Source organism: Pseudomonas sp. F-14 TE3482 (assembly GCF_053629455.1).
Map to the genome: position 1 here is coordinate 6,483,179 of NZ_JBRJII010000001.1, position 57,671 is coordinate 6,540,849.

Consider the following 57,671-nt stretch of genomic DNA (forward strand, 5'->3'; position numbering starts at 1 on the left):
ACGGGCCGCGCTTTTACGCCATTCGGCTGCCGGTTGCATCGCCGTACCGGAAGAATAGGAACCCGGCTCGGTAATCGAGTGGGTCACCATGGTCATCCCGGTCAGGAAAACGTTGTCGCAAATCTCGATATGTCCCACCAGCCCTACGCCACCGGCGAGCATGCAATGCTTGCCGATTTTGGTGCTGCCGGAGATCCCCACACAGGCGGCCATGGCAGTGTGATCACCGACCTGGACGTTGTGAGCGATCTGAATCTGGTTGTCGAGCTTCACACCATTGCCGATAACGGTATCGGCCAGTGCGCCGCGATCGATAGCGGTATTTACGCCTATTTCCACGTCATCGCCGATCGAGACACCGCCGATCTGGGCGATTTTCTGCCAGACACCTTTCTCGTTGGCAAAACCGAAGCCTTCACCGCCGAGCACGGCACCGGATTGAATCACCACCCGTTTGCCAATGCGTACGTCGTGATACAGCGTGACGCGCGGGGCCAACCAGCCGCCCTCGCCGATTTCGCATCGCGCACCGATGAAGCATTGAGCCCCAACGGTCACACCTGCGCCAATTCGCGCAGCACTTTCGATGACCGCAAAGGCACCGATGCTCGCCGCTGGATCGACCACTGCATCCGCCGCCACCACCGCTGTCGGGTGAATACCGGCAGGCGCCTTGGGTTTGGGATCGAACAAGTGGGAAACGCGCGCGTAGGCCAGATACGGATCCGGCACCACCAGTGCATCACCGGCAAAACCTTCTGCGTCAGCGGCCTTCAGCAATACGGCTGCGGCCCGACTGTCAGCCAGGTATTTACGGTATTGAGGATTTGCCAGAAAGCTCAACTGAGCTGGGCCAGCCTCTTGCAAAGTGGCTAGCCCAGTAATTGCTTTCTTCGGGTCGCCACGCAAGGTGGCGCCGAGGAACTCGGCCAACTGACCGAGCTTTATAGTCGCTGTCATGGGTTACTTCAGCTGATTCATGCGCTCGATAACCTGGCGAGTGATGTCGTACTGAGGCTTGACATCAATCACTGCGCCACGCTCGAAGACCAGGTCAAAAGCACCTTTCTTGATGACTTCTTCCACAGCGCTGTCCAGTTTCGGCTTGAGCTGCTTCAGCATTTCACGGTCGGCAACGGCCTTGGCTTCGTTCAGTTCCTTGGACTGGAACTGGAAATCACGGGCCTTTTGCTTGAATTCGAGCTCAAGACGTTCACGCTCGCCTTGTTGCATTTTGTCACCGCCAGCCATCAGACGGTCCTGGATACCCTTGGCGCTGCTTTCCAGGCTCTTGAGCTTGGTCAGTTGCGGGCCAAACTTCTTCTCGGCATCCACGGCGTATTTTTTCGCCGCGTCGGATTCCAGCAGTGCCATCTGATAATTCAGAACGGCAATTTTCATGTCGGCAAAAGCCGGTCCTGCAACCAGTACGGTCGCCAGGAGAACCAATTGAGTCAACTTACGCACGATGCACTCCTACAAAATCCATTGTCGTTATCTTGGGTCAGACGCTTAGAACGTCTGGCCGAGGGAGAATTGGAACACTTGAGTCTCAGCGTCATCCGGTTTCTTGACCGGCATCGCCAGTGCGAAGCTCAAAGGACCGAGAGCGGTAACCCATGTGACGCCGATACCAACGGAACTGGCCATGTTACTCAGGCTAATGTCGTTGCACTGCGTATTGGACTTCGAACCGTCAGCGTTCCTGGTCTCTTTGCACGTCGAGTCGAACACGTTACCCACGTCCCAGAATACCGAAGTACGCAGGGAGCGCTGATCCTTGACGAACGGCAGAGGGAACAGAACCTCAACACCGCCCTGGATCAGGACATTACCACCGAATGGCAGTGGATCCTGGTCAGGATCTCGAGACGTGCCCGGGTTTTTACCGGTACTTGGCGTACTGCGAGGACCAAGGGTACTGTCCTTGAAGCCACGAACCGAGTTGAAACCACCAGCATAGTAGTTTTCATAGAACGGCAGGCCATCGGTCGAACCGTAACCATCGCCGTAACCCAGTTCAGTGTGCAGGCGCATGGTGTAGTTTTCAGTCAATGGCTGGAACAACTGGCCACGGTAATCAAGCTTGAAGAACGACAAGTCGCTGCCAGGGGTGGTGGCTTCCAGAGTCAGGCTCTGGGAACGACCACGGGTCGCCAATACACCTTTGTTCAGCGTGGACTCGGACCAACCGGCCGAGGCCTTGAAGTTCAGGTAATTGTCGCCTTCCTGATTAACGAAGTCGAAAATCTCATCAACGGTGTATCGGCCAGTCTTGATCTTGTCCTGTTGCGCGGTCAGGCCGAAGGTCAGGCGCGAAGTCTCACTGATCGGGTAGCCGACGCTCACGCCCGCACCCAGGCTGTCTACGGCATAGCTGGCCACGTCGACGTCGAGGTCATCATAGTCGGTGGTGCGATAGAAAGCGTTGTAACCCAGGCTCACACCGTCAGCAGTCCAGTACGGGTCGACATAACCGAAGTTATAGCGGCTCTGGTATTCACTGCGGGTCAAACCGACGCTGACCTTGTTACCGGTACCCAGGAAGTTGTTCTGGGTGATCGAACCACCAAGGATCAGACCGGCACTCTGGGCGAAACCGACGCTGGCGGTAATCGAGCCGGACGCCTGCTCTTCAACGCTGTAGTTCACATCAACCTGGTCATCGACACCGGGCACGGCCGGCGTCTCGACGTTGACTTCCTTGAAGAAGCCCAGACGTTCCAGACGTGTCTTGGATTGATCGATCAGGTAAGTCGAAGCCCAACCGCCTTCCATCTGACGCATTTCACGGCGCAACACTTCGTCTTCGGACTTGGTGTTGCCACGGAAGTTGATGCGGTTCACGTAAGCACGCTTGCCCGGATCGACAGCGAACGTGATGTCGACCGTGTGATCGTCATCGTGAGGCTGAGGCACGCCGTTGACGTTAGCGAAGGTATAACCCTCGTTACCCAAGCGACGGGTGATCAGTTCGGACGTGGTGGTCATCAGCTTGCGCGAGAACACCTGGCCTTTCTGAACCAGCAGCAGGGACTTGATCTGGTCTTCAGGGACTTTCAGGTCACCGCTGAGCTTGACGTCACGAACGGTGTACTTCTCGCCTTCGTTGACGTTGACGGTGATGTAAACGTGTTTCTTGTCCGGGGTGATGGACACCTGGGTCGAAGCGATATCCATATTGATATAGCCGCGATCCAGATAGTAGGAGCGCAGACGCTCCAGGTCACCGGAGAGTTTTTCACGAGCGTACTTGTCATCGTTCTTGAAGAACGACAACCAGTTGCTGGTCTTGAGTTCGAACAGGTCGATGAGGTCTTCATCAGGGAAAACAGTGTTACCCACCACGTTGATGTGCTGGATAGCTGCAACGGTGCCTTCGTTGATGTTGACCTTCAGGCCCACGCGGTTACGCGGCTGTGGCACCACCTCGGTATCGACGGTAGCGGAGTAGCGGCCCTGAGCGACGTATTGACGCTGCAGCTCGTTACGCACACCTTCAAGGGTGGCGCGCTGGAAGATCTCGCCTTCGGCCAGACCGGATTGTTTGAGGCCCTTCATCAGGTCTTCAGTGGAGATCGCCTTGTTGCCTTCGATCTCGATACTGGCGACCGACGGACGCTCGACTACAGTGATGACGAGGACGTTGCCATCGCGACCCAGCTGGATATCTTGAAAGAACCCGGTTTTGAACAACGCACGAGTGGATTCCACCAGGCGACGATCATCCGCCTGTTCGCCGACGTTCAACGGCAAGGCACCAAAGACGCTACCCGCGGAGACCCGCTGTAGGCCATTGACGCGAATATCAGAGATAGTGAAGGACTCGGCGTGAACTTCGGCGATCATCAATACGGTGAGAACCGCAGTTAGCAGCAGACGTTTCATGAAGTCCTTTCTTATTCCAACTGGCAATAAAAACTGCCGCAAAATGCGGCAGATTCGCAATTCAGCGAAGCGTTACAGTCGGCCCAGATCATTAACCAGAGCAAGTAACATCACCCCGACCACCAAACTGATACCGATCTGTATCCCCCAACCTTGCACCCGATCCGACAAGGGGCGACCACGCGCCCACTCGATCAGATAAAACAACAAATGCCCCCCATCCAGTACAGGAATGGGCAACAAATTCAGAACCCCCAGGCTAATACTCAGATAAGCAAGGAAATTCAGGAAATCAGCGACGCCCGACTGGGCAGAAGCGCCCGCCACTTTAGCAATGGTTATCGGTCCACTCAAGTTTTTTACCGAGAGCTCACCGAACAACATTTTCTTGAGCGAATCGAGGGTTAGCACACTCATGGTCCAAGTGCGTCGGGCACCCTCGCCAATCGCAGCCACCGGACCGTAACTGACTTCGCGAATCATCTCTGGTGGCCAATCGACCGCTTTCACCCCGGCGCCCAGATAACCACTGGGCGATTTGCTCTCGCCGCGAGCGGCCAACGTCACAGGGACGTCGATTTGAGCACCATCGCGCTCGACGCGCAGCATGATTTTGGTATCCGGATGCATACGGACGATGTCGACTACCTGCTGCCAGTCGTCCAGCGCCTTGCCATCAAGGGCCAACAAGCGGTCACCCGTTTTCAGGCCGGCAGCCTTCGCCGGCCCTTTCGGATCAAATTCGGCCAGGACGGGCGGCAACGCCGGACGCCAAGGACGAATGCCCAGCGAGCGAATCGGATCTGGCTCCTCGGCCCCCTTGAGCCACTTGTCCAGCACCAGCTCACGGGGTGAGTCCACCGTGGAGCCCTGTTCGCGGACCAGCAATTGAATGGCACCGCTCTCGCCCAGACGACGGATCAGTTGCAGGTTCACCGCGGCCCAGCCGGAGGTTGGCTCGCCATCGATGGCCATGATTTCCTGGCCCGGGCTCAAACCTGCCTTGGAAGCAATACTGCCAGACTCTACCGCTCCGATAACCGGCCGCACCTGCTCGCTGCCCAGCATTGCCAATGCCCAGAAAAACACCATTGCCAATAGAAAGTTGGCGATCGGGCCGGCCGCGACGATGGCGATGCGCTGACGGACAGATTTGCGATTGAAGGATTGATCGACCTGGTCGGCCGGGACCTCGCCTTCGCGCTCGTCGAGCATCTTCACGTAGCCACCCAACGGGATGGCGGCGATGACGAACTCAGTGCCTTTGCTGTCGTGCCAGCGCAACAACGGCATGCCAAAGCCCACGGAGAAACGCAGCACTTTGACCCCACAGCGACGCGCGACCCAGAAATGGCCGAACTCGTGGAAGGTGACCAGCACACCCAGCGCTACCAGGGTGCCGACAATCATATAGAGCGCGCTCATGTACTTTCTCCGCAATCCTATCAGTGCTGCATGGGGCAACGTATTGCAGCACTTATCGCCCGTGATGGCTCAACCATTGCCCGGCCAGTACCCGTGCTTTCGCATCAGCCGTAAACACTGCCTCGAGATCATTCACTGCAACCACAGGCTCGAGGTTCAACACTTCCTCGATAATACTCGCGATTTCCAGGTAGCGAACCCGCCCGTCGAGAAAGGCCGCCACAGCCACCTCATTTGCGGCATTGAGCATGGCCGGCGCGCTGTTGCCAGCTTCGGCGGCTTGACGCGCAAGGCGCAGGCAAGGGAAACGCTCTTCATCGGGCGCCTGGAAATCCAGGCGAGCGATGGCAAAAAGGTCCAGCGGCGCAACACCCGAATCGATTCGTTCCGGCCAGGCCAGGGCATTGGCAATCGGCGTGCGCATGTCCGGATTGCCCAACTGCGCCAATACCGAACCATCGATGTAGTCGACCAGCGAATGAATCACGCTCTGCGGGTGAATCACCACTTCGACCTGGGACGGCGTGGCATCGAACAGCCAGCAGGCTTCGATCAGCTCGAGCCCTTTGTTCATCATGCTGGCCGAATCCACCGAAATCTTGCGCCCCATGGACCAATTCGGGTGGGCACACGCTTGCTCGGGAGTAACATGCGCCAGTTCGGCCATGGGCGTCTGCCGGAACGGGCCGCCAGAGGCTGTCAGTAGAATCCGACGCACCCCGACCGCGCCAAGTCCACGGGCGAAATCCTGTGGCATGCACTGGAAAATCGCGTTGTGTTCGCTGTCGATCGGCAGCAGCACTGAACCGCTTTTGCGCACAGCCTGCATAAACAGCGCACCGGACATCACCAGCGCTTCTTTATTGGCCAGAAGAATCTTCTTGCCAGCCTCGACCGCCGCCAGGGTCGGACGCAAGCCCGCCGCACCGACAATAGCCGCCATTACCGCATCGACTTGCGGATCGGAGGCGACCTGACACAAGCCCTCCTCCCCTACCAGAACCCGGGTCGACAGACCGGCCGCGCACAAATCGTCCTGCAAGCGTCGGGCAGCGCCAGATTCCGGCACGACGGCAAAGCGCGGCGAATGACGCACACACAGCGCCAGCAGTTCACTCAAACGAGTGAACCCGCTCAAGGCGAAAACCTGATAACGCTCGGGATGACGGGCAATAACGTCGAGGGTGCTCAGACCAATCGAACCGGTCGCTCCCAGCACGGTAATCTGTTGTGGGCGGCTCACGGTGCTGCCATCCACAGCAGCACGGCGAATACCGGAATCGCCGCCGTCAGGCTATCTATTCGGTCCAGCACGCCGCCGTGACCAGGCAGCAGATTACTGCTGTCCTTGATCCCCGACTGGCGCTTGAACATGCTTTCGGTGAGGTCGCCCACCACCGAAATGAACACGATTATTGCGGCACCGAACAGCCCCATCAGCATCTGAGCGAAACTCCAGTCCCGCACAAAACCGACGATTGCTGTAATCACCAGACTCACCAGCAAGCCGCCGTACACGCCTTCCCAGCTTTTGCCAGGGCTAACCTGTGGCGCCAGCTTGCGTTTGCCGAAGGCCCGACCGGAAAAGTACGCACCGATATCGGCCCCCCAGACCAGCACCATCACTGCCATGATCAGCCAGTTACCCAAGGGCTGCTGCTTGATCAGCACCAGGCCTTGCCACGCCGGTAACAGAATCAACAAACCGATCACCAGCTTGCAGGCAGCACTGGCCCAATGTTGACTGGACTGTGGATAGGTCAATACCAGGTACGTGGCCATGCCCCACCAGAGCACCGCAGCACCCAACACCCAAGGCGCGAGCCCCGGCAGGATGTGCATGAAAAACAGCATCAACGCGACCACAGCGGCATAGGCAAGGCGAATCGACTGAGCAGCGAAACCTGCCAACCGCGCCCACTCCCACGCCCCAAGCGTCACCACCAGCCCGATGAACAGCGCAAAACCGGACCCTTCGAGCAGGAAAAACCCGCCCAGGGCAATCGGCAGCAGAATCAGTGCCGTGATGATTCGTTGTTTAAGCATTAAACCCGGGCTCCAGCCTCGACCTGCTCGCTCGTTTTACCGAAGCGACGCTGGCGAGAAGCGAAATCGGCTAGCGCATTGCGCATGGCGTCGTGTTTGAAGTCCGGCCAGAACAGGTCGGAGAAGTACAACTCGGCGTAAGCCAGCTGCCACAGCAGGAAATTGCTGATGCGATGCTCGCCACCGGTACGGATGCACAAGTCTGGCAACGGCAGATCACCGGTCGCCAGACAGGTTTGCAACAGCTCGGGGGTAATGTCCTCCGGACGCAGATGCCCGGCCTGAACTTCACGGGCCAGACGCTGCGCGGCTTGCGCGATATCCCACTGACCGCCGTAGTTGGCAGCGATCTGCAGGACAAAGCGGTTGGCACCGACAGTCATCGCCTCGGCTTCGCGCATGGCGGCCTGAAGCTCCGGATGAAAACGCGAGCGATCACCAATGATGCGCAAACTGATGTTGTTGTCGTTGAGGCGCTTGGCCTCGCGACGCAATGCCTTGAAGAACAGATCCATCAAGGCACTGACTTCATCTACCGGGCGCTGCCAGTTCTCGCTGGAGAACGCGAACAGGGTCAATACTTCGACCCCGGCCTCGGCACACACTTCGATCACCGCACGCACCGCATCCACGCCCGCTTTATGCCCGGCGACACCCGGCATAAAGCGTTTTTTCGCCCAGCGATTATTACCATCCATGATGATCGCGACATGGCGCGGCACCGCGGACGGCGCAGTCTGCTTTGTCTTATCCATTAAAACGTGACCCTTATACGGCCATCAGGTCTTTTTCTTTCTGCGCCAAATTCGCGTCAATTTCAGCCACGTACTTTTTGGTCAGATCATCAATTTCGCCAGTAGCGCGACGCTCTTCGTCTTCGCTGATTTCCTTTTCCTTGACCAGATCCTTGAGTTGGCTGTTCGCATCACGACGGATGTTGCGCACCGCAACACGGGCATCTTCAGCGACATCGCGAGCCTGCTTGGTGAAGCCCTTACGGGTTTCTTCGGTCAGGGCCGGCATGGAGATCAGCAGCAACTCGCCGAGGTTGGTCGGATTGAGGTTCAGACCCGCGCTACCGATGGCCTTGTCGACGGCACCCAGCATGTTGCGCTCAAAGGCAACCACTTGCAGGGTACGGGCGTCTTTCACAGTGATGTTCGCCACTTGCTTGATCGGCGTGTCGGAGCCGTAGTACGGCACCATCACGCCTTCAAGAATGCTTGGGTGAGCCTGGCCCGTACGAATACGACCGAAGTTGTGCGCCAGCGACTCGACGGATTTTTTCATGCGCTCTTGAGCGTCTTTCTTGATTTCGTTGATCATTGTTGGCCTTCCTCGATCAGAGTCCCTTCAGCGCCGCCATGTACGATGTTCAGCAGGGCGCCGGGCTTGTTCATGTTAAATACGCGCAACGGCATCTTGTGGTCGCGGCACAGGCAAATGGCCGTCAGATCCATCACGCCCAGCTTGCGATCCAGTACTTCATCATAAGTCAGATGATCGAACTTCTCGGCATGCGGGTCTTTGAATGGATCAGCCGTGTAAACGCCATCGACCTTGGTTGCCTTGAGCACGACGTCAGCGTCGATTTCGATTGCACGCAAGCAAGCTGCCGAATCCGTGGTGAAGAACGGATTACCGGTACCAGCCGCAAAAATCACGACTTCCTTGGCATTCAGGTGGCGCATGGCTTTGCGGCGATCATAGTGATCGGTCACGCCAACCATGGAAATGGCCGACATCACGATGGCCGAGATATTGGCACGTTCCAGCGCATCACGCATCGCCAGGGCGTTCATCACAGTGGCCAGCATGCCCATGTGGTCGCCAGTGACCCGATCCATACCGGCCGCGCTGAGCGCCGCACCGCGAAACAGGTTACCCCCGCCGATCACCAGACCAACCTGGACACCGATGCCGACCAGTTGGCCAACTTCCAGCGCCATGCGATCCAGAACTTTCGGATCGATCCCGAACTCTTCCGAGCCCATCAGGGCCTCGCCGCTAAGCTTGAGTAGAATGCGTTTATAGCGAGCCTGATAACCACTGCCCTGCTGAGCCATTGCGAATCTCTCCTGCGGCGTATTTTAAAAAATTCTTTGCGGGCTGTTTGCAGCCTGCGTTCACTCTAGCTTGACGCTATCACAGCGCCATCGGAACACGGCTTTGTAAGCCAGTTCCGACGAGAAGCCAAATAAATTGGCATCCCCATCTGAAAAGAGGCTGCGCGCGTGAGCGGGCAGCCTCTTCAGGGCGACAGTTAAAAAACCGTCTTATTGCTTGGCAGCAGCCAGTTGGGCAGCCACTTCTTCAGCGAAGTTGTCGACCGGCTTCTCGATGCCTTCGCCTACTTTGAAGTAGGTGAAGGAAACGATTTCAGCACCGGCTTTCTTGGCCAGCTCGCCAACTTTGATTTCAGGGTTCTTGACGAACGCCTGCTCAACCAGGCTGGCTTCGGCCAGGAACTTGCTGATACGGCCTTTGACCATGTTTTCAACGATGTTTTCCGGCTTGCCGGCGATCTTGTCAGCGTTGAGAGTCAGGAACACGCCCTTCTCACGCTCAATCGCTTCAGCGGAAACTTCCGACGGCAGCAGGAATTCAGGGTTGGTCGCCGCTACGTGCATAGCGATGTCCTTGGCCAATTCAACAGTGCCGCCTTTCAGGACAACTGCAACACCGATCTTGTTGCCGTGCAGGTAACCACCAACAACGTCACCTTCAACGCGCGCCAGACGACGGATGTTGACGTTTTCGCCAACCTTGCCGACCAGTACCAGGCGATCAGCTTCTTGAGCTTCGATCAACGGAGCAGCTTCAGTCAGCTTGTCAGCGAACGCTTTTTCAACGCTTGCAGCAACAAATGCCTTGAAGTCGTCCTGCAGAGCCAGGAAGTCGGTCTGCGAGTTCACTTCCAGCAGAACGGCGGATTTACCGTCTTCTTTAAGAGCGATCGCGCCTTCAGCGGCAACGTTGCCAGCTTTCTTGGCAGCCTTGATGGCGCCCGAAGCACGCATGTCATCAATGGCTTTTTCGATGTCGCCGCCAGCCTTGGTCAAGGCCTTTTTGCAGTCCATCATGCCTTCGCCGGTACGCTCGCGCAGTTCTTTGACCAACGCTGCAGTAATCTCTGCCATTTTCAAATTCCTCTTGGATAGGTTTTCAACCATTCCACCCGATCGAACGGGCGTTCAATTCTTCCCGAACCACCCTTGTTAGCCGCTGCACGTTACAGATGATGTAGCTGCGCTGCTCACAAATGGTTTTCGAGGTGGCAAAAAGGGGGCCAAGCCCCCTTTTTGCTTACTGAGTCAACGCCAGGGCGTCAATTACTCAGCTGCAGCTGCCGGAGCTTCTTCAACGAACTGCTCGGTACCACCAGCAACGTGGTTGCGACCGCGGATTACAGCATCAGCCATCGAACCCATGTACAGCTGGATAGCGCGGATTGCGTCATCGTTGCCTGGGATGATGTAGTCAACGCCTTCCGGGCTGCTGTTGGTATCGACTACGCCGATAACCGGGATGCCCAGCTTGTTGGCTTCGGTAATCGCGATGCGCTCGTGATCAACGTCGATAACGAACAGAGCGTCTGGCAGACCGCCCATGTCCTTGATACCACCCAGGGAACGATCCAGCTTCTCAAGATCGCGAGTGCGCATCAGCGCTTCTTTCTTGGTCAGCTTGGCGAACGTACCGTCTTCGGCTTGTACTTCAAGGTCACGCAGACGCTTGATGGAAGCACGGATGGTTTTGAAGTTGGTCAGCATGCCGCCCAACCAGCGGTGATCGACGTACGGCGAACCGCAACGTGCTGCTTCTTCAGCAACGATCTTGCCAGCGGAACGCTTGGTGCCGACGAACAGAATCTTGTTTTTGCCCTGGGCCAGACGCTCTACGAAAGTCAGAGCTTCGTTGAACATTGGCAGGGTTTTTTCAAGGTTGATAATGTGGATCTTGTTACGCGCGCCGAAAATGTACTTACCCATTTTCGGGTTCCAGTAACGGGTCTGGTGACCGAAGTGCACACCGGCCTTCAGCATATCGCGCATGTTGACTTGGGACATGATAGTTCCTTAATAAGTCGGGTTTGGCCTCCACGTATCCCAATGACCAACCAGCAGCATCAGCTGAAGGCACCCAGGTCATCGTGTCGACACGTGTGTGGATTTAAGCTTCCCAGGGTATCCCCGGAAAGCGGCGCATTTTATATCACAAGGCAGAAAAAAACGGAACCCGGATTCTGAAAACCTGAGGAATGCTTTTAGCCCCTGCCTTGGAATCTCCCCAGAATGCGCCATCCTATAGAGAGAAGCGATGCACAGAGGCTCAGATTTGCGCTGATCGTCTGGTAGAATCGCGTTTTTCAGGGCTGCGAAGATCGCTCACGCAATGCCCATTTCGTTTTAGAAGGCGCCATTGAGCGCAGAGAGAGCCTGTATGACCGTCACCCTCAAAACCCCAGAGGACATCGCAAAAATGCGGATCGCCGGCAAATTGGCCGCCGATGTGCTGGAAATGATTGCCGATTATGTCAAACCGGGTGTCACCACCGAAGAACTGGACCGCATCTGCCACGACTACATCGTCAATGAGCAGAAAGCCATCCCTGCCCCGCTCAACTACAAGGGCTTCCCGAAGTCGATCTGCACCTCGATCAACCACGTGGTCTGCCACGGCATCCCGAACGAAAAACCGTTGAAGGATGGCGACACGCTGAACATCGACGTCACCGTGATCAAGGACGGTTACCACGGCGACACCAGCCGCATGTTCCACGTCGGTACCGTGCCGGTCTGGGCCGAACGTCTGTCCCAGGTGACTCAGGAATGCATGTACAAGGCCATCGAACTGGTCAAACCCGGCTGCCGCCTAGGCGATATCGGTGAAGTGATCCAGAAGCACGCCGAAAAGAACGGCTTCTCGGTTGTTCGCGAGTTCTGCGGGCACGGCATCGGCAAGGTGTTCCACGAAGAACCACAAATCCTGCACTACGGCCGCGCCGGCACCGGCATGGAACTGAAAGCCGGCATGACCTTCACCATCGAGCCGATGATCAACCAGGGCAAGGCCGATACCAAGGTGTTGGGCGACGGCTGGACCGCTATCACCAAGGATCGCAAGCTGTCGGCGCAGTGGGAGCACACCCTGCTGGTGACCGAAACCGGCTACGAGATCTTCACCCTGCGCAGCGACGATACCATCGCGCGCGTTTCGGCCTGATCCCGCCCGCTCCGTTCCCAGCCTTATAGAAAGGAAAGCCAATCGATGCCGCAGGTGGATCCCGAACTCTTCGACCGCGGCCAGTTCCAGGCTGAACTGGCCCTGAAGGCAAGCCCTATTGCTGCATTCAAGAAGGCGATCCGTCAGGCCCGCGAGGTGCTCGACGAGCGGTTCCGCAGTGGCCGGGACATTCGCCGGCTGATCGAGGATCGCGCCTGGTTTGTCGACAACATCCTGCAACAAGCCTGGGAACAGTTTAACTGGAGCGAAGACGCCGATATCGCCCTGGTGGCAGTCGGCGGCTACGGCCGCGGCGAACTACACCCCTACTCCGACATCGATCTGCTGATTTTGCTGGACAGCGCCGATCATGAAATTTTTCGGGATTCCATCGAACGTTTTCTGACGTTGCTGTGGGACATCGGCCTGGAAGTCGGCCAGAGCGTTCGTTCGGTGGACGAATGCGCCGTCGAGGCCCGTGCCGACCTGACGGTCGTCACCAATCTGATGGAAAGCCGCACCATTTGCGGCCCCGAACGCCTGCGCCAGCGCATGCTGGATGTCACCAGCACCGCGCACATGTGGCCGAGCAAGGAGTTCTTCCTGGCCAAGCGCGCCGAGCAAAAGGCCCGTCACCACAAATACAACGACACCGAATACAACCTGGAACCCAACGTCAAAGGCTCGCCCGGTGGCCTTCGGGATATTCAGACGATTCTCTGGGTGGCCCGTCGCGAATACGGCACCCTGAACCTGCGGGCCTTGGCGGGCGAAGGTTTCCTGGTGGAGAGCGAAAACGCCCTGCTGGCCTCGTCCCAGGAGTTTCTGTGGAAGGTACGTTACGCCCTGCACATGCTCGCCGGCCGCTCCGAAGACCGCCTGTTGTTCGACCACCAGCGTTCCATCGCCGGGCTATTGGGGTTCGAAGGCAACGACGCCAAGCAAGCCATCGAAAACTTCATGCAGCAGTATTATCGGGTAGTCATGAGTATTGCCCAGCTCAGCGACCTGATCATCCAGCACTTTGAAGAAGTGATCCTGGCCCCCGAAGACGAAGCACCACCACAGCCGATCAACTCGCGGTTCCAGCTGCACGACGGCTACATCGAGGCGCGTAGCGACAACGTGTTCCGCCGTACGCCATTCGCCATGCTCGAGATCTTTGTGCTGATGGCCCAGCAACCGGAAATCAAAGGCGTACGCGCCGATACCATCCGTCTGCTGCGCGAGAATCGTCATCTGATCGATGACGACTTCCGCAACGATATTCGTAATACCAGCCTGTTCATCGAGCTGTTCAAGTGCAAGATCGGCATCCACCGCAATCTGCGACGGATGAACCGTTACGGCATCCTTGGGCGCTATCTGCCGGAGTTCGGCTTCATTGTCGGGCAGATGCAGCATGACCTGTTTCATATCTATACGGTCGACGCGCACACCCTGAACCTGATCAAGCACCTGCGTAAGCTGCAGTACACCCAGGTGTCGGAAAAATTCCCGTTGGCCAGCAAGCTCATGGCCAAACTGCCCAAACCCGAACTGATTTACCTGGCCGGTCTTTATCACGACATCGGCAAGGGCCGGCATGGCGATCACTCGGAAATTGGCGCCGTGGACGCCGAAGCTTTTTGCCAGCGCCACCAGTTGCCGATCTGGGACAGCCGTCTGATCGTATGGCTGGTGCAGAACCATTTGATGATGTCGACCACGGCCCAGCGCAAAGACCTGTCCGACCCGCATGTGATCCACGACTTCGCGCAGACCGTCGGCGATGAAACCCGCCTCGATTATCTGTACGTGCTGACCGTTGCCGACATCAACGCAACCAACCCGACGCTGTGGAACTCCTGGCGCGCGAGCCTGTTGCGCCAGCTCTACACCGAGACCAAGCGCGCCTTGCGTCGTGGTCTGGAAAACCCGGTGGATCGCGAAGAGCAGATCCGCCAGACCCAGAGCGCGGCACTGGACATTCTCGTACGCGGCGGCAACGATCCGGACGATGTCGAGCAGCTCTGGGCGCAATTGGGCGATGACTACTTCCTGCGTCACACCGCCGGCGACGTAGCTTGGCACACTGACGCGATTCTGCAGCAGCCGGCCGACGGCGGCCCGCTGGTGCTGATCAAGGAAACCACCCAGCGCGAGTTCGAGGGCGGTACGCAGATCTTCATTTATGCACCGGATCAGCACGACTTCTTCGCCGTGACCGTGGCAGCGATGGACCAGCTCAACCTGAACATTCACGATGCCCGGGTCATCACCTCCAGCAGCCAGTTCACCCTCGATACCTATATCGTGCTCGACACCGATGGCGACTCGATCGGTGATAACCCGGCGCGGGTCAAGCAGATCCGCGAAGGCCTGACCGAAGCCCTGCGCAACCCGGACAATTACCCGACTATCATCCAGCGTCGGGTGCCGCGCCAGCTCAAGCATTTTGCGTTTGCGCCACAGGTCACAATCCACAACGATGCTCAGCGTCCGGTGACCGTGCTGGAGCTCAGTGCGCCCGACCGTCCGGGGTTGCTGGCGCGGATCGGCACGATCTTCCTGGAATTCGACTTGTCGCTGCAGAACGCCAAGATCGCCACCCTGGGCGAGCGCGTGGAAGACGTGTTCTTCATCACCGACGCGAACAATCAGCCGCTGTCCGACCCGTTGCTGTGCAGCCGCTTGCAGGATGCCATCGTCGAACAGCTGAGTGTCAGCCAGGAACCCGATATCAAACTGTCACGATTCAGTATCTGAACCAACAATTTCCCCCTGTGGGAATGGACTTCCTGTGGAGAGGGGGTTTGTTGTGGCGAGGGGGGGTTGCCTCACCACAACAAGCCCCCTGCACCGCATCAGCCCTCCCACATTGAACGAGGCCCTCATGAACAACGCTCTGAACCAGTTGCAGCCCTACCCGTTCGAAAAGCTCCGCGCCCTGCTCGGCAGCGTCACGCCAAACCCGGAAAAGCGCGCCATCGCGCTGTCCATCGGCGAGCCGAAACACCGCTCGCCAGCTTTTGTCGCTGAAGCCCTGGCAAGCAATCTGGATCAGATGGCCGTGTATCCGACCACCCTCGGCATCCCTGCCTTGCGTGAAGCTATCGCCGCCTGGTGCGAACGCCGCTTCAGCGTCCCGAACGGCTGGCTCGACCCGGCGCGCAATGTGCTGCCGGTCAACGGCACGCGCGAAGCGCTGTTCGCGTTCACCCAGACCGTGGTCAACCGTGGTGACGACGCATTGGTCGTCAGCCCGAACCCGTTCTATCAAATCTACGAAGGCGCGGCATTCCTCGCCGGCGCCAAGCCGCATTACCTGCCGTGCCTGGATGAAAATGGCTTCAACCCGGATTTCGACGCTGTTTCGCCGGACATCTGGAAACGCTGCCAGATCCTGTTCCTGTGCTCGCCGGGTAACCCGACCGGTGCACTGATTCCGGTCGACACCCTGAAGAAGCTGATCGCCCTGGCTGACGAATACGACTTCGTGATCGCCGCAGACGAGTGCTACAGCGAGCTGTATTTCAACGAACAAACCCCACCGCCAGGCCTGCTCAGCGCATGCGTCGAACTGGGCCGCAAGGACTTCAAGCGTTGCGTGGTGTTCCACAGCCTGTCCAAGCGTTCCAACCTGCCGGGCCTGCGTTCGGGCTTCGTGGCCGGTGATGCCGATATTCTCAAAGGCTTTCTGCTGTATCGCACCTATCACGGCTGTGCGATGCCGGTTCAGACCCAACTGGCCAGCGTTGCCGCATGGAATGATGAAGTGCATGTACGCGCCAACCGTGCGCTGTACCGCGAGAAATACGATGCGGTGCTGGAGATTCTCAGCCCGGTGATGGACGTGCAGCGCCCGGACGGTGGTTTCTACCTCTGGCCGAACGTCGCTGGCGATGACGCAGCGTTCTGCCGCGATCTGTTCGAACAGGAACACGTGACCGTGGTACCGGGCTCCTACCTGTCCCGCGATGTCGATGGCGTCAACCCGGGCGCCGGGCGCATACGCATGGCGCTGGTAGCGCCGCTGGCTGAATGCGTGGAAGCGGCCGAGCGCATTCGCGATTTCATACAGCGCCGCAAGTAACAAAGCCTCGCTCCTGCACAAATCCCGGGCGCTACACCGTAGCGCCTTCAGACGCAATCGCCGCTCCAGTAATCGTTGCCTCCATTTGAAGTGCCATATTGGCTGTTTAGACTGAAGTCTGACCGGCGCACTCATGTCGCATGGAACCTCTGATAGCCAGGTCAAAAAGACAACCCGACCACAGCCGACGCGAAACCATCCGGTCATGGCATAATCCGTCACCTTCTATTTTCAGCACCTGCAAAGGGGGCAATTCCTTGACCGCTTCAAGCAAAACGTTGCACCTTTTCGGCATCAAAGCCTGCGACACCATGAAAAAGGCGCGCACCTGGCTCGATGAACACGCTGTCAGCTATGACTTTCATGATTACAAAACGGTCGGAATCGACCGTGAACACCTGAGCCAATGGTGCGACGAGCACGGCTGGCAAGTGGTGCTGAACCGTGCAGGCACGACCTTTCGCAAGCTCGACGACGAACGCAAAGCCGATCTCGACCAGCGCAAAGCCATCGAACTGATGCTCGCACAACCTTCGATGATCAAGCGCCCGGTGCTCGATCTCGGTGACCGAACCCTGATTGGCTTCAAGCCAGATATCTACGCGGCCGCACTCAAGTAAGGCAGCCCGTTCCATTTTGTTAGAGGTATCAACATGTCCACTACCCTGTTCAGCCTGGCCTTTGGTGTCGGCACTCAAAACCGTCAAGGCGCATGGCTGGAAGTGTTTTACGCGCAGCCACTGCTCAACCCGTCGGCCGAACTGGTCGCCGCCATTGCGCCGGTTCTGGGCTACACCGACGGCAATCAGGCCATCGCCTTCAGCACCGCTCAGGCGTCCCAACTGGCCGAAGCGCTGAAAAGCGTCGACGCTGCACAAGCGGCACTGCTGACCCGTCTGGCCGAGAGCCACAAGCCGCTGGTCGCCACGCTGCTGGCCGAAGACGCACAGCTGAGCTCCACGCCTGAGGCTTACCTCAAGCTGCATCTGCTGTCCCATCGCCTGGTCAAGCCCCACGGCCTGAACCTGGCCGGGATCTTCCCGTTGCTGCCGAACGTGGCCTGGACCAGCCAGGGCGCGATCGACCTGGCCGAACTGGCCGAGCATCAACTGGAAGCCCGTCTGCGCGGCGAGCTGCTGGAAGTGTTCTCGGTGGACAAGTTCCCGAAAATGACCGACTACGTGGTACCGGCCGGCGTGCGTATCGCTGACGCGGCACGTATTCGCCTGGGCGCTTACGTGGGCGAAGGCACCACCGTCATGCACGAAGGTTTCGTCAACTTCAACGCCGGCACCGAAGGCCCGGGCATGATCGAAGGCCGCGTTTCCGCTGGCGTATTTGTCGGCAAGGGTTCGGACCTGGGCGGCGGTTGCTCGACCATGGGCACCCTGTCGGGTGGCGGCAACATCGTGATCAAGGTCGGCGAAGGCTGCCTTATCGGCGCCAACGCTGGTATCGGTATCCCGTTGGGCGATCGCAACACTGTTGAGTCGGGCCTGTACGTGACGGCCGGCACCAAGGTTGCGCTGCTGGATGAGCACAACAAACTGGTCAAAGTCGTTAAAGCCCGTGAACTGGCCGGTCAACCTGACCTGCTGTTCCGTCGCAATTCGGAGACCGGCGCCGTGGAGTGCAAAACCCACAAATCGGCCATCGAATTGAACGAAGCGCTGCACGCTCACAACTGATTGCTGCAGCAACCCAACCGATCAACTGTGGGAGCGGGCTTGCTCGCGAAGCTTTTGGCGACCTCAAGGACGCCTTCGCGAGCAAGCCCGCTCCCACAGGGTCAGGCGTACACCTCGCCCATGTTTAGCAGGGCCCGATAGCATGATGATTCCCTCTCCCTGGCGCGCCGATTTCCCGGCCATCGCCGCCCTGCAACGGCAAGACCAGACTTATCTGGACAACGCCGCCACCACGCAAAAACCTCAAGCCCTGCTGGATGCCCTGGCGCATTACTACGCCAACGGCGCGGCCAACGTGCATCGGGCGCAACACTTGCCCGGCGCCCATGCCACCCAGGCGTTCGAGGACAGCCGCAACAAAGTCGCGCAATGGCTCAACGCCGGCGATTGCGGGCAGATCATCTTTACCCACGGCGCGACGTCCGCGCTGAACCTCTTGGCCTATGGCCTGGAACACGTATTCAATCCGGGCGATGAAATTGTCATCAGCGCTCTGGAGCATCACGCCAACCTGTTGCCATGGCAGCAACTGGCCCACCGTCGCGATTTGAAACTGGCGATCCTGCCGCTGGATACCGACGGTTTGATTGACCTTGAAGCCGCCGCTCGCCTGATCGGCCCGCGTACCCGCCTGCTGGCGGTCAGTCAGCTGTCCAACGTGCTCGGCGCCTGGCAGCCGTTGCCCGCATTACTGGCGATGGCCAAAGCGTACAACGCGCTGACCGTGGTCGACGGCGCTCAAGGCGTGGTGCATGGTCGACATGACGTGCAGGCACTGGGTTGCGACTTCTATGTGTTTTCCAGCCACAAGCTCTACGGCCCGGATGGCCTGGGTGCGCTGTTCGGTCGTCATAAAGCGCTCGAACAACTGCGCCCGTGGCAGTTCGGCGGCGAAATGGTGCTGGATGCCAACTACCACGACGCACGCTTTCGTCCTGCGCCACTGGGGTTCGAGGCGGGTACGCCACCGATTTCCAGCGTGATTGGCCTGGGGGCGACCCTGGATTATCTGGCCGGGCTGGATCAGGACGCCGTGTCCGCCCATGAAGCGGCGCTGCATGACTATTTGCTCAAAGGCCTTGAAGCGCGCAACGGCATTCGTCTGCTAGGCAAGCCGCAACTGGCACTGGCCAGTTTTGTCGTCGAAGGTGTGCATAACGCTGATCTGGCGCATTTGCTGACCGAACAGGGAATCGCCGTTCGCGCCGGTCATCATTGCGCCATGCCGTTGCTCAAAAGCTTTGAACTGGCCGGGGCGATTCGGGTGTCGTTGGCGTTGTACAACGACTCCGAAGACCTTGAACGTTTTTTTGAAGCGCTGGATCAGGCTCTGGAGTTGTTGCGATGACCTTGCCCGCCGATGCCGTCACCGCGCTGGATACTTTTCAGCAGGCTGCGAGCTGGGAACAGCGGGCGCGGTTGCTGATGCAATGGGGTGACCGTCTGCCGCCGTTGAGCGATGTGGATAAAGTCGAGGCCAATCGCGTGCATGGCTGTGAGAGCCAGGTGTGGCTGGTCGGTGCGCTGCAGGACGGTCATTGGCAGTTCAACGCCAGCAGCGATGCACGGTTGATTCGCGGCTTGGTGGCGTTGCTGCTGGCACGGGTCAACGGGGTGTCCGCCGCTGAGTTGCAGCAGGTGGATTTGGCGGATTGGTTTAATCAGCTGGGGCTGGGTCGCCAGTTGTCCCAGTCCCGTAGCAATGGCCTCAACGCCGTGCTACAGCGGATGCGGAGCCTGAGCGACGTGTAGGAGCTGCCGAAGGCTGCGATCTTTTGATCTTCACGCTAAAGATCAAAAGATCGCAGCCTTCGGCAGCTCCTACACGGATTTACGTTTCAGCTTGAGACTTGACCCGATCCGCCGGGCGCCGAACCCCGGCCACAATCTTATCCACAGCCTTGGTCGCCGCGACCATGCCGAACGTTGCCGTCACCATCATCACCGCGCCAAAGCCGCCGGCGCAGTCGAGCTTTACGCCATCACCGACAAAACTCTTCTGCAAGCAAATGCTGCCGTCCGGTTTCGGGTAGCGCAGTTGCTCGGTGGAGAACACGCAGGGCACGCTGTAGTGACGGGTCACGGTGCGGGAGAAGCCATAGTCGCGGCGCAACGTGGAGCGCACTTTCGACGCCAGCGGATCGTTGAACGTGCGGTTCAGGTCGCAGACCTGAATCAGTGTCGGGTCGATCTGCCCGCCCGCGCCGCCGGTGGTGATGATCTGAATCTTGCGACGTTTGCACCAGGCGATCAGCGCCGCTTTGGCGTTGACGCTGTCGATGCAGTCGATCACGCAGTCGATGTTCGGCGTGATGTACTCGGCCATGGTTTCACGGGTGACGAAGTCCGCCACCGCATGCACCGTGCAATCCGGGTTGATCCCGCGCAGGCGCTCGGCCATTACCTCGACCTTGGGTTTGCCGACGGTGCTGTCCAGCGCATGCAGTTGACGGTTGACGTTGCTGACGCAGACGTCATCCAGGTCGAACAGCGAAATCTCGCCCACGCCACAGCGGGCAACAGCTTCCGCCGCCCAGGAACCGACGCCACCGACGCCGACGATCGCCACATGGGCCGCGCGCAAACGCTCCAGGCCTTCGATGCCATACAAGCGGGCGATGCCAGCAAACCGCGGATCTTCTGTACTCATGACCATTACCCCAAAAACCGGCGCGCATTATAGGGCCGTCGGCGGCCAAGAGCATCTTTGGGTCTATAAACGGCGGTCTTGACTGCCTTAATTGCCTACAAATTTATTGGAATTGGGCTACAACGCCCCGGTCAAAGAACTTAAGTCGACTTGGATTGCCCAACGTCCGGCATTTCCCTGTCCGCTGTACGGTCAGTGAACGCCCGGTGTAGGATGCGCGCCCCGCCCCTTGGCAGCCGGCCGCCGACTGTTCCTTCGTTCAGTAGCCCCTGGAACCTGAAATAGCTATGTCATCGCGTAAATTTGGACTCAACCTGGTCGTGGTTCTTGCAATCGCCGCCTTGTTCACCGGTTTCTGGGCGCTGGTCAATCGCCCCGTCACCGCCCCCAACTGGCCTGAGCAGATCTCCGGCTTTTCGTACTCGCCGTTTCAACAAGGCCAGTACCCGCAAAAAGCCCAGTACCCGACCGACGATGAAATGCGTCGCGACCTGGAGATCATGAGCAAGCTGACGGACAACATCCGGACCTACTCGGTCGACGGCACGCTGGAGAACATTCCCAAACTGGCGGAAGAATTCGGCCTGCGGGTGACCCTGGGGATCTGGATCAGCCCGGATGAAGAGCGCAACGAGCGCGAGATCACCCGCGCCATCGAAATCGCCAACACCTCGCGCAGCGTGGTTCGCGTGATTGTCGGTAACGAGGCGATCTTTCGTAAGGAAATCACTGCAGCAGAGCTGAGCCTGATTCTGGATCGCGTCCGCGCGGCCGTAAAGGTTCCGGTCACCACCTCCGAACAGTGGCACGTCTGGGAAGAAAACCCGAGCCTGGCCAAGCACGTCGACCTGATCGCGGCTCACGTTCTGCCCTACTGGGAGTTCGTTCCCGTGGACAAGGCCGGTCAGTTCGTTCTTGACCGCGCACGTGATCTGAAAAAGATGTTCCCGAAAAAACCGCTGCTGCTCTCCGAGGTCGGCTGGCCGAGCAACGGCCGCATGCGCGGTGGCGCTGATGCGTCGCCGGCGGACCAGGCGATTTACCTGCGCACGCTGGTCAACAAGCTCAACCGCCAAGGTTTCAACTACTTCGTGATCGAAGCGTTCGACCAACCGTGGAAAGCCAGCGACGAAGGTTCGGTGGGCGCGTATTGGGGCGTATTCAACGCCGCACGCCAGCAGAAATTCAACTTCGAAGGGCCGGTCGTCGCGATCCCGCAATGGCGCGTGCTGGCTATCGGCTCGGTAGTGCTGGCTCTGCTGTCGCTGACCCTGCTGATGATCGACGGCTCGGCCCTGCGTCAACGCGGCCGCACCTTCCTGACCTTTATCGCGTTCCTCTGCGGTTCGGTATTGGTGTGGATCGGTTATGACTACAGCCAGCAATACAGCACCTGGTTCAGCCTGACGGTGGGCTTCCTGCTCGCCCTCGGTGCACTCGGGGTGTTTATCGTTCTGCTGACCGAGGCCCATGAACTAGCCGAAGCGGTCTGGACCCACAAACGCCGGCGTGAATTCCTGCCAGTGGTGGGTGATTCGGACTACCGACCGAAGGTGTCGATTCACGTGCCTTGCTACAACGAGCCGCCGGAGATGGTCAAACAGACCCTCAACGCCCTGGCCAACCTCGACTATCCGGACTTCGAAGTCCTGATCATCGACAACAACACCAAAGACCCGGCGGTCTGGGAACCGGTGCGCGATTATTGCGAAACCCTCGGTCCGCGCTTCAAGTTCTTCCACGTGGCACCGTTGGCTGGCTTCAAGGGCGGCGCGCTGAATTACCTGATTCCGCATACCGCCAAGGATGCCGAAGTGATTGCGGTGATCGACTCGGACTACTGCGTCGACCCGAACTGGCTCAAGCACATGGTGCCGCATTTCGCCGATCCGAAAATTGCCGTTGTGCAGTCGCCACAGGATTACCGCGACCAGAACGAAAGCACCTTCAAGAAGCTCTGCTACGCGGAATACAAAGGCTTCTTCCACATCGGCATGGTCACCCGTAACGACCGTGACGCGATCATCCAGCACGGCACCATGACCATGACCCGGCGCTCGGTGCTCGAGGAACTGGGCTGGGCCGACTGGTGCATCTGTGAAGACGCCGAGTTGGGTCTGCGCGTGTTCGAAAAAGGCCTGTCGGCGGCGTATTACCACGACAGCTACGGCAAAGGCCTGATGCCCGATACCTTCATCGACTTCAAGAAACAGCGTTTCCGCTGGGCCTACGGAGCGATTCAGATCATCAAGCGTCACACCGCCAGCCTGCTGCGCGGCAAGGACACCGAACTGACCCGTGGCCAGCGTTACCACTTCCTCGCGGGCTGGTTGCCGTGGGTGGCGGACGGCATGAACATCTTCTTCACCGTCGGCGCGCTGTTGTGGTCGGCAGCGATGATCATCGTGCCGCAACGGGTCGATCCGCCGTTGTTGATTTTCGCGATCCCGCCATTGGCGCTGTTCGTGTTCAAGGTCGGCAAGATCATCTTCCTGTACCGCCGTGCGGTCGGGGTCGACCTCAAGGATGCGTTCTGCGCAGCATTGGCAGGGCTGGCGTTGTCGCACACCATCGCCAAAGCGGTGTTGTACGGTTTCTTCACCAGCAGCATTCCGTTCTTCCGCACCCCGAAAAACGCCGATAACCATGGCTTCTGGGTGGCGATTTCGGAGGCGCGCGAAGAGGTGTTCATCATGTTGCTGTTGTGGGGCGCAGCGCTGGGGATCTTCCTGGTGCAGGGCCTGCCGAGCAACGACATGCGCTTCTGGGTGACCATGTTGCTGGTGCAGTCGCTGCCGTACCTGGCGGCGCTGATCATGGCGTTCCTGTCGTCGCTGCCCAAACCGGTGGCTGAAGCCACGACCGCACCGGCTGTCTAAATCAGTACAGATGCACTAAACGGCGGCCAATGGCCGCCGTTTTGCTTTAAGATAACCGCCATTTTGCAGGCCTTGGCCTTTATGGCCTGACCCAATACCTGTGGGAGCGAGCCTGTTCGCGATAGCGGTCTGACAATCAGCATCAATGTTGAATGTACCGACCTCATCGCGGGCAAGCTCGCTCCCACATTTACAGTTTTCGGAGCTTTCCATGACGGCCCACGCCGACCTTTCGCCGACCCTTCAACTTGCCATCGACCTGATCCGCCGTCCGTCCGTGACGCCGGTCGACGCCGATTGCCAGAAGCAGATGATGCAGCGCCTGGGCGATGCCGGGTTCAAGCTGGAACCGATGCGCATCGAAGAGGTGGATAACTTCTGGGCGACCCACGGTAAACACGAAGGCCCGGTGCTGTGCTTCGCCGGCCACACCGACGTGGTCCCGACCGGCCCGGTAACCGCCTGGCAGATCGACCCGTTCAACGCGGTGATCGATGAGCACGGCATGCTCTGCGGCCGTGGCGCGGCCGACATGAAAGGCAGCCTGGCCTCCATGACCGTGGCAGCCGAGCGCTTCGTCGCTGACTACCCGGATCACAAGGGCAAGGTCGCTTTCCTGATCACCAGCGACGAAGAAGGCCCGGCGCATCACGGCACCAAGGCTGTGATCGAACGCCTCGCCGCCCGTAAGGAACGTCTGGACTGGTGCATCGTCGGCGAACCATCGAGCACTACCCTGGTGGGTGACGTGGTCAAGAATGGCCGTCGCGGCTCCCTCGGCGCCAAATTGACCGTGCGCGGCGTGCAGGGTCACGTGGCGTATCCGCACCTGGCGAAGAACCCGATCCACCTCGCTGCCCCGGCGCTGGCCGAACTGGCCGCCGAACACTGGGACCACGGCAACGATTTCTTCCCGCCGACCAGTTTCCAGATTTCCAACGTCAATTCCGGCACCGGCGCGACCAACGTGATCCCGGGTGATCTGGTGGCGGTGTTCAACTTCCGCTTCTCCACCGAGTCCACCGTCGAAGGCCTGCAAAAGCGCGTCGCCGATATTCTCGACAAGCATGGCCTGGACTGGCACATCGACTGGGCGCTGTCCGGCCTGCCGTTCCTCACCGAACCGGGCGCCCTGCTCGACGCGGTATCGGCTAGCATCAAGGACATCACCGGTCGCGAAACGCAAGCTTCCACCAGCGGCGGCACCTCCGACGGGCGCTTCATCGCGACCATGGGCACTCAGGTTGTCGAACTGGGCCCGGTCAACGCGACGATCCACCAGGTCAACGAGCGCGTGCTGGCGGCCGATCTCGACGTGCTGACCGAAATCTACTACCAGACCCTGATCAAGTTGCTCGCCTGATGCTCGCATGTCCGATCTGCAGCGAACCGCTGAACGCGGTGGACAACGGCGTGGCTTGCCCCGCCGGGCATCGTTTCGACCGTGCGCGGCAGGGTTACCTGAACCTGTTGCCGGTGCAGCACAAAAACAGCCGCGACCCTGGGGATAACCTGGCGATGGTCGAAGCCCGTCGCGACTTCTTGAACGCCGGCCATTACGCGCCGGTGGCCAAGCGTCTGGCGGAACTGGCCGCGCAGTACGCGCCCCAGCGCTGGCTGGACATCGGTTGTGGCGAGGGTTACTACACCGCGCAAATCGCCGAAGCCTTGCCCAACGCCAATGGCTATGCGCTGGACATTTCCCGGGAAGCGGTTAAACGCGCCTGCAAACGCAACCCTGCCCTGACCTGGTTGATCGCCAGCATGGCCCGAGTACCGCTGGCATCCGGCAGCTGCCAGTTTCTCGCCAGCGTGTTCAGCCCGCTGGACTGGGAAGAAGCCAAGCGCCTGCTCAGTCGCGGTGGCGGCTTGATGAAAGTCGGGCCGACCAGCGGCCATCTGATGGAATTGCGCGAGCGACTGTACGACGAAGTGCGCGAGTACACCGATGACAAGCATTTGGCGCTGGTGCCGGAAGGCATGGCGCTGCAGCACAGCGAAACCCTGGAGTTCAAACTGACGTTGGCCAGTGGTCAGGATCGCGCGAACCTGTTGGCCATGACACCCCACGGCTGGCGCGCCAGTGCCGAACGCCGAGCGGCGGTTATCGAACAGGCCGAGCCGTTCGAGGTCACTGTTTCGATGCGCTACGATTACTTCGTACTTCAATAATTTTTGGTCTCGAGCAACAGCTTGAGGCCGGCTAAATCCGCGAATGGATTTTTCAAGACCGCAGTGAGGACATCCATGCGCCAACCCGATATCGAGATTTACCTGAAAGACGCCGACGTCGACTACAAGGCCATCGCGGCCTGGCTCGGCGCGGCTTTAGGCCCGTGCACCGACTGGGTTCAGAAAGGTCAGACCTACAAATGCAAGGCCGGTAGCGTGCCGGTCACCTGGTTGCCGAAAGCCGTGGGCAAATGGAACAGCCTGTTCCTGGACAGCGACCAGACCCCATGGGAAGACGACATCGCCTGCGCCCGCGCAGCCTTTGCGGCGCTGAACGTCGAAGTGCGTTGCGCACCGGGTAGCTGGGTCGAGGAAGAAGGTGAAGAGACGGCCGATCGCTGGATGCGTATCAGCGCCGATGGTGAAGAAGAAATCACCTGGAAAACTGCTTAAGCAACAATTCAGGCAGGCCGTCCAGGCGACCTGCCCTTTTCCGCCCTCTAAATACCTTGGTCCGCAGCTCTGTAGCTGAACAGGCTTGCTGCCGGCATGTTGGGTGCGACCCGGATGACCGGAATCGATCGGCCCGTCATCTTGTAGAAATCCCGTTGTATGAATTTCGCCTGTTCAAGCCCCGCATTTCCATTCGAACCGTCGAGATAAAAGAACGCTTTGATGGGGAGCGTCCCGGTGTTCTGAGGCCAGGTTTTGATCACGATTTCGTTTTGCCTCCAGCGAATGTGTTCGGCCATCGGGTTGTCCCTCGCAGAAAGGCTCAGGGCAAATGAGGACTGGTCGGTACCGAAGCCACACTGATGGAGATAGCGACTTTCATTGGTCGGTGGATAAGCCTGCATATGCGTGCGCCAGGCTGCAACAGTTACGATGCCCTGTGCAGCACAGGGCCTGCTGGTTTGTGGAAACTGCGAGGAGTCACCACACCCACTCGAGTACCGATTGCTGGTCCCCGCATCATAGGCAAAGGAACAAAGCACCTGAAGCGGGTATCCGCCGTTCTCGGTGAAGGCCTGCGCTGGCTTGAGAATCAGCCCATGATTTCTCCCCTCCTGCAGTCGACTCATCCCCAGGTCAGACCGCATATAGCTGAACGAAACACCTCCCAGCCTCACAGCGCCCGGACTGGGATTCCACGCGCGAAATGCGGGCGAGGCATCGACTACCCTGATCAGCACTCCGTTGCATTCATATGCAGCTTTATTACCCGGACAGGTATTGCTGGTGTTGGAATACTGCGCATTAAGCTCATTCGCCACACGCTGTCCATCGGTCGGGGCGGTTGCACCCACAATCCTGACCACCAGCGGCGACGACGTAATCAGGCTACCCGCACCGCTCACCTTGTAGGTGTAGGTGAGGTTGACACTGCGGTTGAGGTTCTCGGTGATCCACGCCTTGGGCAAGTTGAACGTCAGTACGCCGACCGTAGAGACGGTCTGAATCGGTGCATCACGCAACGCCACACCAGTCAGGCGCACACCGACGGTATCGCGGATCGCCAGTGTCGGGTAATTCACCTGCACGGTGGCGTTAGCGCCCAGGGTGTCGGCATTCAACTCGCCGGATGGTGCTTCGACGACCTTGAACACCGCCTGGCCCTGAGCGCCTGTCACACGGATGCTCAAGGGTGACGAGGTGATCAGATTGCCGGCGCCGCCCACCTTGTAGGTATAGGTCAAGGTCACCGTGCGATTGAGGTTCTCGGTAATCCACGCCTTGGGCAAGTTGAACGTCAGTACGCCGACCGTAGAGACGGTCTGAATCGGCGCATCACGCAACGCCACACCAGTCAGGCGCACACCGACGGTATCGCGGATCGCCAGGCTCGGGTAACTCACCTGCACGGTGGCATTGGCGCCCAGGGTGTCGGCATTCAACTCGCCGGATGGTGCTTCGACGACCTTGAACACCGCCTGGCCCTGAGCGCCTGTCACACGGATGCTCAAGGGTGACGAGGTGATCAGATTGCCAGCGCCGCCCACCTTGTAGGTATAGGTCAAGGTCACCGTGCGATTGAGGTTCTCGGTCATCCACGCCTTGGGCAAGTTGAACGTGAGTACGCCGACCGTAGAGATGGTCTGAATCGGAGCATCACGCAACGCCACACCAGTCAGGCGCACACCGACGGTATCGCGGATCGCCAGGCTCGGGTAACTCACCTGCACGGTGGCATTGGCGCCCAGGGTGTCGGCATTCAACTCACCGGCAGGTGCTTCAACCACCTTGAACACTGTGGCTTGCTGGGTAGTGAGTGCCTCGCTACCGCCCTGCACCGGTATTGTCATGACCGAAGTCTTTGCCGGGTCGGAAGTCGGCAGTTCATGGTCGGATGGGATGCCTTGCGAATTGCACCCGGCCACAGTCAGCACCAGCAAAAAGCCAATGATTCTCCACATGTCGATCACTCCCGACTGTTTCTGCGCCCGCCAATGCGAGCTCAGAGATAATGTTCCCTGAGATTAGGCTGGTGAAAAAAAGCAATCTACTGTCAGATATGACAGGTGGCTAAACGTCCAGCATCAGGGTGAGAAATTACGCGACGTGGGTTGAGAAGGAAGGTGAGGAGACAACGGATCGCTGGATGACCTCAGCGCCGACGGTGAAGAAGAGATCACCTGGAAAACCGCTTGAAAACAAAAAATCGCAGCCTTCGGCAGCTCAGTTGGAATGCATTCCCCTGTAGCAGCTGCCGAAGGCTGCGATCTTTTGATCTTGAGGTTTACAAGCCGCACCTGGAATCGCTGCCCTCAGTTCCAGTTGCCCACGACCTGATCAGCCTTTATGAATTCGAACTGCGCGGACTCGGCAGTTGTTCTGGGCAGCGTCAGTTTGATAATTGGTATCGCCTTGCTCGAGTACTTGTAAAAATCCTGCTGATTGTATCGGGCGTTCGCCAAGCCGTTGCTCGTATAAAAGAACGCCTTGATCGGAATGGTTGTATGGATGTTCTGTGGCCAGGTAGCCAGACGTATTTCATTCCAGGAGTTGAACGACTCGGCTCCCATTAACTTCATGGCTAGTATCCCCTGATAAAACGCATTTGCAGCCAGAGCTCCTTGGCTGGATCGTACGTTGAAACCACACTGACGCTGGTATTTCCATCCTGCCGGCCCTTGATTGTAATGGGTGAGCCATCCTGCTGCCGTGGTAATTCCCTGCTGCTCGCAAGAGCGACTGACGGTTGGATAATTACTGGATACGCCACAACCCTGGTCGGCCCTGATGTCACTGCCTCCGTCTATTGGAAAAGTGCATAGAACCGGAATTTCCATACTCCCCGTCGGGCGTTGTTGTGATGGAAAAAAGACGAAACCGCTGGTGTTTGGATAGTTGGCAGGAAATGCTTTGAAGAGCGCATCTTTACGCAAATAGAAAAACGAAACACCACCGTTCTGCTGCGAGAGTGGACTGGGGTTCCAGGCGCGATAGCCGGTGCCGTTAATCGTCGCCCGCAATATGACACCCGAGCACAGCGCGGCAGGTAACGAAGCACTGCCACAATTTTGTCGCGTATCGGCGTACTGCGCATTGAGGTCATTGGCAACACGTTGCCCATCTCCTACAGGCACTTCACCAATAACCCGGATGGACAACGGTGACGAGGTGATCAGACTGCCCGCACCGCCCACCTTATAGGTGTAAGTCAGATTGACCGTACGCCCCTTGTTTTCAGTCACCCACGCCTTGGGCAACTTGAACGTCAGTGTGCCCACGGTGGATACGGTCTGGATCGGCGCATCACGCAGTGCCACGCCGGTCAGGCGCACGCCGACGGTATCCCTTGGCGCCAGGTTCGGGTAACTGACCTGCACGTTGGCCTCGGTGCCGAGGGTATCGGCGTTCAACTCACCGGCTGGCGCTTCGACCACCTTGAACACATTCAGGCCCTGAGCGCCCACCACATGGATGCTCAACGGCGACGAGGTGATCAGACTGCCCGCACCGCCCACCTTATAGGTGTAAGTCAGAGTGACCGTACGCCCCTTGTTTTCAGTCACCCACGCCTTGGGCAACTTGAACGTCAGCGTGCCCACGGTGGACACGGTCTGGATTGGCGCATCACGCAGTGCCACGCCTGTCAGGCGCACGCCGACGGTATCGCGGATCGCCAGGCTCGGGTAACTGACCTGCACATTGGCCTCGGTACCGAGGGTATCGGCGTTCAACTCGCCGGCTGGCGCTTCGACCACCTTGAACACATTCAGGCCCTGAGCGCCCACCACATGGATGCTCAACGGCGACGAGGTGATCAGACTGCCCGCACCGCCCACCTTATAGGTGTAAGTCAGAGTGACCGTACGCCCCTTGTTTTCAGTCACCCACGCCTTGGGCAACTTGAACGTCAGCGTGCCCACGGTGGACACGGTCTGGATTGGCGCATCACGCAGTGCCACGCCTGTCAGGCGCACGCCGACGGTATCGCGGATCGCCAGGCTCGGGTAACTGACCTGCACATTGGCCTCGGTACCGAGGGTATCGGCGTTCAACTCGCCGGCTGGCGCTTCGACCACCTTGAATACCGACGACTGCGCGGCGGAAATACTCTGAACATCATCCTGTTGCGGTGATGACAGGGCTGTCATTGCTCGGATGGAGGATGCGGGCGGGACATGTGTGGAAGTGGATTGCACCGCGCATCCAGCAACACCCAAGACCAACAAAATCGAAATACTTTTCCACATGACCGCTTTCCTCTCGAATGGAGCAAAGCCCTGAAAGATCTGACTCCAGGGATCGTATTTCGCGAGGGTAGGCGTGAGGGAAAAAACCGTCCACTGTCAAAACTGACAGGTGGCCATTCATACAGCATTGCTTTCAGGTTTTACTCGCTCACAAAAAAGATCGCAGCCTTCGGCAGCTCCTACAGGTGTACACAAAGCCCTGTAGGAGCTGCCGAAGGCTGCGATCTTTTGATCTTGAGGTTTACAACCCTACAACGTCTTCTGCCTGCAAGCCCTTCTCCCCGCTCACCACCGCATACTCAACCTGCTGACCTTCCGTCAGCGAGCGATGACCTTCGCCGCGGATAGCGCGGTAGTGCACGAACACATCCACCCCGTCCTCACGCTGAATGAAGCCATAGCCCTTGGCGTCGTTGAACCACTTCACATTGCCGGTTTCGCGCGTAGCCATATCTAGTTACCCCCTTGTTTTTATTTTGAACGGCCGAGTATATGACAGCCGCGAAAACTCTCAACTCAAGTTTACTTAGGCGCTTTTTTGCCGATTTTCGGCGAATACGGCACACTATCGGCCGCCCGAGCGTTTGCTCGGTTTTATCAACTCACGCAGAAGCCGTATGACCCGTTCCCCGTTCCGCCGTCTTGTGTTTGGCACCCTGCGCCGACTGCTGTACCTCTGGGTTCGCTCGGAGACGATCAATCAGTCATCGTTCACCCTTAACCTCGACCGCAGCCGGCCGGTGTTCTACGTCCTGCAAAATCCTTCACTGACCGACCTCGCCGTGGTCGATACCGAATGCGGCAAGGCCGGCCTGCCCCGCCCGGTGTTGCCGGTATCGGTGGGCGCGTTGATAGAACCCGCCGCGTTCTTTTACCTGACGCCGGAGCCCGACTGGCTCGGCCGTCAGGACAAACGCGGTGCGCCACCGACCCTGACCCGTCTGGTCAGCGCCCTGAGCCAGAACGCCGCTGAAGACGCACAGATCATTCCGGTGAGCGTGTTCTGGGGCCAGTCGCCGGACAGCGAATCGAGCCCGTGGAAACTGCTGTTCGCCGACAGCTGGGCGGTTACCGGGCGTTTGCGTCGGCTGCTGAGCATCATGATTCTGGGGCGCAAAACCCGGGTGCAGTTCTCGGCGCCGATTCATTTGCGTGAACTGATCGATCACAACAAAGGCCACGAGCGCACCGTGCGCATGGCCCAGCGGATTCTGCGGGTGCACTTTCGCAACCTGAAAGCCGCGGTGATCGGCCCGGACATTTCCCACCGCCGTAATCTGGTCAAAGGCCTGCTCAATCAGCCCTCGGTCAAACAGGCGATCCTCGACGAAGCCGAACGCGAGAACATCTCGCCGGAAAAAGCCAAGGCCCAGGCCTTGCGCTATGGCAACGAGATCGCCTCGGACTACACCTACACCGCGATCCGCTTTCTGGAAGTGGTGCTGAGCTGGTTCTGGAACAAGATCTACGACGGGATCAAGGTCAACCACATCGACGGTGTGCAGAAAGTCGCCCAGGGTCACGAAGTGATCTACGTGCCGTGCCACCGCAGCCACATCGACTATTTGCTGCTCTCGTATCTGCTGTTTCGCAACGGCCTGACCCCGCCGCACATTGCCGCCGGGATCAACCTCAACATGCCAGTCATCGGCAGCCTGCTGCGCCGTGGCGGGGCGTTCTTCATGCGCCGCACCTTCAAGGGCAACCCCCTCTACACCTCGGTGTTCAACGAATACCTGCACACCCTGTTTACCAAAGGCTTCCCGGTCGAGTACTTCGTCGAGGGCGGCCGTTCGCGCACCGGGCGCATGCTGCAACCGAAAACCGGGATGCTCGCGATCACTCTGCGCAGCTTCCTGCGTTCGTCACGCATGCCGATCGTCTTCGTGCCGGTGTACATCGGCTATGAGCGCGTGCTGGAAGGCCGCACCTACCTCGGCGAATTGCGTGGCGCGAGCAAGAAGAAAGAATCGATCTTCGACATTTTCAAAGTCATCGGCGCGCTCAAACAACGCTTCGGTCAGGTCGCGGTCAACTTTGGCGAACCGATCAAACTGGCGGAGTTCCTCGACAGCGAACAGCCAGACTGGCGCCAACAGGAACTCGGTCCGCAGTTCAAACCGGCCTGGCTCAACGAAACCACCAACCGCCTCGGCGAGAAAGTCGCCCGGCATTTGAATGAAGCGGCGGCGATCAACCCGGTGAATCTGGTGGCCCTGGCGTTGCTGTCCACCAGCCGTCTGGCCCTGGACGATCGCGCCATGGCGCGGGTGCTTGATCTGTATCTGGCGCTGTTGCGCAAGGTTCCCTACTCCTCGCACACCACCCTGCCGGAAGGTGACGGACGGGCGCTGATCGAGCACGTGAAGGACATGGACCTGCTGTCCGAGCAAAGCGATGCGCTGGGCAAGATTCTGTACCTGGACGAACAAAACGCCGTCCTGATGACCTACTACCGCAACAACGTGCTGCACATCTTCGCGTTGCCGTCGTTGCTGGCGAGTTTCTTCCAGAGCACCTCGCGCATGAGCCGCGAGCAAATCCTGCGCTACACCCGCGCACTGTATCCGTACCTGCAATCGGAGCTGTTCATACGCTGGACGCTGGACGAACTCGATGGCGTGGTCGATCAATGGCTCGAAGCCTTCGTCGAGCAAGGCCTGCTGCGTTTCGAGAACGACGTGTACCTGCGTCCGGCACCGAGCTCGCGGCATTTCGTGCTGCTGACACTGTTATCAAAAAGCATCGCCCAGACCTTGCAGCGCTTCTACATGACTGTTTCCTTGCTGCTCAACAGCGGCCAGAACAACATCAGTGCCGAAGAACTGGAAGATCTGTGCACGGTCATGGCCCAGCGCCTGTCGATCCTCCACGGCCTGAACGCCCCGGAGTTCTTCGACAAGAGCCTGTTCCGTCACTTCATCCAGACAATGCTGGACCTTGACGTGCTGCGCCGCGACGAAGCCGGCAAGTTGAGCTATCACAAACTGCTCGGCGAACTGGCCGAAGGTGCGGCCAAACGGGTATTGCCGGCGGAGATTCGTTTGTCGATCCGTCAGGTGGCGCTGCATCGCAGTGAAGATGCGGCGGATCAAGTTTAGTTGAGGCTACCTGTAACTTTCTGACAATGATTACAAGAACAAGGACGTTCTTATAACCACCAAGTTATGAATTAATAGAGGTCCTCTACAACTAATCCCGATACGGATATCGCGATGAACCCATTAGAAAATATTAACCCATACGTAACGCTCACCTTTAGTTTGCCTGAAGACTTTCTGCCGCCCAGCGGTGGCGAAGGCGAAACTTATATAAGTGTTCATACCGCGAACTCTTCCACCCCCATCAAAGTGGCGCAATCCCGTGACCCCGTACTGCGTAGTGGGCGCTGGAACTTTTCATTTGCACACAACTATTCCGATGTCAGCGTTAAATACCTTGTCACCGTCAGCATGACCCACAACGGCGTTCCACTGCTGATTGACCTGGACTACTTCGTGATCGTCCATCGTGCGCCGCACCGACAAATCCTGCACCTTAGCCCTATCGGCCGCCTCTACCTCCAGGCACAGGAGCCTCAAGCGGTTCAACCTGAACACGCAGTAACCGTTGTTGCCCACGAACACGACAATACCGCTGCACAATTGATGCAAATACATATCAGCGAAAAAATGGCGGAAGCGTTTTACCTGGAATACGATCCAGACACTGTCGTACCAGGTAAACGCTATACGCTGACAGCCACTGAAAATGAATACCGCAATTCAATTGCGGTATCTCCAGGATCAGTTGTATTGAAACCCTTTAGTAAAACCTGAAAAAAGCGCTTGTCAAAAGATTCATGGGGCGAAATCACCGGAAAAATCCGTTAAATTGCCGTTGGCGTTCGTCTACTTCGAGCGCCAACGACAGGGTCAAAGGCCAGGTGCCGCTGCCGTTTCATCTGAGTTACGATCCAGCGCAGGTCAAACCGGGCCATCGTTATTCGGTTAGCGCACGGATCGAAGTGAATGGCGAACTGATGTTCATCACCACCGAACATCATGCCGTGCAGCTGGATGGCAGCGATCCGCAGCCACTGAAAATCCGCGTCGACGCCGCCCGCTAATTCTCTATTTTGAACAAGGAAGCCGCCATGCTCCGCCCTACTCTTCGCTTCGCCGGCCTGTGCGCAGGCTTAATGATCTGCGCCAACGCCCTGGCCTTGTCGCTCAATGACCTGTCGCAACAAGATGCCACCGGCGGTCTAAAGGACGCCCTGACCCAAGGCGCGCAACTGGCCGTTAAACAACTCGGCACACCCGGCGGCTTCAGCAACAACCCGGACGTGAAAATCGAACTGCCGGGCAAGCTGGGTAAGGTCGCCAAGAAAATGAAACAGTTCGGCATGGGCGATCAGGTCGATCAACTGGAAACCAGCATGAACAAAGCGGCTGAGGCGGCCGTGACGCAGGCTCAGCCGATTCTGGTGGATGCGGTGAAGAAGATGACCGTGGAGGATGCCAAGGGGATTCTCGGCGGCGGCAAGGACTCGGCGACTCAGTACCTGAGCAAAACCAGCCGCGAGCAGATCCGCACCAAATTCCTGCCAATCGTCAAACAAGCCACCGACCAGGTCGGCCTGGCCCAGCAATACAACTCGTTCGCCGGGCAAGCGGCGACCCTGGGCGCGCTGGATGCGAAAAACGCCAACATCGAAAGCTACGTGACCGAGCAGGCGTTGAACGGTTTGTTCGAGATGATCGGCAAGCAGGAAGAAACCATTCGCCAGAACCCTGCGGCGGCGGCGACCAGTTTGGCGAAGAAGGTGTTTGGTACGCTCTAAGCCTCAACTCCATCCTGTGGGAGCGAGCTTGCTCGCGATTGCGGTGTGTCAGCCACAGTATGTCGACTGACACGGACTCATCGCGAGCAATCTCACGCCCCCGGGAATCAGACCGCGGACGCTGCCCGCAGGAAGAACACCCACTCGCGCCCCATCCTCCTTTTCTCGAACACCATCAACTCGACCAAACCATTCAGAGTGGCTGACGCGGTGTTGTAAGAGCAGTTCAGATTCTCCTTCACATTGACCGCCGTGAACTCCTTGGCCATACCACTCTTGGCCACTTGGTATACGGCTCGCTGTTTCTCGGTCAATCGGTCAAAAAAACCAGACTCCAGCAGCCATCGATCAAAGCTTTCGGTATAGGCCAGGCTTTTTCGATAAGCCTCGGTAAAAGCGCTGACAGCCCGGGAGATGACTGAACACTGGAAATCGATGAAGTAGGTCAGGTCCAGATCATCGGCCTCGGTATTCAGATACGAGCGCCCGTATTTCACCGGCGCATTGCGCAGCAACAAGCTGATCGCGATGTAGCGAAAGGCCGAGAAGTCATTCTTGAACATGAACCAGTAAAACAGTGCCCGTGCGACCCGGCCGTTGCCATCGCGAAAAGGATGCTCATAGCCCAGTGCAAAATGCAGCGCGATTCCTTTGATCAATGGATGAAGGTAATCCACTTGACCGGGATCGTCGTGAGACTGGTTGATCCACTTCGACAGCACCTGCAATCGCGACACGAGCCCCGCTGCGGGAGGCGGCGTATGCACGGTATTACCTTCGCCATCCTGCACCACCACGTCATCGTTGACCCTGAAGGCACCCGGTGAATATTGCGGGTCATCGATACCTTCGACGCCGACACGATGCATCGCCGCGATCAGCTCGACGCTCAAGGGCTCATATCGCTTTTCCCAGGCGAAGTTCATCATCTTGTAGTTACCGATGACCATCCTCTCATCCGGCGTACGCGGCAGGCGCTTGCGCTTGAGCATGTCCTTGGCCACCCGGGTGGTGGTTGCCGCGCCTTCGAGCTGGCTGCTGCTGATGGCTTCGTCTTCGATCAGATCGTTGAGCAGATAGCTGAAATGCGCTCGTTCGCCGATCTGGCCAGTCATGTATTCCAGCGCTGCCGTCGTCGCTTGTCGATCGACGGCCGAAACAGCTTTCTGGGCCAATGGGGTCAGCACAAATTGGCCCCATTGAATGGGCTCGCCCAATGGCAAAATGCTGGAATACTGTGCGGTCCGGGCTTTCTTGACCAAGGCCCAGCACAGGTTCGCATCCAGTCCAGGCGCCCAGCGGTAGCGCAACTCATCGAAAGGAAGGTAGCGGCCCTGATCGTCCAGCGGCTTGAGCAGTGCGAGGTAGTCCGAGAGGCGTTCCTTGTGGGGCGACTGCCCCAACAGATCGAACACCGGGTCGGATCTGCCCTTGAGCATGGGCGGTTTTTTCATTATCGGTGTCTCAAAAACTCACGAAGTTGAGTCTTGAGTACAACAGCGCACCTACGTTGACTCAATATCAGACGGATCTGAAATATGTGTAGGAGCTTGGACCGCCTTCGCGGGCAAGCCTCGCTCCTACAATGGAGTGACCATGGTCGGCCCGAAGGCCGCCAGGATCAAACAATCACACCGGCTCTTGCTTGACCCTGAACCAAGCCGCATACAACGCCGGCAAAAACAGCAACGTCAACGCCGTCGCCACAATCAGCCCGCCCATGATCGCCACCGCCATCGGCCCGAAAAACACACTGCGTGACAATGGAATCATCGCCAGCACCGCCGCCAACGCCGTCAGCACAATCGGTCGGAACCGCCGCACCGTCGCCTCGATAATCGCCTGCCAAGGCTTAAGCCCGGCAGCGATGTCCTGCTCAATCTGATCGACCAGAATCACCGAGTTACGCATGATCATCCCGGACAAGGCGATGGTCCCGAGCATCGCCACAAAACCAAATGGCTGGCGGAACACCAATAGAAACAGCGTCACACCGATCAGCCCCAGTGGCGCCGTCAGAAACACCATCACCGTGCGTGAGAAACTGCGCAGTTGCAGCATCAGCAACGTCAGCACCACCACAATGAACAACGGCACGCCAGCATTCACCGAGCTCTGCCCACGGGCCGAGTCTTCCACCGTACCGCCGACGTCCAGCAAATAGCCGTCCGGCAATTCGGCGCGAATCGGATCCAGGGTCGGCATGATTTGCTGCACCAGTGATACCGGTTGTTCCTTGCCGTAGATGTCGGCGCGAACCGTCACGTTGGGCAGGCGGTTACGGTGCCAGATGATGCCTTCTTCGAAGCCGTATTCCAGCGTCGCGATCTGCGACAGCGCCACGCTGCGACCGTTGTCGGTCGGCACGGCCAGGCTTGGCAGCAACGCCAGCTCGGTGCGCTCATGCACCGTGCCGCGCAGCAAGATCTCGATCAACTCGTTGTCTTCGCGGTACTGGCTGACGCTGGCACCGGTCAGCGAGCTGCGCAGGAAACCCGACAGGTTCGCCGTGCTCACACCCAGCGCCCGTGCGCGGTCCTGATCGACGTTCAGATAAACGACTTTGCTCGGCTCTTCCCAGTCCAGATGCACGTTGACCACGTGAGGATTCTCGCGAACCTTGGCCGCGACTTTACGGGCCAATGCGCGGACTTCCTCAATGTGCTCACCGGTGACCCGGAACTGCACCGGATAGCCAACCGGAGGACCATTCTCCAACCGCGTGACCCGCGAACGCAGGGCCGGGAATTGTTCATTGAGGGTTCCAATCAGCCAGGTGCGCAGGGTTTCGCGGTCTTCGATGGTTTTGGCCAGCACGACAAATTGCGCAAAGCTCGCAGCCGGAAGTTGCTGATCCAGCGGCAGGTAGAAACGCGGCGAACCGGTGCCCACGTAAGCCACGTAGTTGTCGATCCCGGCCTGATCCTTGAGCAGGCCTTCGAGGCGTTTGACCTCCTCGGCGGTGTTGCTCAAAGACGCCCCTTCGGCCAGTTTCAGATCGACCATCAACTCCAGCCGCCCCGAAGCCGGGAAGAACTGTTGCGGCACGAAACGGAACAATACCAGTGAGGCGACGAACATCACGACCGTCAGCATGATCACCGTTTTTCGTCGGCGCACGCACCACTCCACCAGACGCCTGACGCGCTGATAGAACGGCGTGCCATAAGGGTCGGGTTGACCGTCGCCAGTGCCATGCTTGGCGGCGTGAATTTTCGCCAGGTCCGGCAGGAGTTTTTCCCCCAGATAAGGCACAAAGACCACGGCGGCAACCCACGACGCCAACAGCGCGATGGTCACCACCTGGAAGATCGAGCGGGTGTATTCGCCGGTGCCCGATTGCGCGGTGGCAATCGGCAGGAAACCGGCAGCGGTGATCAACGTACCGGTGAGCATCGGGAACGCAGTGCTGGTCCAGGCGTAGCTGGCGGCTTTGACCCGGTCGAAGCCCTGCTCCATTTTGATCGCCATCATTTCCACGGCGATGATCGCGTCGTCCACCAGCAACCCCAGCGCCAGCACCAGCGCGCCGAGGGAAATCTTGTGCAGGCCGATGCCAAGGTAATACATGCAGGCGAAGGTCATCGCCAACACCAGCGGAATCGCCAGCGCCACCACCATGCCGGTGCGCACACCGAGGGAGAAGAAGCTCACCAGCAATACAATCGCCAGCGCCTCCACCAGCACCTGAACAAACTCGCCGACACCGGTTTTCACCGCGGCGGGTTGATCGGACACCTTGCGCAACTGCATGCCAGCCGGAAGATTCTTCTGGATCCGGGCGAATTCGACTTCCAGCGCCTTGCCCAGAATCAGAATGTCGCCACCGCTCTTCATGGCCACCGCCAGGCCGATGGCGTCTTCAGCCATGAAGCGCATGCGCGGCGCCGGTGGATCGTTGAAGCCACGACGAACGTTCGCCACATCGCCGATGCGGAACGTGCGATCACCGACCCGGATCGGGAAGTTCCTGATCTCGTCGACGGTCTGAAAATTCCCCGAAACCCGTAGCTGCAAACGCTCGCTGGTGGTTTCGAAGAAACCTGCGTTGGACATCGCGTTCTGCTCTTCAAGCGCCTGCTGCACCGTCGCCAACGGCAATCCGAGGGTGGCCAGTTTGACGTTGGAGAGCTCGATCCAGATTTTCTCGTCCTGCAGCCCGAGCAAGTCGACCTTGCCCACATCCTTGACCCGTTGCAGCTGAATCTGGACGCGGTCGGCGTAGTCCTTGAGCACCGCGTAGTCAAAACCTTCGCCGGTCAGGGCGTAGATGTTGCCGAAGGTCGTGCCGAATTCATCGTTGAAGAACGGCCCCTGGATGCCCGGCGGCAAAGTGTGGCGAATGTCGCTGATCTTCTTGCGAGCCTGATACCAGAGCTCCGGGATCTCCACCGAGTGCATCGAATCTCGAGCAATGAACGTGACCTGGGATTCGCCCGGGCGGGAGAAAGAAGCAATCCGGTCGTACTCGCCGGTTTCCATCAGTTTCTTTTCAATGCGCTCGGTAACCTGGCGCGACACTTCCTCGGCCGTGGCCCCCGGCCAGTTGGTGCGAATCACCATGGCCTTGAAGGTAAACGGCGGGTCTTCGCTTTGGCCGAGTTTGGTGTAGGACAACGCGCCGACGACGGCCAGCAAGAGCATCAGGAACAGTACGATCTGGCGGTTACGCAGCGCCCATTCGGAAAGATTGAAACCCATCGGGGATTACTCCTTGTGCGCCAGATTGACCACGCGGTTGGAGCGATCCACCGGGCGTATTTGCTGCCCGTCGTGAAGCACATGAACACCGGCCACCACTACCCAGTCACTGGCGTTCAGGCCTTCGAGCACCGGCACGGTTTTCTCGCCGAAGGCACCGACCCGCACCGGGGCTTTTTTCAAGGTGTTGTTGGCACCGACCACCCATACATAAGTGGCACCGTTTTCCGCGGTGACCGCCGACAGCGGCACCGACAACGACACCACATCGGCGGTCTGGATAAACACCCGGGCGCTCTGGCCCAGTTCAGCGGGAACCTTGCCGGCGGTAAATGCAATGCGAGCGGCGAAGGTACGGGATTTCGGGTCGGCCGCAGGTGACAACTCACGAATGCGTCCGGGGAAACGTTGATCGGGTTGCGTCCAGAGTTCCACCGAGACCGGTTGGCCGACCTTGAAACGACCGAAGTTCTGCTCCGGCAGGCTGATCAACACTTCGCGTTCACCATCGGTGGCGAGGGTAAACACGGTTTGCCCGGCCGCGACCACTTGCCCGACTTCAACCGCACGCTTGGCCACCACCCCATCCTGCGGCGCGCGCAGCACCGCGTAACTGGCCTGATTGGTCGAGACGTTGAATTCGGCTTTGATTTGCTTGAGGCGTGCTTCACCGGAGCGGTAGAGGTTTTCCGCATTGTCGTACTGCGAACGGCTGACCATCTGCCGCTCCATCAGGGTCTTGTAGCGATCGCGCTCGGCGCGCACCAGGTTCAGATTGGCTTCGGCGGCGGCGACCTGGGCGCGGGTGGCTTCCAGTTGCAGGCGCACGTCCTGAGGATCGAGTTCCGCCAGAGGCTGGTCGGCCTTGACCCGCTGGCCTTCCTCGACCAGTCGTCGGCTGACTTTGCCGCCAATGCGAAAGGCCAGATCAGGCTCATAGCGCGCACGGACTTCACCGGGATAACTCTCCATGGCCTGAGCCGAGGGCTCTGGCTGAACGACCATGGCCGGGCGGACGGTGACTTGAGGCGCCTCTTCATGGCCGCACGCAGACAATAAAAAAGCCAGGCTGACCGGCAATGCGAGGGGCAAGGCATAGCGGAACATGGGAAAGGACCTTTCGCTAATGGTGCTTTGAATAATTATACTGACCAGTATGTTATTAATAGCAAACTCACCAGTCCAGTATTAAAGCGAAGAATGTCTGACAATCTTTCCATACCCAGCGGTCCGGGCCGTCCCAAGGATCTGGCCAAGCGCCAGGCCATCCTCGATGCGGCAAAAATCCTGTTTCTGAGCAAGGGATACGCCAACACCAGCATGGATGCCGTGGCGGCCGAAGCCGGCGTGTCGAAGCTGACGGTCTACAGTCATTTCAACGACAAGGAGACGCTGTTTTCCGCCGCCGTCATCGCCAAGTGCGAAGAGCAATTGCCGCCCCTTTTCTTTGAGTTGCCGGAGGGCATCGCGGTGGAAACCGTGCTGCTGAACATCGCACACGGCTTTCATCAGCTGATCAACAGTGATGAGTCGGTGAACCTGCATCGGCTGATGATGACGCTGGGTAGCCAAGACCCGAAACTCTCGCTGATTTTCTTCCAGGCCGGGCCAGAACGCGTACTTCACGGAATGGAGGGGTTGCTGAACAAGGTCAATCAGAGCGGCGCATTGAGTATCGACAAACCGCGCAATGCCGCCGAGCATTTCTTTTGCCTGCTCAAGGGGGCGGGAAATTTCCGGTTGCTGTATGGCTGCGGCGAGCCGGTGACCGGGGATGCGGCCGAAGCCCATGTGCGGGAAGTGGTGGGGTTGTTTATGCGGGCTTATCGGCCGGAATCGGTCTGATCGATTTGCAGTGTCTGGGCCGACGCCATCGCGGGCAAGCCCGCTCCCACAGGTTCCGAGGTGTTCTCGGATATTGTACCCAACACAAAACCTGTGGGAGCGAGGCTTGCCCGCGATGAGGGCGACACGGTCTTAAGCCTTGAGCGCTTTCTTCGGATAAATGTCGTATCGGCTGGACTTGCCATCCAGCGCATGACTCGGCTTCGGCCCGTCGATGCACGGTGCCTTGCGCGGGCGCTTGACCACCACCCGGTGACTGGCCAGGGCCAATGCCGCTTCAAGCAATGCTGGCGCATCCGGGTCATCGCCGACCAGCGGCCGGAACAGGCGCATTTCCTTCTTCACCAACGCGGTTTTCTCACGATGGGGGAACATCGGGTCGAGGTAGATCACCTGCGGCGGCTCGCCTTCCCAGTTGCGCATCACCTCGATCGAGTTGCCCTTGAGCAAACGCATCCGCGCCACGATCGGTGCCACGTCGAAATCTTCCGCGCCGCGCGCCAGGCCATCTTCAAGCAAGGCGCCGATCAGCGGCTGGCGCTCGATCAGGCTCATCTCGCAGCCCAGGCTCGCCAGCACGAACGCATCCTTGCCCAGCCCGGCCGTGGCGTCCAGCACGCGCGGACGCACGCCTTGGGCGATGCCGACCGCCTTGGCAATCATCTGACCGCTGCCACCGCCGTACAACCGACGATGGGCCGCACCGCCCTCGACAAAATCCACCCGCACCGGTCCCGGTGCGTCCGGCCCGAGTTGTTGCAGCTGCAACCCCTGCTCGCCCACCTGCAAGGCAAACTCGCCGTCATCCACCTGCAACGGCAACCCCAGGCGCTCGGCCCATTGCTCGGCCTGTGGCTGAAAGGTCGTGCCCAAGGCCTCGACATGGATGCGGCAAGCCGCAGGTTGCTCAATCATGGGAAAACACGCTCAAAAAATTAATGATCGGCAAAAACGGCCGATAACCAAACTATCGAGCATTTTGCCAGAGCTGAGCGTCGACCGAGAGAAATGTCAGACATTCAACGCACATCGATAGGTTACATCTCGCCCCACGGCGATTTTGGCCTGCGAAATTCCCAAGCACTGAGCGGCGTCAGTCACCTGTGGCAGGATTTTTTTGCCCAGGCCCTGGCCGATCAGTCGGGCGATGTCGTGCCGGAGTCTCTCAACTTTCCACCGGTTGATCTCGATAGCCCGGTCGAACCGACCGTTGGCAGTGAGCTGCTGGCGCACATCGTTTCCCAGCGCGAATGCGATGTGATCGAAACACCCGTCCGCCCGCCAGAGCCACTGTTTCTGCCGATTGCCGAGTTCGAAATGGACCTGGCCGACAAACCTTCCCCGCCGTTCCCTCCGGAAGAAATCGTCGCGCAACAGAAACAACAGGACTTCGAAAGCGGCTGGGTACGCCCGATCGTGCTCACCGCCGGTCAAGCGCTGCCAGAGCCTGGCCTCGCACCGCAACCGCGTCCGCTACGCTTGCCGATCGCCGAGTTCGAACTTGAGCTGCTGGACAAACCGTTCCCGCCTTTCTCGCCCGAAGAGCTGGTGGAACAACAGAAACAATTGGATTTCGATAACGGCTGGGCACGCCCGATCGTTCTGCAGAACCTGCGCATCGCCGCATAATCCTTCAGCGGCACCGCCACCACGGCCCGACATCCACATGAAAGTGGTTGCGATGGGCGGCGTTGTAGTCCGGGCTCAACACCACACTGAACATATCGCAGGCGCCGTCGCGGACCTGACGCAGAAATCGCGCGTCCTGATTATCCTTCGGCCAATCCCTGAGCACGCTGATCGATCGGCCGTCCGCCAGCCGGAATCCGCTGATATCCAGCGCATCGGCCGTGGCATGCTGGCTGCGTCTGCCGTTTTCGCGGTTGTAGACGTTGCGACAGGCGAAGCTGCCGAGATGGTCGACCCGTTTCACCGCCTGCCCGTAGACGGCCTGAGCCGCCGGTTGCAGGGCGTGGCGCTCGAACAAGGCGAACGCTACCGCCAGGCTGCAACTGGCGAGGAAACTGCTGCTCAGCGCCGCCTCGCCACCTTGCACACGCAAGGTGTTGGTCAACGGGCAAGTCGCGTCCGGGCTGTCGGCCTGACGGGTCACCCGCAAACCTGAGCTGCTCAGGACCTGGTCGCATAACTGCGGATCATCGCGCAGGCGCATCAGTTTGTAGCGAGTCAGCAGGTTCGGTTCGGCCTTCACGTCCAGCGGCGCCCACGGGTTCCATTGCGCAGGAATGGACACCCAGCCGCGCCAGACGCTCAACCCGGCAGCGCCGACGATCAACAGCACCAGCAACAGCCCCCACCGAAACCGCATCGTCAGCCTTTGAACAATTGATTGGCCTTCTGGAACGGCATCGACCGGGAGGTAAAACCGAAGGTCCCGTGTTGCTGGATTTCCTCGGCGGCGCGGAAGAACTCGCCATACGCGGCCAGGGCCAGGGCCGAACCGACGCTGATGCGCTTGACGCCCATTTCACTCAACTGCTCGACCGTCAGCTTGAGCCCGCCGGACATCAACACATTGACCGGTTTCGGTGCCACGGCACGAACCACCGCCAAGACTTCTTCAGCGTTGCGCAAGCCCGGTGCATAAAGCACGTCGGCCCCCGCCTCGGCGAATGCCTGCAAGCGGCGAATGGTGTCGTCGAGGTCAGGATTGCCGTGCAGAAAGTTCTCGGCGCGCGCCGTCAGCATAAAGGGGAAAGGCAAACTGCGAGACGCCGCGACAGCCGCTTCGATACGCGCCACGGCATGCTCGAAGCAGTAGATCGGACCGTCCTCACGCCCCGTGGCATCTTCGATTGAACCGCCGACCGCACCGGCCTTTGCCGCACGCACAATACTTTTGGCGCAGTCGGCGGGGGCGTCGGCAAAACCGTTTTCGAGATCCACCGCTACCGGCAGATCAGTGGCCGCGACAATCGCTTCAACGTTCGCCAGGGTCTCGTCGAGCGTCAACCCACCATCGGGACGCCCCCGGGAAAAGGCGTAACCGGCACTGGTGGTCGCCAGCGCCTCGAAGCCAAGGCTGGCGAGCATCTTCGCCGAGCCGGCGTCCCAAGGGTTGGGAATGACAAAAGCGCCCTCGCGTTCGTGCAGTGCTTTGAACGCCTGGGCTCGAAGGGTTTGCGCATCCATTGGCAGGCTCCTGAAAAGGGGACGAATCCGCTTCAGAGCAAGCCAAGTTGCTCGGCGGCGGGCTCTCTGTATAGCTCAGGCAGCGGCGCCAAGCCAGGCAAACGCAGCATCAGTTGTGCGTGAAAACGTTGGGCGAGTTTTGCCGCCAGCAGGTTATCGGCGGTGTGCAGGAAGATATAGGGCGTGCGGCCCTCTTCGATCCAGGCAGCGATTTTCTCGACCCATGGCACCAGGAATGGATCGTTGGCTTCAAGCACAGGATGGCCAATGAAACGCACCTGTGGGAATTGAGTGAACGCTGCAGGACGAGGCGGCACCCTGGGCTTTTTCGATTGGGCGTGGAGCACCGAAGGATCGGTCGAGGTGCAGCTGAACAGCGCTCGCGGATCAAGGCAGATACGCTCGACACCACGGTCCAGCAACAGGCGATTGAGCATCCGCTCGGCATCGCCCTTGGCGAAGAACTCATCGTGTCGCACTTCGACCGCCAAGGGCCGATCCACCGCGTCAATAAAACCGGCCAGCTCGGACAAGCGTTGCGGGGTAAAGCTTTTGGACAATTGCAGCCAGAGGGGAGAAACCCGTTCACCCAGGGGGCTGAGCAATTGCAGGAAGGTTTCGGCGGCGATCAGCTGTTCACGCAGGTCACCGCTATGGCTGATGTCGCCGGGGAACTTGGCGGTGAAGCGAAAGTGTTCGGGCATGGTCTCGGCCCAGCGCTGCACAGTGGCAGCAGACGGGCTCGCGTAGAAAGTCGTATTGCCTTCCACGGCGTTGAACACTTGAGCATAAAGATTGAGAAACTCGGCGGGCCTGGCGTCTTGTGGATACAAGTAATCGCGCCAGGCGTTTTCACTCCAGGACGGGCAGCCGAGGTAGTAAGGCAGCATCAGATGTACAGGTCGAGACCCAGTACATCCGCATCCCAATCGACAAAAGTGGCGGTGCTCAGGTAACTGGCCAGTGCCATCGCCACACTTTTGCTCATGGCGCGGTGATAAATCATGTCTTGTTGGCGGGCGGGCAGATTGCTCAGGCGTTGTGCGGAAGCTTTGGCGGCGCGGGCGGCCAATTGCTCTTCGGTAGGGAATTCCAGCTCGCCGTCGATATCGACGGAGTCATCCTCGGACACATGGCCTTTGCGAGGCTTGCGCTTGATGGGGTAGGACTGAGAAGAAACGCCGTCTATACGCATAAGTGCATGCTCGGTATCGATGATGGCAGCTTAGTGGCACATAGCCCACTTCGCAAACTGCCGAGTGATAACTAGAACACAGAAAAGCGAAAAGGTTTAAAAGCGCAGGTTAGAAAGTGACGATTGGCGTACGCAGGTAGACCGCCATCGCGGGCAAGCCCGCTCCCACAGGGTTAGCGGAGATCCTGTGGGAGCGGGCTTGCCCGCGATTGGACCCGCTCGGTCGGGGAAATTAACGCGCTTTCGGAGTCGCGACTTTATCGCGCAGATACACCGGCTGCGCCTCATCGGCCACGATTGCTTCGCCGCGTTCCCAGGCAAAGCGCGCCAGGGTCAGCAGGTCTTCGGCGTGGGGCAGCATGCCCGCGTCCTGCCCGCTCAGGTTGACGGCAATGCGCTCGGCATACCCCCAACCGGTGCCTGCGCCGAACCACTCGCCGCTGGCATCGGCCGGCAACGCAGCGGCTTCCGGTGACAGTACCGCTTCGTTGCCCACCAACCGCATCTCCCCCGCCGTTTCGCGGTAGCACCCCCAATACACCTCATCCATACGCGCATCGATGGCCGCCGCGACCTGGCTGACGCCGTGTTCGCGATAGGCCCGCTGGGCAAGTACGGCGAGATTGGAGACCGGCAACACCGGGCGATCCAGCGCAAACGCCAACCCCTGCACCACGCCGATGGCGATCCGCACACCGGTGAACGCGCCCGGACCACGGCCGAACGCAATGGCATCGACCGCTTGCAGCGTGGTCCCGGCATCGGCCAGCAGTTGCTGGATCATCGGCAGCAGCTTCTGCGCATGCAGGCGCGGGATCACCTCGTAATGACTCGTGACTTTGCCGTCATGCAGCAAAGCAACGGAGCAAGCTTCAGTCGCGGTGTCCAGGGCCAGCAAGGTGCTCATCGATGTTTCCGTAAGAGAGGTCTGAAAAAGTGCGCCAGTATAAACAACTACGGCCCGCAAGCGGGCCGTAGAAGATGAAGCCGATCAGACTTTTCAGCTCAGTGCTTCAAGCACCTTGCCGGTGATCACTTCAACCGAGCCAACACCTTCGATGTGGCTGTACTTCGGCTTGCCCTGAGCAGAGGCCAGCCCCTGGTAGAACTCCACCAGTGGTTTGGTCTGGGAGTGGTAGACCGATAGGCGATGACGCACGGTTTCTTCGGTGTCGTCCTTGCGCTGCACCAGCTCTTCGCCAGTGATGTCGTCTTTGCCGGCGATTTTCGGCGGGTTGTAGACGGTGTGGTACACGCGGCCGCTGGCCTCGTGAACGCGGCGACCGGCGATACGCTGGACGATTTCTTCGTCATCGACGGCGATTTCGACCACGTTGTCCAGTTCCACGCCCGCTTCTACCAGCGCTTCAGCTTGCGGAATGGTGCGCGGGAAACCGTCGAACAGGAAACCGTTGGCACAGTCAGGCTGCGCGATACGGTCCTTGACCAAGGCGATGATCAAATCGTCAGAGACCAGACCACCGGCATCCATGATGCCTTTGGCTTTAACACCCAGCTCGGTACCGGCTTTTACCGCAGCACGCAGCATGTCGCCGGTGGAGATTTGCGGAATGCCGAATTTCTCGGTGATGAACTTAGCCTGAGTACCTTTACCGGCCCCGGGAGCTCCCAGCAGAATGACGCGCATTAGATGTGCTCCTCAATTTTTTATATAGATAACGTCAGATTCGCCTCTTGGGGCCAATCTCAAAAATAGGATCGCGACCGCCCAAACGGCCAAAGGCTGATCAAGATACACAGCAGGCCCTGCCCACACAAGCCGCCGAAAGTCGGAGAAACCCGCCCCTTACGAGACCCTGCGAAGGGGTAACCCAAGTCGCAACCCCATCATTAACTGTCGCGTGACAGACCTTTTCGAGCGCTCGCCAACAGGCACTCGACGCTCGCGCCGGGTGCCTGTTCCCCGCGACGAAAACCTTAGCCGGTATTTCGCAAACCGGCGGCAATCCCCGCCACAGACACCAGTAACGCCTGTTCTACCGGGCTGCCTTGGGCCACATCCTGTTGCCGCGAACGTGCCAACAGTTCGGCTTGCAATAGATGCAGTGGGTCGAGGTAAGTGTTGCGCAGACGGATGAATTCGAGGGTGGCTGGGCTATGTGCCAGTAGCTGCGACTGACCGGTCAACCCCAGGACCACTGCACAGGCCTGCGACAATAGGTCGCGTAAATGCGCACCCAAAGGGAGCAGATCCGGCTCGACCAGACGCTCATCGTAAGACTGGGCGATGTCGGCGTCGGCCTTGGCCAGCACCATTTCCAGCATATCGATACGGGTACGGAAGAATGGCCACTGCTCGCGCATCTGCCCCAGCAACTCACCCTCGCCGCGCTCCAGCGCCTTGCTCAATGCCGCTTCCCAGCCCAACCAGGCCGGTAACATCAAGCGCGTCTGGGTCCAGCCGAAGATCCACGGAATGGCGCGCAGGCTTTCGATGCCGCCAGCGCGGCGCTTGGCCGGACGGCTGCCCAACGGCAAACGCCCCAACTCCTGCTCGGGGGTGGACTGGCGGAAATACTCGACGAACTGCGGATTCTCCCGCACCACAGCGCGGTAAGCCTTGACGCCGTCGGCGGCCAATTCGTCCATCAAATGGCGCCAGGCAGGCTCAGGGGGTGGCGGTGGCAACAAGGTCGCCTCCAGCACTGCCGCCAGGTACAGATTGAGGTTTTGCTCGGCGATGTCCGGCAGGCCGAATTTGAAACGAATCATTTCCCCCTGCTCGGTGGTGCGGAAGCGCCCCGCCACCGACCCCGGCGGCTGCGACAGAATCGCCGCGTGCGCCGGGCCACCACCACGGCCCACGGTGCCCCCGCGACCGTGGAACAACAGCAGCTCCACTTGCTGTTCGCGACAGATGTCGACCAAACGCTCCTGCGCCCGATACTGCGCCCAGGCTGCCGCTGTAGTGCCGGCGTCCTTGGCCGAGTCGGAATAACCGATCATCACTTCCTGCGGCCCTTGCAGGCGCGAGCGATAGCCCGGCAGCAGCAACAGTTTTTCGATCACCGGGCCGGCGTTATCGAGGTCGGCGAGGGTTTCGAACAGCGGCACCACGCGCATCGGCCGCAATACGCCGGATTCTTTGAGCAGCAATTGCACGGCCAGCACGTCGGAAGCGGCACCGGCCATGGAAATCACATACGAGCCGAGGGAAGCCCCCGGTGCCGCGGCGATTTCCCGGCACGTCGCCAGCACTTCGGCAGTGTCGGCAGACGGCTTGAAGTACGCCGGCAGCAATGGCCGGCGATTGTTCAGTTCGCGCATCAGGAAGGCAATGCGCTCCTCTTCGCTCCAGTCCTCATAACGGCCCAGGCCGAGGTAATCGGTGATTTCGGTCATGGCCGCCGTGTGGCGCGACGAGTCCTGCCGCACATCAAGGCGCACCAGAAACAGCCCGAACGTCACCGCACGACGCAGGCAATCGAGCAACGGGCCATCGGCGATGACGCCCATGCCGCATTCATGCAGCGAGTGGTAGCACAGCTCCAGCGGGTCCAGCAGGTCACGATTGTTTTGCAGCACATCGGCCGACGCTGGCGTGTTTGCCGTCAGGGATGCGTGGGCCCAATTACGGGTCGCGCGCAGGCGTTCACGCAATTGTTTGAGCACTGCGCGGTAAGGCTCGGCGCTGTCGCCGGCCTTGGCTTTCAACTCGTCGCTGGCCTGCTGCATCGACAACTCGGCGGCGAGGTGATCAACATCGCGCAGGTACAAATCGGCGGCCATCCAGCGCGCCAGCAGCAACACTTCGCGGGTCACCGCGGCGGTGACGTTGGGGTTGCCGTCGCGGTCGCCGCCCATCCATGAGGCAAAGCGAATCGGTGCGGCTTCCAGTGGCAGGTGCAGGCCGGTGGCGGCATGCAGTGCCTGATCGGCCTTGCGCAAATAGTTGGGAATCGCCTGCCACAGCGAATGCTCGATCACCGCGAAGCCCCACTTGGCTTCGTCCACCGGTGTCGGGCGGGTACGGCGGATTTCTTCGGTGTGCCAGGCTTCGGCGATCAGGCGCTGCAACTTCGTTTTGATCTGCTCGCGCTCGGCGGTAGTCAGGTCGCGATGGTCTTGTGCGGCCAGTTGCGCGGCTATCGCGTCGTACTTCTGGATCAGCGTGCGACGCGCCACTTCGGTGGGGTGCGCCGTCAATACCAGCTCGATTTCCAGCCGGCCCAATTGCCGGGCCAGGGACTCGGGGTCATGGCCCGCGGTCAGCAGGCGAGCGAGCAATTCCGGTAACACCCGGGCCTCGAACGGCGCAGGCTGCGATTCTTCACGGCGATGAATCAGCTGATATTGCTCGGCGATATTGGCCAGGTTGAGGAATTGGTTGAACGCTCGCGCCACCGGCAGCAACTCATCTTCGCTCAACTGGTTGAGGCTGGCGCTGAGTTCGGCGTCCATCGAACCGCGACGGTCAGCCTTGGCGCCTTTGCGGATCTGCTCGATCTTGTCGAGAAAGTCGTCCCCGTACTGTTCACGAATGGTGTTGCCCAACAGCTCACCCAACAGGTGAACGTCCTCGCGCAAGCGTGCATCAATATCGGTCATCAGCAGTTCTCCAGCGAAAATCCGGGCGGCTATGCTTTGATAGTAAAGACGTTGAAATAGAAGCTCTGTTAAAGAGAGTGCCGTCCTAAAGCGCTTCTTACAAGCAGACGACGCCAAGGACTTCAAACACCGGGCATTGCAGCTAATCTCAACCATAAGCCGTACAACGGCGTATCACCGGCCACCGCCGGACACTCACCCGGCCTGCCACGAGCAGGTGCGCAATGAGGTCATCATGAAAATCCGCGAGCTCGCCAAGCATTGGGAAGAAAACGCCAAGGGTCGTCTGACCGACTCTGGCTACGCGATTCATCTGGACGTGGAAGCCGCCGCGCGGCTGGCGGCGATTATCGACATGTACCCCAAGCGGCACCCCGAAGAACTGCTCGGCGAGCTGATCGGCGCCGCCCTGGAAGAGCTCGAAGCGAGCTTTCCATACGTGAAAGGGTCAACGGTGGTGGCCACCGATGAAGAAGGTGATCCGCTGTACGAAGACGTCGGCCCGACCCCGCGTTTTCTCGCCTTGTCCCGGCGTCATTTGCATGATTTGTCGGGCGATAACGACAAGCAGAAACACTGAATTTACCGCCGAACCTGTGGGAGCGGGCTTGCCCGCGAAAGCGGCGTGTCAGGCAACATTTATTTCAACTGATACGGCCTCTTCGCGAGCAAGCCCGCTCCCACACTGGCTTGCTATTCCTTCGATAATTGCATGTTCCCGGGCCATGAAACGGTCGGGAATACCACCGCACATCGCTAAAGTTCCCGATTTAGAGCCTTGTCCGCTCGGTCAAAGTTTTTTCGGGCGATAGGCCATCTTCTCTGAACTTTTGAAAAACGCCTCGGGTCACACCCAGTAACCACGCCTGGGACGGCCGTTTCAAAAAGCACTCTGGAAATTGTAGGTTGCGGCTCCTTGCCCAGGATGGATTCAGATGTTTTTCAGGAGTTATCCAATGGAGTTGAAGACCATGAAGACCAGCACTGCCCCATCCTCGTTCACCCCTCTGCGCGGTCTCAAACTGGCGGCCCTGGCCATCGGCAGCAGCTTCGTTCTGGCCGGTTGCGCCGGTAACCCGCCGAGCGAGCAATACGCCGTCACCCAATCGGCTGTGAACAGCGCTGTCAGCGCCGGTGGTACCGAATTCGCCGCCGTGGAAATGAAAGCCGCTCAGGACAAGCTCAAACAGGCCGAAATCGCCATGCACGACAAGAAGTATGACGAAGCCAGAATGCTGGCCGAGCAAGCCGAGTGGGACGCCCGCGTCGCCGAGCGCAAGGCCCAGGCGATGAAAGCCGAACAAGCTGTGAAGGATTCCCAGAAAGGTGTTCAGGAACTGCGTCAGGAAAGTCAGCGCACCGTGCAGTAAGCGCCCATCCCGATTTTCAGACCTGAAACACTTATCGATAGAAAGGACGAACTATTATGCGCAAACAATTGATGATCCCCGCCCTCCTGGCCGCAAGTGTTGCACTGGCTGCCTGCTCCACACCGCCCAACGCGAACCTGGAGCAAGCCCGCACCAACTACACCGGCCTGCAAGCCAACCCGCAAGCCAGCAAAGTCGCAGCGCTGGAAACCAAAGACGCCAGCGAATACCTGGACAAGGCCGACAAGGCTTACCTGGATAGGGAAGACCAGGCCAAGGTCGATCAACTGGCTTACCTGACCAATCAGCGCGTTGAAGTGGCCAAGCAGACCATCGCCCTGCGCACCGCTGAAAACAACCTGAAAAATGCCGCAGCACAACGGGCCCAGGCTCGTCTGGATGCCCGCGATCAGCAGATCAAACAGCTGCAGGACAGTCTGAACGCCAAACAGACCGATCGCGGCACGCTGGTGACGTTTGGTGATGTGCTGTTCGCCACCAACAAGGCGGACCTGAAGTCCAACGGTTTGGTGAATATCAACAAACTGGCGCAGTTCCTTCAGGAAAACCCGGACCGTAAAGTGATTGTCGAAGGCTACACCGACAGCACTGGCGCGGCGTCGTACAACCAGTCGCTGTCCGAGCGTCGTGCGACCTCGGTGCAAGTGGCCCTGATCAAGATGGGTGTCGACCCGGCGCGCATCGTGGCCCAGGGTTATGGCAAGGAATACCCGGTTGCGGAGAACTCCAGCGTCTCGGGCCGTGCGATGAACCGTCGGGTGGAAGTGACCATTTCCAATGACAACCAGCCTGTCGTACCGCGTTCGGCGATCAGCTCGAACTAAATTGAACCTGCGGTAACGCAAAAGCCCCGCCTGAATTGATCAGACGGGGCTTTTTTGTTTTCACGAGGCACCGCTCGTCGCAACTGGTATTTCTGACAGTAGCTGGCGTTGGATCGAGGGACTTATATACCTGAAGGTCACAATGACACTCAGGGGATACACAATGTCTCAGGAAAGTGAATCGCAAAACTCGACGTTGCCAGCACCGAATCAAAAGCCTGGCACTCCCGTATGGTCCCACAACAGGCCCATGAACGAGGGCCGCTATCTCTCCACATTAACGCCTCTGCAGGATGGAACAGCACTGGCCGCTGGGGGTATTTATCAAACGCTGCACGAGCCAACGATCAAACTCAAGTCGGCGGAAATATATGATCCGGTCCATGGATCCTGGAAGCAAGTCGCTGACATGAACCACGCCCGTTCTGGAGCACAAGCGGCCTTGTTGCCCAATGGGACAGTATTGGTAGCCGCGGGCACCGATCTGCTCGAGTCAGAAATTTACGACCCGCAAACTCAAGCCTGGAGGCTCACCGGAGCTTTGAATTTTTCACATGGCCTGTCACCCACTGCCATTTCACTGTCTGATGGAAAAGTAATGCTCGCAGGAGGCATAGCAGAGAGTGGTGATCCTCGGCTATTCGAGGCAGTGGAAATCTACGATCCAGAAACCGCAGAGTGGACTCGGATCAACGATATGAACGAAGGCCGCAACTTGTTTGCGATGATCCGTATGGAGGATGGCAACGTCTTGGTAGCCGGTGGCCAGGGCAAAAATTTCACCCGGACCAACACGGCTGAAATTCTGGACCGAACTACCGGCAACTGGACATCCATTGCCCCAATGCATCACCGCCGCATCGGTTGCTCCGCTTTTCTATTACCCAATGGCGATGTCATGGTTGCGGGGGGAATGTCTGCCGGTGGCGAAAGCGAGGCGGAAATCTACAACCCTGCGACGGGCGAGTGGCGGCTCATCCCCACGCTGACCGGCAACACCACCACAAGCTCGGTGCAATTAAAAAATGGAAAAATTCTGTTCGTCGTAGGCGCCTACGACCCTATCTACACTCTTCCTGTTGCAGAACTCTTTGACCCGGTAACAGAACAGGCCGAACGAATTACAGACATTCCCTTTTTCCCCAAGGTTCCCTCGTCGCCATCGGCGGCTTTGTTACACGACGGTTCGGTACTCGTTGCAGGTGGGTATACGATCCCTACTACAAACCAGGCTCTTGTATTCAGCCCATTTTTTATGAGAACGCCGAAAGCGAATTCAACAACCGGTCTCCGTCCGACCTATTCGGGTATTTCCCTGTATCCAAACGCGCCCGTGGTCGTGATTGACGCTGTCACCGACAAACTTCTCGATGCCACTCGAACTGACGGGCAAGGGAACTGGTCCGTTACCGCCGGGCAAGACATGAAAGAAGGAATGCATGCTGTACAAGCGGGCATATCCGAAAAGTGGACGATCACGATTGTATTCACCGTCGCTAACTCATGAGAGCCGGGTGGGTGGGAGGGGCGAGCCCTCCCACCGTTTTAACTGGGTTACGGTTTGAGCTTCTGCGGCGTTTCCTCGCCCATGCAGCGCACGGCCTTTTTCTTGTTGTTGATCAGCACGCCGGTCAGGCCTTTCTGTTCGGTGTCGAACAGCACCAGCACGCCATCGATGCACTGGGCCACTTGCGGGGCCGGTTCCAGGGAGACCTTGTAGTCTTCGCCCGGCACGGTCTTGAGCATGGTGAAGTCGCTGAGCAGTAGCGCATCTTCGGGTTTGGCGAAGTGCAGGTAGCCGTACCACCACAGGGCGCCAACGGTGCCGAGGATGCTGCAAATACCGGTGATGATCAGCGGGATGGCGTTACGTTCTTCACTCATTGCGGACTCTCTGGTGGTTCATCTTCAGAATTCGGGGGTGCCGGGTAATTGGGGATCTCACCCAGGCGGCGCAGGCCGTCGAAATGCTGCGGGTCTTCGAGGTAGCGCAGCATGACCTTTCGCCAGACCGGGTCGGCGAAGGTTTGCACATGACCGCCCCGGGTCAGTTGCAGCACTCGCGGCGGCGGCGCAGCTTGATACAGTCGGATGCCGTTGGAAAGGGGCACCAACTGATCATCGATACTGTGATAGATCAGTTTCGGTACGCCGTTGAGTTGCGTCATGGAATGGATCGCACTGTCGCCGTCCGGCACCAACCAGGACAACGGCACCTGGAACGGCCAGGTCATCCACGACGTACTCAAGGCGAAACGCCCGACATCACGGTAACTGGCAGGCACGCCATCGAGTACGAAAGCCTTGAGTTGCCGCTGGCGCTCGGGATGCTGGGCCAGGAAATGCACGGCCATCGAACCGCCAAGGCTCTGACCGAGAAGGATCAGCGGTTTACCCTTGACCTCCGGGGCCCGGTCGAGCCATTTGAACGCGGCATCGATGTCCTGATAAATCGCCGGCAACGCCGGTTTACCTTCGGACCAACCGTACCCACGATAGTCCACCAGCAACACTTGATAGCCCTGCTCCGGCAACCACCAGCTCCCACCCAAATGCCACGCCAGGTTGCCGCCGTTGCCGTGCAAATGCAGCACCGTGCCTTTGACCTCGACACCTTTTTTCGCCGGCAGCCACCAGCCATGCAGCTTGAGGCCGTCAGCGGTGACCAGGGTGACGTCGCGAAATTCGAGTTTGGCTTTTGCCGGGGTGAACGGCTGGCCGGGCTCGGGGTAGAACAGCAGAGAGTCGCAACCGCCGAGGGTCAGGAGCAGGCAAAAGATGCCGAGGATTCTCATCCGGTGAAGCCTCGCGAAAAATGGGGTTGGAACAGTATCCTGTGGCAATCAATTGACCTGTGGGAGCGGGCTTGCCCGCGATAGCGATGTCACAGGCAACATGAATGCTGAATGTTAAGCCGCCATCGCGGGCAAGCCCGCTCCCACAGGGGGATTCGTTGCTCACAGGATATTGGAATAATCCGCTTCGATCCGGTCCAGGCTCAGGTGGTTGAGGAAGTTGGAGAAGCACATCCAGGCCGATAGCGCGTTCATGTCGCGGAATTGGTCGGGCAGGTACTTGGGCGGCACCACCAGGCCTTCGTCCACCAATTGGCGCAAGGTTCGCATGTCTTCCAGCGTGGTCTTGCCGCAAAACAATAGCGGTATCTGCTCCAATTTGCCTTTACGCACGGCCAACTGAATGTAGTTGTAAACCATGATAAAGCCCTTGAGGTAGGACAAGTCTTTGGTAAATGGCAGACCAGTCGGCACCGAGCCGCGGAAAACCCGGCTGGCGTTGCCGTAGCTTTCGGCCATTTCGAAGCCTTGCTCACAGAAGAAATCGTAGATCTGCAAGAAGTCCGCGCCCTCCTCCACCATATGAATGGCACGGGTGCGGTTGGTCAGTTTGCGCAGGCGGCTCGGGTAGGAGGCGAAGGTGATGATTTCCATCAGGATCGCCAGGCCTTCCTGGGTCACGGTGGATGACGGCGGGCCTTTGGACAGGAAGGTGCAGATCGGCTGATTCAGGCCGTTGAGCGTGGTGCCCACATGCACCAGCCCTTCGTGGACTTCCAGTGCACGCACGTCGCGGTCGTTGAACATCGCGTCGGCGCGGATCTTGATATAGTCGGCGCCGGCCGCCGCATCGGCAACGATCCCGTCGGACTCGAACACCCGAATGGTTTCTTCGTTCTCGCCAAACACCCGGTTCAGTCGGTGTTGCAGCAGGTCGACGGCTTCCTTGGCGGTGAGAAGTTTCGGTTCGTCCTTGAGGTCGCCACGGCCATCGATGTTGTTCAGGTAATCGGAGAGCATCAGGCCCAGATCGGCCAAGGTCGGGTCGCCAGCGTGAAACGCATCGGACGCCGCGCCATACAATTCCTGGGAAATCAGCCCGAAATCTTCGGTGCCGCGCGCTTCAAGCATGCGCACCACCATCCGGTATTCCTTGCACATGCGGCGCATGATCTGGCCGACCGGGTTGAACTGGCCGAGCTGGCGGGTGATGTCGCGCTCGATGTTCTGGAATTCCAGCTTCACTTTGCTGGAGTCAAATGCCAGCGGTCGATTGAGGTAGTAGTCGCGGTCCACGGCCGGCATTTCCTTGCCCTTGCCTTTGAAGAACCCCTTGCGAATGCTGTCGTCCCACTTGACCGCATCCAGAACGCGAATCGGCGTCTGCGCCAGCACTATGCGATCGGACAAAATGCGTATCGTCTGCTGGTATTCGTCCACCCGAAACTCCTGTAGTAAAACCGTTACGTGCTGGATTTATTTGGTTTTGGCCAGGCGCTGATAACGCACCGCTTCGACGAAAACATCGGAATTGGCCGGGTCATCGAGGTAGGCGAACACCTGATCCAGGCTGTTGTTGATCAACACCCCGTCGCCGTCGTCGGTCCGGAAGCCTTGGCCACTG

Annotated in this window: 50 protein-coding genes and 1 pseudogene (2 of these 51 running past the window's edge); 21 read left to right on the forward strand and 30 right to left on the reverse strand. The window is 59.0% G+C overall.

The window, feature by feature from the left end; translation table 11 throughout:
* From lpxD to rpsB, 11 genes are all read right to left on the reverse strand, one after another.
* Positions 1 to 960, reverse strand: the 5' portion of a protein-coding gene (gene lpxD, locus AB7M26_RS29580; protein WP_123501164.1) for a UDP-3-O-(3-hydroxymyristoyl)glucosamine N-acyltransferase. 96 nt of this gene lie to the left of the window's left edge; 960 of the gene's 1,056 nt are visible here — the first part of the coding sequence; the start codon lies at positions 958 to 960; its stop codon lies beyond the left edge, outside the window.
* 3 nt (positions 961 to 963) lie between these two features.
* Positions 964 to 1,467 carry an OmpH family outer membrane protein gene (locus tag AB7M26_RS29585; protein ID WP_007907155.1) on the reverse strand — a complete coding sequence of 168 codons (504 nt, stop codon included), beginning with the start codon at positions 1,465 to 1,467 and terminating at the stop codon, positions 964 to 966.
* A gap of 45 nt (positions 1,468 to 1,512) precedes the next feature.
* Entirely contained in the window at positions 1,513 to 3,888 is a 2,376-nt protein-coding gene (bamA, locus tag AB7M26_RS29590) for an outer membrane protein assembly factor BamA (protein WP_123501162.1), read from the reverse strand.
* Between the two features lie 72 nt (positions 3,889 to 3,960).
* The gene (gene rseP, locus AB7M26_RS29595; RefSeq protein ID WP_123501160.1) at positions 3,961 to 5,313 is read right to left on the reverse strand and encodes a sigma E protease regulator RseP; all 1,353 of its coding nucleotides are present in this window, start codon (positions 5,311 to 5,313) and stop codon (positions 3,961 to 3,963) included.
* Positions 5,314 to 5,365: 52 nt separating this feature from the next.
* Positions 5,366 to 6,556, reverse strand: coding sequence for a 1-deoxy-D-xylulose-5-phosphate reductoisomerase (ispC, locus tag AB7M26_RS29600; RefSeq protein ID WP_123501158.1), 1,191 nt, complete (start codon positions 6,554 to 6,556; stop codon positions 5,366 to 5,368).
* The gene (locus AB7M26_RS29605; protein WP_008070328.1) at positions 6,553 to 7,359 is read right to left on the reverse strand and encodes a phosphatidate cytidylyltransferase; all 807 of its coding nucleotides are present in this window, start codon (positions 7,357 to 7,359) and stop codon (positions 6,553 to 6,555) included. The genes ispC and AB7M26_RS29605 overlap by 4 nt, the downstream gene beginning before the upstream one ends.
* A complete protein-coding gene (uppS, locus tag AB7M26_RS29610) occupies positions 7,359 to 8,114 on the reverse strand; it encodes a polyprenyl diphosphate synthase (protein ID WP_123501156.1) in 756 nt (251 codons plus the stop codon). Before uppS ends, AB7M26_RS29605 begins: the two co-directional genes overlap by 1 nt.
* A gap of 13 nt (positions 8,115 to 8,127) precedes the next feature.
* Positions 8,128 to 8,685 (reverse strand): ribosome recycling factor, encoded by a 558-nt coding sequence (frr, locus tag AB7M26_RS29615; RefSeq protein ID WP_007907979.1) that lies wholly within the window; start codon positions 8,683 to 8,685, stop codon positions 8,128 to 8,130.
* Positions 8,682 to 9,425, reverse strand: coding sequence for a UMP kinase (gene pyrH, locus AB7M26_RS29620; RefSeq protein WP_003172271.1), 744 nt, complete (start codon positions 9,423 to 9,425; stop codon positions 8,682 to 8,684). The genes frr and pyrH overlap by 4 nt, the downstream gene beginning before the upstream one ends.
* Positions 9,426 to 9,635: 210 nt before the next feature.
* On the reverse strand, positions 9,636 to 10,499 hold the full coding sequence (gene tsf / locus AB7M26_RS29625; RefSeq protein WP_123501154.1) for a translation elongation factor Ts: 864 nt from the start codon (positions 10,497 to 10,499) through the stop codon (positions 9,636 to 9,638).
* Between the two features lie 192 nt (positions 10,500 to 10,691).
* The gene (gene rpsB, locus AB7M26_RS29630) at positions 10,692 to 11,429 is read right to left on the reverse strand and encodes a 30S ribosomal protein S2 (RefSeq protein WP_007907989.1); all 738 of its coding nucleotides are present in this window, start codon (positions 11,427 to 11,429) and stop codon (positions 10,692 to 10,694) included.
* A 373-nt stretch (positions 11,430 to 11,802) separates the two neighbouring features.
* Between rpsB and map the strand changes: the two genes are divergently transcribed.
* The 7 genes from map (at position 11,803) to AB7M26_RS29665 (ending at position 20,100) form a co-directional block, all read left to right on the forward strand.
* Positions 11,803 to 12,585, forward strand: a complete 783-nt coding sequence (map, locus tag AB7M26_RS29635; protein WP_095631674.1) for a type I methionyl aminopeptidase — start codon at positions 11,803 to 11,805, stop codon at positions 12,583 to 12,585.
* 45 nt (positions 12,586 to 12,630) lie between these two features.
* A complete protein-coding gene (locus tag AB7M26_RS29640) occupies positions 12,631 to 15,333 on the forward strand; it encodes a [protein-PII] uridylyltransferase (protein WP_123501152.1) in 2,703 nt (900 codons plus the stop codon).
* 127 nt (positions 15,334 to 15,460) lie between these two features.
* Positions 15,461 to 16,660 carry a succinyldiaminopimelate transaminase gene (gene dapC, locus AB7M26_RS29645; protein WP_123501150.1) on the forward strand — a complete coding sequence of 400 codons (1,200 nt, stop codon included), beginning with the start codon at positions 15,461 to 15,463 and terminating at the stop codon, positions 16,658 to 16,660.
* 257 nt (positions 16,661 to 16,917) lie between these two features.
* Positions 16,918 to 17,280: an ArsC family reductase gene (locus AB7M26_RS29650; RefSeq protein ID WP_007907995.1), complete on the forward strand. Its 363-nt coding sequence runs from the start codon at positions 16,918 to 16,920 to the stop codon at positions 17,278 to 17,280.
* A 33-nt stretch (positions 17,281 to 17,313) separates the two neighbouring features.
* A complete protein-coding gene (gene dapD, locus AB7M26_RS29655) occupies positions 17,314 to 18,348 on the forward strand; it encodes a 2,3,4,5-tetrahydropyridine-2,6-dicarboxylate N-succinyltransferase (protein WP_123501148.1) in 1,035 nt (344 codons plus the stop codon).
* Between the two features lie 142 nt (positions 18,349 to 18,490).
* Entirely contained in the window at positions 18,491 to 19,696 is a 1,206-nt protein-coding gene (locus AB7M26_RS29660) for an aminotransferase class V-fold PLP-dependent enzyme (protein ID WP_123501147.1), read from the forward strand.
* Positions 19,693 to 20,100 (forward strand): SufE family protein, encoded by a 408-nt coding sequence (locus AB7M26_RS29665; RefSeq protein WP_429377955.1) that lies wholly within the window; start codon positions 19,693 to 19,695, stop codon positions 20,098 to 20,100. Before AB7M26_RS29660 ends, AB7M26_RS29665 begins: the two co-directional genes overlap by 4 nt.
* A 79-nt stretch (positions 20,101 to 20,179) precedes the next feature.
* Here AB7M26_RS29665 and tcdA read toward each other — a convergent pair whose 3' ends face one another.
* Positions 20,180 to 21,004, reverse strand: coding sequence for a tRNA cyclic N6-threonylcarbamoyladenosine(37) synthase TcdA (tcdA, locus tag AB7M26_RS29670; protein ID WP_048393757.1), 825 nt, complete (start codon positions 21,002 to 21,004; stop codon positions 20,180 to 20,182).
* Positions 21,005 to 21,285: 281 nt separating this feature from the next.
* On the opposite strand from tcdA, the gene AB7M26_RS29675 reads away from it, so the two are divergent.
* From AB7M26_RS29675 to AB7M26_RS29690, 4 genes are all read left to right on the forward strand, one after another.
* Positions 21,286 to 23,877 (forward strand): glycosyltransferase, encoded by a 2,592-nt coding sequence (locus AB7M26_RS29675; protein WP_123501143.1) that lies wholly within the window; start codon positions 21,286 to 21,288, stop codon positions 23,875 to 23,877.
* A gap of 211 nt (positions 23,878 to 24,088) precedes the next feature.
* A complete protein-coding gene (gene dapE, locus AB7M26_RS29680; RefSeq protein ID WP_427625707.1) occupies positions 24,089 to 25,240 on the forward strand; it encodes a succinyl-diaminopimelate desuccinylase in 1,152 nt (383 codons plus the stop codon).
* Positions 25,240 to 26,049 (forward strand): putative RNA methyltransferase, encoded by an 810-nt coding sequence (locus AB7M26_RS29685; RefSeq protein WP_429377960.1) that lies wholly within the window; start codon positions 25,240 to 25,242, stop codon positions 26,047 to 26,049. Before dapE ends, AB7M26_RS29685 begins: the two co-directional genes overlap by 1 nt.
* A 75-nt stretch (positions 26,050 to 26,124) precedes the next feature.
* On the forward strand, positions 26,125 to 26,502 hold the full coding sequence (locus tag AB7M26_RS29690) for a hypothetical protein (RefSeq protein WP_123501135.1): 378 nt from the start codon (positions 26,125 to 26,127) through the stop codon (positions 26,500 to 26,502).
* A gap of 47 nt (positions 26,503 to 26,549) precedes the next feature.
* Here AB7M26_RS29690 and AB7M26_RS29695 read toward each other — a convergent pair whose 3' ends face one another.
* From AB7M26_RS29695 to AB7M26_RS29705, 3 genes are all read right to left on the reverse strand, one after another.
* On the reverse strand, positions 26,550 to 28,463 hold the full coding sequence (locus AB7M26_RS29695) for a hypothetical protein (RefSeq protein WP_429387368.1): 1,914 nt from the start codon (positions 28,461 to 28,463) through the stop codon (positions 26,550 to 26,552).
* 351 nt (positions 28,464 to 28,814) lie between these two features.
* Positions 28,815 to 30,650 (reverse strand): hypothetical protein, encoded by a 1,836-nt coding sequence (locus tag AB7M26_RS29700; RefSeq protein ID WP_429387371.1) that lies wholly within the window; start codon positions 30,648 to 30,650, stop codon positions 28,815 to 28,817.
* 340 nt (positions 30,651 to 30,990) lie between these two features.
* The gene (locus tag AB7M26_RS29705) at positions 30,991 to 31,200 is read right to left on the reverse strand and encodes a cold shock domain-containing protein (protein ID WP_123498143.1); all 210 of its coding nucleotides are present in this window, start codon (positions 31,198 to 31,200) and stop codon (positions 30,991 to 30,993) included.
* A 166-nt stretch (positions 31,201 to 31,366) separates the two neighbouring features.
* Here AB7M26_RS29705 and plsB point away from each other — a divergent pair, with 166 nt between their 5' ends.
* From plsB to AB7M26_RS29725, 4 genes and pseudogenes are all read left to right on the forward strand, one after another.
* On the forward strand, positions 31,367 to 33,850 hold the full coding sequence (gene plsB / locus AB7M26_RS29710) for a glycerol-3-phosphate 1-O-acyltransferase PlsB (RefSeq protein ID WP_429387374.1): 2,484 nt from the start codon (positions 31,367 to 31,369) through the stop codon (positions 33,848 to 33,850).
* Positions 33,851 to 33,964: 114 nt separating this feature from the next.
* A complete protein-coding gene (locus AB7M26_RS29715) occupies positions 33,965 to 34,567 on the forward strand; it encodes a hypothetical protein (RefSeq protein ID WP_123498139.1) in 603 nt (200 codons plus the stop codon).
* A 92-nt stretch (positions 34,568 to 34,659) separates the two neighbouring features.
* A pseudogene (locus AB7M26_RS29720) lies at positions 34,660 to 34,857 on the forward strand (YbaY family lipoprotein); the annotation flags it as partial.
* Between the two features lie 27 nt (positions 34,858 to 34,884).
* Positions 34,885 to 35,574, forward strand: coding sequence for a DUF4197 domain-containing protein (locus AB7M26_RS29725; RefSeq protein ID WP_429377966.1), 690 nt, complete (start codon positions 34,885 to 34,887; stop codon positions 35,572 to 35,574).
* Positions 35,575 to 35,681: 107 nt separating this feature from the next.
* Here AB7M26_RS29725 and AB7M26_RS29730 read toward each other — a convergent pair whose 3' ends face one another.
* The 3 genes from AB7M26_RS29730 to AB7M26_RS29740 all read right to left on the reverse strand — a co-directional run bounded on the left by AB7M26_RS29730 (position 35,682) and on the right by AB7M26_RS29740 (position 41,382).
* Positions 35,682 to 37,028, reverse strand: a complete 1,347-nt coding sequence (locus AB7M26_RS29730) for a Fic family protein (RefSeq protein WP_429387378.1) — start codon at positions 37,026 to 37,028, stop codon at positions 35,682 to 35,684.
* A 175-nt stretch (positions 37,029 to 37,203) separates the two neighbouring features.
* Positions 37,204 to 40,275, reverse strand: a complete 3,072-nt coding sequence (locus AB7M26_RS29735) for an efflux RND transporter permease subunit (RefSeq protein ID WP_429387381.1) — start codon at positions 40,273 to 40,275, stop codon at positions 37,204 to 37,206.
* A 6-nt stretch (positions 40,276 to 40,281) separates the two neighbouring features.
* Positions 40,282 to 41,382, reverse strand: coding sequence for an efflux RND transporter periplasmic adaptor subunit (locus AB7M26_RS29740; RefSeq protein ID WP_123498129.1), 1,101 nt, complete (start codon positions 41,380 to 41,382; stop codon positions 40,282 to 40,284).
* A 93-nt stretch (positions 41,383 to 41,475) separates the two neighbouring features.
* Between AB7M26_RS29740 and AB7M26_RS29745 the strand changes: the two genes are divergently transcribed.
* On the forward strand, positions 41,476 to 42,120 hold the full coding sequence (locus AB7M26_RS29745) for a TetR/AcrR family transcriptional regulator (RefSeq protein ID WP_123498127.1): 645 nt from the start codon (positions 41,476 to 41,478) through the stop codon (positions 42,118 to 42,120).
* 132 nt (positions 42,121 to 42,252) lie between these two features.
* Here the strand turns inward: AB7M26_RS29745 and AB7M26_RS29750 are convergent, their stop codons facing one another.
* Complete coding sequence (locus AB7M26_RS29750) at positions 42,253 to 43,035, reverse strand: class I SAM-dependent methyltransferase (RefSeq protein WP_123498125.1); 783 nt, start codon at positions 43,033 to 43,035, stop codon at positions 42,253 to 42,255.
* Positions 43,036 to 43,128: 93 nt separating this feature from the next.
* On the opposite strand from AB7M26_RS29750, the gene AB7M26_RS29755 reads away from it, so the two are divergent.
* Entirely contained in the window at positions 43,129 to 43,749 is a 621-nt protein-coding gene (locus AB7M26_RS29755; RefSeq protein ID WP_429387385.1) for an energy transducer TonB, read from the forward strand.
* A gap of 4 nt (positions 43,750 to 43,753) precedes the next feature.
* Here AB7M26_RS29755 and AB7M26_RS29760 read toward each other — a convergent pair whose 3' ends face one another.
* The 7 genes from AB7M26_RS29760 to ppc form a co-directional block, all read right to left on the reverse strand.
* The gene (locus tag AB7M26_RS29760; protein WP_429387388.1) at positions 43,754 to 44,449 is read right to left on the reverse strand and encodes an extensin-like domain-containing protein; all 696 of its coding nucleotides are present in this window, start codon (positions 44,447 to 44,449) and stop codon (positions 43,754 to 43,756) included.
* A gap of 2 nt (positions 44,450 to 44,451) precedes the next feature.
* A complete protein-coding gene (locus AB7M26_RS29765; RefSeq protein WP_429387391.1) occupies positions 44,452 to 45,273 on the reverse strand; it encodes an isocitrate lyase/PEP mutase family protein in 822 nt (273 codons plus the stop codon).
* A 32-nt stretch (positions 45,274 to 45,305) separates the two neighbouring features.
* The gene (locus AB7M26_RS29770; RefSeq protein ID WP_429388976.1) at positions 45,306 to 46,166 is read right to left on the reverse strand and encodes a DUF72 domain-containing protein; all 861 of its coding nucleotides are present in this window, start codon (positions 46,164 to 46,166) and stop codon (positions 45,306 to 45,308) included.
* Positions 46,163 to 46,468 carry a hypothetical protein gene (locus tag AB7M26_RS29775; RefSeq protein ID WP_007940187.1) on the reverse strand — a complete coding sequence of 102 codons (306 nt, stop codon included), beginning with the start codon at positions 46,466 to 46,468 and terminating at the stop codon, positions 46,163 to 46,165. Before AB7M26_RS29775 ends, AB7M26_RS29770 begins: the two co-directional genes overlap by 4 nt.
* Before the next feature lie 232 nt (positions 46,469 to 46,700).
* Positions 46,701 to 47,375, reverse strand: a complete 675-nt coding sequence (gene tsaB, locus AB7M26_RS29780) for a tRNA (adenosine(37)-N6)-threonylcarbamoyltransferase complex dimerization subunit type 1 TsaB (RefSeq protein WP_429377978.1) — start codon at positions 47,373 to 47,375, stop codon at positions 46,701 to 46,703.
* Between the two features lie 93 nt (positions 47,376 to 47,468).
* Positions 47,469 to 48,116, reverse strand: coding sequence for an adenylate kinase (adk, locus tag AB7M26_RS29785; protein ID WP_123498116.1), 648 nt, complete (start codon positions 48,114 to 48,116; stop codon positions 47,469 to 47,471).
* Between the two features lie 290 nt (positions 48,117 to 48,406).
* Positions 48,407 to 51,037: a phosphoenolpyruvate carboxylase gene (gene ppc, locus AB7M26_RS29790; protein ID WP_063342620.1), complete on the reverse strand. Its 2,631-nt coding sequence runs from the start codon at positions 51,035 to 51,037 to the stop codon at positions 48,407 to 48,409.
* Between the two features lie 235 nt (positions 51,038 to 51,272).
* Here ppc and AB7M26_RS29795 point away from each other — a divergent pair, with 235 nt between their 5' ends.
* The 4 genes from AB7M26_RS29795 to AB7M26_RS29810 all read left to right on the forward strand — a co-directional run bounded on the left by AB7M26_RS29795 (position 51,273) and on the right by AB7M26_RS29810 (position 54,759).
* Entirely contained in the window at positions 51,273 to 51,617 is a 345-nt protein-coding gene (locus tag AB7M26_RS29795; protein ID WP_007897668.1) for a hypothetical protein, read from the forward strand.
* 376 nt (positions 51,618 to 51,993) lie between these two features.
* Positions 51,994 to 52,407: a DUF4398 domain-containing protein gene (locus AB7M26_RS29800; protein ID WP_429387396.1), complete on the forward strand. Its 414-nt coding sequence runs from the start codon at positions 51,994 to 51,996 to the stop codon at positions 52,405 to 52,407.
* 56 nt (positions 52,408 to 52,463) lie between these two features.
* The gene (locus AB7M26_RS29805; protein ID WP_429377983.1) at positions 52,464 to 53,252 is read left to right on the forward strand and encodes an OmpA family protein; all 789 of its coding nucleotides are present in this window, start codon (positions 52,464 to 52,466) and stop codon (positions 53,250 to 53,252) included.
* A gap of 163 nt (positions 53,253 to 53,415) precedes the next feature.
* Positions 53,416 to 54,759 (forward strand): Kelch repeat-containing protein, encoded by a 1,344-nt coding sequence (locus tag AB7M26_RS29810; RefSeq protein ID WP_429377985.1) that lies wholly within the window; start codon positions 53,416 to 53,418, stop codon positions 54,757 to 54,759.
* Between the two features lie 47 nt (positions 54,760 to 54,806).
* Here the strand turns inward: AB7M26_RS29810 and AB7M26_RS29815 are convergent, their stop codons facing one another.
* The 4 genes from AB7M26_RS29815 to AB7M26_RS29830 form a co-directional block, all read right to left on the reverse strand.
* On the reverse strand, positions 54,807 to 55,136 hold the full coding sequence (locus AB7M26_RS29815; protein ID WP_429387401.1) for a hypothetical protein: 330 nt from the start codon (positions 55,134 to 55,136) through the stop codon (positions 54,807 to 54,809).
* The gene (locus AB7M26_RS29820; RefSeq protein WP_123498107.1) at positions 55,133 to 56,047 is read right to left on the reverse strand and encodes an alpha/beta hydrolase; all 915 of its coding nucleotides are present in this window, start codon (positions 56,045 to 56,047) and stop codon (positions 55,133 to 55,135) included. The genes AB7M26_RS29815 and AB7M26_RS29820 overlap by 4 nt, the downstream gene beginning before the upstream one ends.
* A 162-nt stretch (positions 56,048 to 56,209) precedes the next feature.
* Positions 56,210 to 57,487, reverse strand: coding sequence for a flavohemoglobin expression-modulating QEGLA motif protein (locus AB7M26_RS29825; protein WP_123498105.1), 1,278 nt, complete (start codon positions 57,485 to 57,487; stop codon positions 56,210 to 56,212).
* Positions 57,488 to 57,523: 36 nt separating this feature from the next.
* Positions 57,524 to 57,671, reverse strand: the final stretch of a protein-coding gene (locus AB7M26_RS29830) for a hypothetical protein (protein WP_123498103.1). 407 nt of this gene lie beyond the right edge of the window; only the last 148 of its 555 coding nucleotides appear in the window; its start codon lies off the right edge, out of view; its stop codon occupies positions 57,524 to 57,526.

Coding starts and splice junctions, on each gene's coding strand:
- rpsB (WP_007907989.1), bottom strand. CDS start 11,429: ATGTCCCAAGTCAACATGCGCGATATGCTGAAGGCCGGTGTGCACTTC.
- AB7M26_RS29700 (WP_429387371.1), bottom strand. CDS start 30,650: ATGACAGCCCTGTCATCACCGCAACAGGATGATGTTCAGAGTATTTCC.
- AB7M26_RS29755 (WP_429387385.1), top strand. CDS start 43,129: ATGTCAGACATTCAACGCACATCGATAGGTTACATCTCGCCCCACGGC.
- AB7M26_RS29775 (WP_007940187.1), bottom strand. CDS start 46,468: ATGCGTATAGACGGCGTTTCTTCTCAGTCCTACCCCATCAAGCGCAAG.
- plsB (WP_429387374.1), top strand. CDS start 31,367: ATGACCCGTTCCCCGTTCCGCCGTCTTGTGTTTGGCACCCTGCGCCGA.
- AB7M26_RS29800 (WP_429387396.1), top strand. CDS start 51,994: ATGGAGTTGAAGACCATGAAGACCAGCACTGCCCCATCCTCGTTCACC.
- AB7M26_RS29715 (WP_123498139.1), top strand. CDS start 33,965: ATGAACCCATTAGAAAATATTAACCCATACGTAACGCTCACCTTTAGT.
- AB7M26_RS29675 (WP_123501143.1), top strand. CDS start 21,286: ATGTCATCGCGTAAATTTGGACTCAACCTGGTCGTGGTTCTTGCAATC.
- bamA (WP_123501162.1), bottom strand. CDS start 3,888: ATGAAACGTCTGCTGCTAACTGCGGTTCTCACCGTATTGATGATCGCC.
- map (WP_095631674.1), top strand. CDS start 11,803: ATGACCGTCACCCTCAAAACCCCAGAGGACATCGCAAAAATGCGGATC.
- AB7M26_RS29740 (WP_123498129.1), bottom strand. CDS start 41,382: ATGTTCCGCTATGCCTTGCCCCTCGCATTGCCGGTCAGCCTGGCTTTT.
- AB7M26_RS29730 (WP_429387378.1), bottom strand. CDS start 37,028: ATGAAAAAACCGCCCATGCTCAAGGGCAGATCCGACCCGGTGTTCGAT.
- tsaB (WP_429377978.1), bottom strand. CDS start 47,375: ATGAGCACCTTGCTGGCCCTGGACACCGCGACTGAAGCTTGCTCCGTT.
- adk (WP_123498116.1), bottom strand. CDS start 48,116: ATGCGCGTCATTCTGCTGGGAGCTCCCGGGGCCGGTAAAGGTACTCAG.
- AB7M26_RS29725 (WP_429377966.1), top strand. CDS start 34,885: ATGCTCCGCCCTACTCTTCGCTTCGCCGGCCTGTGCGCAGGCTTAATG.
- AB7M26_RS29640 (WP_123501152.1), top strand. CDS start 12,631: ATGCCGCAGGTGGATCCCGAACTCTTCGACCGCGGCCAGTTCCAGGCT.
- tsf (WP_123501154.1), bottom strand. CDS start 10,499: ATGGCAGAGATTACTGCAGCGTTGGTCAAAGAACTGCGCGAGCGTACC.
- AB7M26_RS29685 (WP_429377960.1), top strand. CDS start 25,240: ATGCTCGCATGTCCGATCTGCAGCGAACCGCTGAACGCGGTGGACAAC.
- AB7M26_RS29690 (WP_123501135.1), top strand. CDS start 26,125: ATGCGCCAACCCGATATCGAGATTTACCTGAAAGACGCCGACGTCGAC.
- AB7M26_RS29805 (WP_429377983.1), top strand. CDS start 52,464: ATGCGCAAACAATTGATGATCCCCGCCCTCCTGGCCGCAAGTGTTGCA.
- AB7M26_RS29750 (WP_123498125.1), bottom strand. CDS start 43,035: ATGATTGAGCAACCTGCGGCTTGCCGCATCCATGTCGAGGCCTTGGGC.
- uppS (WP_123501156.1), bottom strand. CDS start 8,114: ATGGATAAGACAAAGCAGACTGCGCCGTCCGCGGTGCCGCGCCATGTC.
- rseP (WP_123501160.1), bottom strand. CDS start 5,313: ATGAGCGCGCTCTATATGATTGTCGGCACCCTGGTAGCGCTGGGTGTG.
- frr (WP_007907979.1), bottom strand. CDS start 8,685: ATGATCAACGAAATCAAGAAAGACGCTCAAGAGCGCATGAAAAAATCC.
- AB7M26_RS29820 (WP_123498107.1), bottom strand. CDS start 56,047: ATGAGAATCCTCGGCATCTTTTGCCTGCTCCTGACCCTCGGCGGTTGC.
- AB7M26_RS29735 (WP_429387381.1), bottom strand. CDS start 40,275: ATGGGTTTCAATCTTTCCGAATGGGCGCTGCGTAACCGCCAGATCGTA.
- AB7M26_RS29760 (WP_429387388.1), bottom strand. CDS start 44,449: ATGCGGTTTCGGTGGGGGCTGTTGCTGGTGCTGTTGATCGTCGGCGCT.
- ppc (WP_063342620.1), bottom strand. CDS start 51,037: ATGACCGATATTGATGCACGCTTGCGCGAGGACGTTCACCTGTTGGGT.
- AB7M26_RS29765 (WP_429387391.1), bottom strand. CDS start 45,273: ATGGATGCGCAAACCCTTCGAGCCCAGGCGTTCAAAGCACTGCACGAA.
- dapC (WP_123501150.1), top strand. CDS start 15,461: ATGAACAACGCTCTGAACCAGTTGCAGCCCTACCCGTTCGAAAAGCTC.
- pyrH (WP_003172271.1), bottom strand. CDS start 9,425: ATGGCTCAGCAGGGCAGTGGTTATCAGGCTCGCTATAAACGCATTCTA.
- AB7M26_RS29815 (WP_429387401.1), bottom strand. CDS start 55,136: ATGAGTGAAGAACGTAACGCCATCCCGCTGATCATCACCGGTATTTGC.
- AB7M26_RS29745 (WP_123498127.1), top strand. CDS start 41,476: ATGTCTGACAATCTTTCCATACCCAGCGGTCCGGGCCGTCCCAAGGAT.
- AB7M26_RS29795 (WP_007897668.1), top strand. CDS start 51,273: ATGAAAATCCGCGAGCTCGCCAAGCATTGGGAAGAAAACGCCAAGGGT.
- AB7M26_RS29810 (WP_429377985.1), top strand. CDS start 53,416: ATGTCTCAGGAAAGTGAATCGCAAAACTCGACGTTGCCAGCACCGAAT.
- AB7M26_RS29660 (WP_123501147.1), top strand. CDS start 18,491: ATGATGATTCCCTCTCCCTGGCGCGCCGATTTCCCGGCCATCGCCGCC.
- AB7M26_RS29705 (WP_123498143.1), bottom strand. CDS start 31,200: ATGGCTACGCGCGAAACCGGCAATGTGAAGTGGTTCAACGACGCCAAG.
- AB7M26_RS29665 (WP_429377955.1), top strand. CDS start 19,693: ATGACCTTGCCCGCCGATGCCGTCACCGCGCTGGATACTTTTCAGCAG.
- dapE (WP_427625707.1), top strand. CDS start 24,089: ATGACGGCCCACGCCGACCTTTCGCCGACCCTTCAACTTGCCATCGAC.
- AB7M26_RS29605 (WP_008070328.1), bottom strand. CDS start 7,359: ATGCTTAAACAACGAATCATCACGGCACTGATTCTGCTGCCGATTGCC.
- tcdA (WP_048393757.1), bottom strand. CDS start 21,004: ATGGTCATGAGTACAGAAGATCCGCGGTTTGCTGGCATCGCCCGCTTG.
- dapD (WP_123501148.1), top strand. CDS start 17,314: ATGTCCACTACCCTGTTCAGCCTGGCCTTTGGTGTCGGCACTCAAAAC.
- AB7M26_RS29695 (WP_429387368.1), bottom strand. CDS start 28,463: ATGTGGAGAATCATTGGCTTTTTGCTGGTGCTGACTGTGGCCGGGTGC.